Here is a 55,585-nt window from a genome sequence, read left to right on the forward strand (position 1 = left end):
CACGGGAAACCTTCCTGTTAGGACGCGGGAGATTGACGGCGCAGCGTCGCACCCGATCGGCGGARTTGCGCACCATGTGGGTGAGCGGGTCCTTGATCAGGTCGAGCACCTGGCGGTCGAGCTCGGTGTCGGCGCCGTGCATCTCCAGCTCGATCTGCTTGCCGAGTTCGCTCGAGAGRTCGCGGACGATGCGSGGCAGCTTCTGCCAGGCATTGCCGATCGGCTGCATGCGCGTCTTCATGACGCCTTCCTGCAGCTCGGCGGTGACGTTGGAGAGGCGCTGCAACGGCACCTTGAACTCGGTGTCCTCGTTGCGGCGGGAGATCTCCAGGAGCTGGTTGCGGGTCAGGACCAGCTCGGAGACCATGGTCATCAGATGCTCCAGCGTATCCACGTTGACGCGGATCGACTGGTTGGCGATGCGGTCGCCCTCGCTCGCCGTCTCGTCGGCGATCGACTTCTTCGGCGCGGCCCTCTCCTTGGCGGGCTTGGCGTCCGCGACAGGCGCTTCGGCGGCGGGCTCGGCCTTTGCCACGGGCGCGGGCGCCGGCGCTTCGATCGCGGTCTCGCGGAAGGCGCGCTCGAGCTCGTCGAGCGAGACCTCGCCCGGACGCAACGGGCGCTCCAGGGTCTGCTCGATCAGCGTGCCCGTGGTCAGCTCTTTTGCGGGTGCGGGCGCAGCGGCAGCCGGCGGTTCCGGCGCCAGCGGCGGGGCATCGGCRACCGGCGTAACGGCACCGGCCATTGAACCTGCAGCCGTTGAACCGGCAGCCATGGCCGCCATGCCCTGCTCGACCATCGCTTCCAGCTTGTCGATGAGGTCGCGGTCGTTACCCTCGGGCTCCGCTTCGGTCGCCTCCAGGCCTGCCAGGATCTCCTTGATGCGGTCGATCGAGGACAGGATCACCGTCACCGCCTGCCCGGTCACCGGCATGCCGTCRCGGAATTTGCCCATCAAGGTCTCRCCGGCATGCGCCAGCGCTTCCAGCCGCGGCAAACCCAGGAAGCCGCARGTGCCCTTGATGGTGTGGACCAGGCGGAAGATGTTATCCAGGATCTTGGCGTTGTTCGGCTCCTGCTCGAACTTCACCAGCTGATTGTCCACGGTGTCCAGGCTCTCGCTGGTCTCCGTCAAAAACTCCCGCAACAGATCATCCATGANGGTGTGGACCAGGCGGAAGATGTTATCCAGGATCTTGGCGTTGTTCGGCTCCTGCTCGAACTTCACCAGCTGATTGTCCACGGTGTCCAGGCTCTCGCTGGTCTCCGTCAAAAACTCCCGCAACAGATCATCCATGAAAACAGGCCTTCATACAGGAAGGGCGCGCACGAGGCGTGATGCGCCATTTCGGAATGAGGCCAGCTTCACCGCAAAGCGTTTAATATTGGTTGAGTATGTGCAAAAGAACGGAACCAACAAAGATATAAGGCGCCGCGGACAAGCCGAAGCGCCTCGTAAAGATTCAATTAACGTGCCGAGCGCAACGTTGCTTCACGAAGCGGTAACGGTGATGGCTTCGCCTTCAGGCGCGAGCTTCACGGTGAGTCCGCAAGCCTCTGCCAACAACCGCGTATAATAAGGCTGGATCGCATGCGCATCCGCGGCAGGCCCGCGCTCGCCGCTCAGGAGCTCGGAGATGTTCTGCGGCAGGCGCGCATTATGCCCGCTCGCAGTGATCCGGAAGCTCATCGTCTCACCCTCGCCGATCGGGTCGACCGTCAGCATGCCGCCGCGCGGGATCGTATGTTGAGCGACGACCAGCATGTTGAGCAGCAGCTTGACGCGATTCTTCGGCAGCAGGAGCCGCGGCAAATTCCAGGTGATCGAGCACTTGCCGTCCTCGATATGGCCGCGCGCCATGGTCTGGGCATCACCGAGATCGATCTGTGCGCCGGATGAGCCGGCCGCGCCGAATGCAAGGCGGCAGAACTGGAGCCGGGCCGAGGCGGTCTTGGCGCTCTTGCGGATCAGGTCGAGGGCAAACTCGCGGTCCTCGGGCTTGGGATCGTCGTCGAGCACTTCGAGCCCATTGACGATGGCCCCGACGGGGCTGATGAGATCGTGGCAGACCCGTGAGCACAAGAGCGCTGCGAGTTCGAGCATATCGGGAGCAGTAGCGGTCGCGGGCGACGAGGCGTCAGACATATAATGGGGTCCTGGAGGGTTCCTGGAATTGCACGGCGCCGGGCGCCGCGAATCACGCATGCTTGACGGATGCTGCGGGTTCTAACACTCGCAAGCCCGCGGCAGCTAGCTTGCGATCGGTTCGAGCGGGCCATAATGCCCCAGTCGAATCGATCGGGGCGAATCAGTGACGAGGGACGGATCGCCGATGAATGAGGCATGCAAGTGAATCGGATCGTTGACGAGTCAGCCGCCTTTGGCCTGATGGAGCCGCTGACGGCGCTGGTGGTGAAGGCGGGCGAGGCGATCCTTGCCGTCAACCGCGCCGCCATGCAGATCGAAGGCAAGCAGGATGGCTCGCCGGTAACGGAGGCCGACCTTGCCGCTGACCGCATCATCGCAGACGGCCTCGAGCAGCTCGCGGGCGACCTTCCGACGCTGTCGGAAGAGCGGACCCAGCTCGCCTCGCCGCCGTTTCAGGGCAGCTTCTTCCTGATCGATCCGCTCGACGGCACCAAGGAGTTCGTCGCCGGTCGCGACGAGTTCACCGTCAACCTTGCCCTGGTGACGGAAGGCGTGCCGCTGCTCGGCATCGTCAGTGCGCCTGCTCTCGGACTGCTCTGGCGCGGCATCGTCGGCCGCGGCGCGGAGCGGGTAGATTTCAACGGCGCGACCATCAGTACCGCCAAGCCCATCAACACCCGCAAGCTGCCGGCGCGCGGTGAGCCCTGGATCGCGGCGGTGAGCCGCTCGCATGGCGACCCCAAGAGCGAGGCGTTCATCGACAGCAGACCCAATGCGGTCAGACGGACCGTCGGCTCGGCCGTGAAATTCGGCCGAATCGCGGAAGGCAGCGCCGACGTCTATCCCCGCTTCGGACCGACCTCGGAATGGGACGTCGGAGCCGGCGCTGCTGTCGTGGCCGCGGCGGGCGGCAGGGTGACCGATGGCAAGGGCGGCGAGCTCCGCTTCGGTCAGCGCAGCGATACAGGCTTCATCATTCCGGACTTCATCGCCTGGGGCGATCCGCAGGCGGTAGGCTGCTACTGACCGAGCTGTTCCCGAAGCGCCGGCCAGCGCTTGCGTACCTCATAGAGGAAGCGCTCCGGATTGGCGACGAAGGCGTCGCGATTGGCTTCCCGGCTGAACAGATAGAGCCGCTGCGCCACGATCGCGAAGAAATAGGGATTGCCGGCAATGGTGACACCGCGGGCGATATCGGCCGGATCATAGCCGCCGAATTGCGGCCCGTAGATCTCGGGATGGGCCAGGAACGAGGCCCGGTTGCCCTCGTTGCGAAAGCGCCAGACCGCGCCCCAGAGGTTCGCCTCGAACTCCGCCGTCCCCTGCATGGCCACCCCATCGACGAAATAGGCCACGGGGTCGAACCCCTCGATGGCAGTGCCGGTGAAGCGATTGACGACGATCCGCTCGGTGGTGGCAGCCTTGGCCGGCACCACCGCGCCGGCGATCCAGAGGCCCGCCAGCAGACACACGAGGCGGCCGATCAAGGCAATTCCGGGGCGCAAAGGGCTATCTTCCTGCCGTTGTGCCGTCATAGTTGCTGCGGATAACATCCGAGTCGAGGGGACATCCGGCGCAACCTAGAGCCGTGCCTATTGGCGTCAGGTTAAGGAAGCGACCGGATTCGGTACCAGGGGTTCTTTATGACTTTCGCATCACGCCTTGCAGCGCTCGCGCTTGCCGCGATGGTAGGCTGGATCGTGCCGGCCTCGGCCCAGAATGCGCCGCCGCCTGACCTTCCGCCGCCGCAGCGAACCCCTACGCCCAATACCTACGGCCCGGACGAACTCGTCGGCGCCGGACACCGCTTCTTCGGCAACGTCTCGCGCGGGCTGGCCTCGATCATCGAGAAGGCAGTCAGCCAATGGGGCCTCCCCAACGGCTACATCCTGGGCGAGGAAGGCTCCGGCGCCTTCGTCGCCGGCCTTCGCTACGGCGAAGGCACGCTCTACACCAAGAACGCCGGCGACCTCAGAGTCTACTGGCAGGGGCCCTCGCTCGGCTTCGATTGGGGCGGCGATGGCGCGCGCACCATGACGCTCGTCTATAATCTGCCTGCGACCAATGCGATCTATCAGCGCTTTGCCGGCATCGACGGCTCGGCTTACATCATCGGCGGCTTCGGCATGACGGCCCTCACTGCCAACGACATCGTGCTGGTGCCGATCCGCTCCGGCCTCGGCCTGCGGCTGGGCGCCAACATCGGCTATCTCAAGTACACCCCGCGCGCGACCTGGAACCCATTCTAGGATCGTCGCCTCCCATTCGGTGACGGATCAAGGTTAACGACAGTCCAGGGCTGGCTTTTTGCCGGCCCCGCATGCATTGTCGTTGGTAAATTTTTCCTTAGCTCTGGGAGTTCTGGCCCATGGTCGAGCCGATCATGTACCTGGCGATCGGTTTCCTGCTCTCGATGCTGTGCGGGCTCGCGATCGTGCCGCTGGTGCATAACCGCGCGGTGCGCCTGACCACGCGCCGGCTCGAGGCCGCCACGCCGCTGTCGATGGCCGAGATCCAGGCCGACAAGGACCAGCTTCGCGCCGAATTCGCCATGTCGGCCCGGCGCCTCGAGATGAGCGTCGAGCAGCTCAAGAACAAGACAACGAGCCAGCTCGCCGAGCTCGGCAAGAAGAGCGACGCCATCAACCGCATGAAGATCGAGCTCGGCGAGAAGAATGCCACGATCTTCGCGCTGGAGGCGCGCGAGAAGGCGGTCAAGGAGCAGCTTCGCGCCACCGAAGAGGAGTTCAACGCCAAGACCGCAGCCTTGCGCGAGGCCGAGATCGCGCTGGCCGACAAGCAGGCCGAGCTTGCCAAGATCAACACCGAGCTGTCCGACCGCTCGATGATGGCGGAGAGCCGGCAGGTCGAGCTGATCGCCGTGCGCACGCAGATCGAGGAACTGAAGAGCCGCGTCGGGGATGCCGAGAAGGAATTTGCCGCCACGCAAGCACGCCTCGCGCAGGAGCGGATTGAATCCGAGACTGCCTCGCGCGAGCTCGGCGAGGCGCGCGGCCGCGTCGAGAATCTGAGCCAGCGCGTCACCGAGCTCGATCGCCAGCTCATCATACAGGTCAAGGAAGCCGAGATGCTGTCGGCGCGTGTCGCCGATCTCGAGGGGCGCCTTGCCACGCAAGGCAAGCTGCTCGCCGAGCGCGACTATGAGAACAACCAGCTGCGCCAGGCCAATGACAGCAACGAGCGCACCATAAAGGAGCTGCGCGTTGAGATCGCCGCGCTCAGCGGCGGCAGATCGTCCGCTGCGATGGAACAGCTACGCGCGGAAAAGTCCGCGCTGGAGGAGCAGCTACGCACCGCGCGCGACGAGCGCGCCAAGCTCCAGCGCGACATCAACGCAATTCAGCAGCAGGCGGAGAGCTCCTGGGCGACCGAGCGCATGGAGAACGCGCTTCTGCGCGAGCGCATCAACGACATCGCGGCGGAAGTCGCCAAGCTCGCGATGCAGCTCGAAGGCCCGAACTCGCCGATCGAGGCGCTGCTCGCGGCCGAGGCCGGCCAGCCGGCGAAACCGGCACCGCGCCCGGCCAATGATGCCGCGACCAACGGCGCCCCCGCGGCCCGCCTGCCCGAAGGCGGCGGAACGCTCGCCGAGCGCATCCGCGCGCTCCAGGCCCACGCCTCCCGCGCCCGCCAGCAGGGCGCGTAACCGGCCGAAACCCCGGCCTCGCTTGCCGAGGGCGTGTCCTGCCGCAGGTTTTCCGCCGCTGCACCGCCTGAAAACTTGACACCTCCGGCCCGCACTTCTAAATCGCGGGCTCCGATGTGCCGGCCGGCCGAAAGTCACGGCCAGCTGTACGATGGTCCCGGGCGCATAGCTCAGCGGGAGAGCGTTCCCTTCACACGGGAGAGGTCCAAGGTTCGATCCCTTGTGCGCCCACCATTCATCTTCGTGAACCAGACCGGCTGTTGATGACCGCCGACGGGCATGCGGGCTGCCGGGTGAACCGCCCCAAGCAAAAGCGCGAAAACAACCCCATGCACAGTAGCGGCATCAGCCGGATCAATGGGTGATATGCATTCTCTTTTCCCGAATATGCGTTTGACGCGTCGGGCAAAGCAGCGGCAGAATGACACGATGGTCGGAGTGCCAACGTGGATCGGCTGGAACGCGAGGCACTATCAGGATCGGCAGTAATGCGCGGGCGGCGTAGAGCGCGTCCAGGAACACTTGAAGGAGCAGCGCATGGCGATCGTATTCATCACCGGCAGCACGGACGGTCTCGGCCGCGCGGCGGCACAATCGCTCCTCGATCAAGGTCACCGCGTCGTATTGCACGCGCGTTCGGCTGATCGTGCCGCAGCACTCGGCGGGCTCGCCTCGCGTGCCGCGGGGCTGGTAGCCGGAGATCTCGGAAGCGCAGCAGAGACGAAGAGCATCGCGGATCAGGTCAACGCGATCGGACGGATGGACGCGGTCATCCACAATGCCGGCGTCTATACGCGGCCAAGTCGCGGCTCGACGCCGGAAGGTCATGCCGAAACCCTGGCCATCAACACGCTTGCGCCGTACATGCTGACGGCGCTGATCGAGCGGCCCGGCCGATTGGTGTATCTCAGCAGCGGATTGCACCGCGGTGGCGAAGGCTCGCTCGACGACCTCGATTGGACGAAGCGGGCCTGGGACCCGGCCAAAGCCTATGCCGAGAGCAAGCTGCACGTCGTCGCACTTGCCTTCGCGCTGGCGCGACGCTGGCCCGACGTCCTGAGCAACGCGGTCGATCCGGGTTGGGTGCGCACGAAGATGGGCGGTGCGGGCGCGCCGGTCGATATCGACACCGGACAGCGGACTCAGGCCTGGCTCGCAGTGAGTGAGGACTCCCGTGCCAAGGTGAGCGGCCGCTACTGGCATCATCTCGAGCAGCAGCAGCCGGCCGGCGAGGCAACCGATGAAGAATTTCAGGACCGGCTGATCGAGAAATTGAGCAAGCTGACGGGCGTTGAGCTGCCGGCGGTCTGAGCGGGCACCGAATACCGACGATCCGATTGTCGCCTCTCTCAGGCAACCCGCTGCGCTCGCAAGGCCGCATAGAGACCGACGAGCGTCCCGATCGCGACCAGCGCTGCTGCCAGCAGCAGCTGCAACTGCCCATCATCGGTGGGGCCCACCGCCGACACGAGTCGCGTCACGATGACGAACAGAACTCCCACGGCTGCCGTAGCACCTACGCAGAGATAGACGAGCTCTCGCATCAGGTTGCCGCCGAGAAGTCCGAGCGCGGTGAAATACATCGCGCAGGCGTTGGGGTGAACGAACAGGGCAATGCGCGCGTAAGGACCGTAGGCGTGGAGGAGTGACTCACATCGGCGCAGCGCCGCTTTCGAGGCAACCCGCTGCAAGAGCGGCCTGAAGAAACGCGCCTGTCCGTAGCTCAAGACGGCACCCAGGATGATGGCGAGCCACGCCACGGCAAAGACGGAGACATCCGCGGACTTCGGATTGAGCGCCACGGACATCAGGATGAGGGCCGTGCCGGGAAAATAGCCGAAATACGGGAAGACCGACTCCAGGAGCACGCAGACGAACATGAAGGCCGGAAACCACCACGAACCGTTCGCCCCCTGGACGATGGCGTTCAAGTCGAAGAGGTTCGTCTTGTACAGGACGAGGTACATGCATACGGCCAGCCCAGCCAGCGCGTAGAACGGCAACGCTCCCGACAGAAACCGTCTCATTCGACCGAGCTTTGTTTCGCGGACAAGGCGGAGACCATCGAGATCAGGACAAGAGAAGGAAACCCGTGGCGGATGCTTTAGGCGAATGAGATCGCTCCTGTCGATAGCAATCCTCGCGATCCGTCTGACCGCGCCTACGCGATCGACAGAATCTCGATCTCCTGCGCACCCGCGCCCACGACATCGCCAACCGCCCTTCCCATCAGCGACCTCGCGACCGGCGAGACGAACGAGATCGATCCCGCTTTCGGATCGGCCTCATCCTCGCCGACGATGCGATAGGTCTGCACGCGACCGTCAGCGCGGCTGAAGGTCACGGTGCTGCCGAACGCGACGACGTCGGTCGAGACTGAGGTGGGAACAACCTGCGCGGTGCGTAAGCGTTCGGCAAGATAGCGGGCGTCACGCAAGGGCACCGCCGACTGCCGGCGTTTTTCGTTGACGTCCTCGATGGCTTGCGCGGCTTCATAGGCCGCGCGCGCGTCGGCAAGCTGCGCCTGCAGCGCCTTGAAGCCTGCCTCCGTCACGAGGTTTGGATGCGGCGAGATCGGACGGTCCGGCAACAGCGTCTCGGACGCGGTTTCGGCGCTCTCTTCCTTGGTGAAGGCAACGCTCAATTGAAGATCCTGTCGAGCTGTCTGACGACGACCCAAACGCCGCCGATTGCCCGAGATTATATCTCAAGTTCGACGAAACGGCGGAGCTTGAAAACCACGTCCGGCAGGGCCTGGCGGAACCGGGTCGCGTTCTGGAAAGTGGTCGAGAACGGCGCGAAGGTGAGCATCGCGTTCCAATTCCGGTAGCCATAGACCGTGACCGACACGCCGGAGGCCGGAAAATCCTCCAGCTTGCGCAGTTCGCCAAGCACGAGATCGGCGATCGCTTCGGCCGGCAGCAATTGCTTGCCGTCACGCGTGGTCGCAATTTTCGATGGCGCTTCGACCGCATTCGTTGCAGCCGGCGCGGCATCGGGCGCAGGCTCGGAGCTGGCGGGCGCAGGATCGGCTGGGGATGGCTCGACCGCCTCGTCCGCCGGTGCTGTCGGTGGAACCTCGGTGAGCAGCGGCGGAGTGATATTGTCTGCGCGCTTGTTGCCTCCCAGGATGCTGCTGATCATGGCGACCAGGCCAGCATCCTTCCCGTCGTCGCTCGTCATTCCCCAAGCTTCCCCCAAGACATCGGCCTATTGTAGCACCGGACTTGCCGATCGCCACAATCGAGCCTCGGACACGCCTGGCCAAGGCCCCTATTCCATAGGCCCCCTCGACCACATCAGCGGCGCAAACGCTCATGGCGTCGCGCCGCCGCGCGATCCGCTACCGCTTATCGAACGGAATATACTGATGGTACTGCTTCGGGACCGAGCTGCGGTAGCGCGCAGGCACGGTGCCGGTCTCGACCGAATGATCGATCTCCTGCTGCCGCGTCATCTTCTTCTTCGCCGGCTTCTTCGACGCGCTCTTCTTGGTGTCGGTGGGCTGGCTGGCGCTGTCGGTGGTCGCGGTTGGCGCCGTCGTCGCCCTGGCCGGCGGAGCGGTTGTCGCCGCAGGCGTGGAGGTTCCACCGGCGGCCGGTGCGCCCTGCGCCAGGGCAAGCGGCGTTTGCATCACGAGCACCAGCGCTGCCGTCGCAGCCAGCAAGTATGACTTCTGCATCAGAACCTCCAAAATTGCCCTGTCCGAATGAGGCAAGCCTAGTCCCGCGGGATCGAGGCGTGCAAGTTGGCCGAGAATAGGTCGGAACATGGGGCCCAACTGTGGTGGAGATCACATTGTCTGTCGCGGGCTGCGTCACGATGTACCTCACCTCGAACGCATCCGGCGTCGCGGACACCAACACTGGCATGACCGTGCATCAGACAGTCCACTGGGAACGCCACGGCACGGCCGTTCCACCCCAATCGAAGGAGATTGAAATGCGTCGCACCATCCTCACGCTTGCATCGTTTGCAACCTTGATCGCCGCGTCATTGTCGGCGGCACCGGCCCAGGCCGCGAACGACAGATACTGCCTGCAAGGCCGCAGCTGGGGCTATCCCGGGAACTGCCAGTTCGCCACATACCAGCAATGTGCCGCCACGGCTTCCGGCACGTCGGCCTTTTGCGGCATCAACCCGCGCTACGCCTATTCGCAGCCTTACTACTACTGACGAAAGGGCGGCTGAAGCATAGCGGCGTGCGTGAAGGCGCACGCCGCGCGCCTTGGGCGGATCCGCTCACGCGGCGCTCTACACTTTCACTCAAACTCCATCGCGAGCAGCTACATCGCCAGCGCGCTGTTCGCGCGAGGTGCCAAGTTGCCACAACCGGCCGTCAATCTCCTGCGCAGGCGAGATTACGGATTGCCTCGCTTGCAGCAAGCCCCGACAATCCGCCTCGAGATTCTCATTCCGATTCGCAGACATCGGAACAGGCAGGCTGAGGGCGTCGTGCACAGGGCAGCATTCTTCGCATCCGGCCTGTTCATGCTCATCGCTCCGGCAATCGCCGCCGATCTGCCGGTCAAGGACGTCAGGACTCCCGAGCCGCCCAATCTCTGGCAGATCGAGGTCGGCGCACGGTACTGGTACAGCATCGGCCGCACCGCTTACGACCTGCACACCACCGGCTCGCGGTCTTCTCCGGTCATCTCGCGGCTCGACTATCACAACATGAGCACGCATTCGGGAGAGGTCTTCTTCCGGGTCGACAGCCCCATGAAGTTCTTCGTCAAGGGCTACGGCGGATATGGAGGTATCACGGGCGGCACCATGAACGACGAGGATTTCCCGCCGTTCTTCAACGGGCCGTACACGAAGACGCAGAGCCAGACACGCGGCTTTCTGAGCTACGCCAGCCTCGATATCGGCTATTCCTTCTACGAATCGCACCCCGTCAACGCGGAGCCGCGCCTGCGTCTGGGTGCCTTCGTCGGCTACCATTACCGCGGCGAACTGGCCGACGCATGGGGGTGTCGGCAGACTGTGTCCGGCGGTCAAATCTGCGAAGGAGCCGACGCCCTCGCCGGCAGCGTCAAGGTCATCACAGAGCGCGATATCCTGCACACCGTACGCGCCGGCGCCGTGGCCGATCTCTGGTTTACGCCGGCGCTCAAGCTGACCGTCGATGCCGCCTACACCTATTCCGACGTGAGAGCTTTCGACACGCACTACTTTACCTTCGGGACCGAGCCCTCTCGCGGCTACGGCCACGGCTTCCAGCTCGAGACGGTGATGTCCTATGCCGTTACGCCCAACGCGAATGTGGGAATCGGCGCCCGGTACTGGCACACGGGGATCAACGACTTCACCGAGCCCCCGGGCGGAGCGGGGCAGGCGCAGACCTATCAGGTCGACCGATACGGCACATTCATCCAGAGCAGCTTCAAGTTCTGAGCGAGGAGGCTCGGGGTCCTCGCCAACAGGACCGCGGGACGTGCTGTTCGCCAGCGCCCTCACGTGGCCCCGGCAAGGTCCGCCTCGCCCAGCTGCTTGGCGAACCACACCGCCAATGCCGGGTCGGGGGCCCCGCCGAAATAGACGTCCGACAGCGTGACGCCGGGTTTATCCAGCACCAGCAGCACGCCGATCGTGTAGGCGAACCAGACATGCGGGTCGGTGAGCGCCCTCAGCTTGTGCTCGTCGTGCTCCAGCGGCGTATGATTGCTTGCCTTGCGGATCTCGATCGCGAGCAGATTGTTCGGGATCTCGCGCTGATGCACGACGACGTCGGGGTAGATCGACTTGCCGAGATGGTCGTCGGTCGAGATGATGCTGCCGTGCGGCAGGTGCAGCGTGCGCTCGCCGAGACGGTCGTAATTGCAGTCGACCGACCAGCCTGAAAAATGCTTCTCCAGATGCACGGCAAAGCGGTGTGTGATCGCGCGCTCGCCGACGTCCTTCTCGAACAGAAAGCCCTCGTGGGCATAGAAGTCCCGGAGCGCTGCGATCACCTTGTTCAGCTCGGTCTGCATCGTGCCTCCGGGCCCATCACGCGCACGCAAGAGTCGGTAGCCCGGATGAAGCGTAGCGCAATCCGGGATTCTCGCAAAAACACACCAGCCCCGGGTTACGCGGAGCCTGTCATCGGGCGGCGCTTGCGCCGACCCGTTGGCTCCATCCGGACTACATGAGGCCGGAATTGGCGGCGCAACCGGCCAGGCCTATATCTGGACTTCGATCAGGCGCGGCCCGGGTTCGGCGACGGCTTCGGCCAGCGCCTTGTTGAACTCGTCGGCATTGGTGACGGCGCGGCCCGGCACGCCCATGCCCTTCGCCATTGCCACGAAATCCAGCGTCGGGCGGTCGAGCCTGAGCATGTCGTTGGCGCGCTGGCCGGGCTCGCCGGCGCCGACATTGTCGAACTCGCCACGCAGGATCTGATAGATGCGGTTGGCGAACACGATGGTGACGACGTCGAGGTTCTCGCGCGCCTGCGTCCACAGCGACTGGATGGTGTACATCGCGCTGCCGTCGCCGACCATGGTGATCACCTTGCGATCCGGACAGGCGATCGCGGCACCGATCGACAGCGGCGTCGAGAAGCCGATCGAACCGCCCATGTTCTGCAGCCAGTCGTGCGGCGCGGCGGCCGCCGTCGGCGGGAAGAAGGCGCGGCCGGTGGTGAGGGATTCGTCGACCAGGATCGCATTCTCCGGAATCGCGTAGGCAATCGACTGCGCAATCGAGGCGTGGGTCAGCGCGCCGGTCGGCTTGAGCAACTCCTGCAAAGCCTGCGGCTTGACATCCTTGGCGCTGGCCTTCACGGCGTCGGCGAGGGCCTCGAGCGCGGCGACCGAGTTCTCGCCCCACGAGGTCATGCGATGCACGTCGCAGCCTTCGGGCCGCAGCACGCTCGGCTTGTTCGGATACGCAAAGAACGCCACGGGATCGTCGGACTCGACCAGCACGATATGGCGGAACTTCGCCAGCATCGGCAGCGCCTGGTCGATGACATAGTGGATGCGGTCGATCGAGAAGCGCCCGCGGCCGCGCGCCATCTTCGGGCGGAAGGTCGGCCCCATCACGGTGCAGCCGGTCTTGCCGGCGATGCGCTCGGCGAGTGCCAGGCCTTGCTCGCTGAGCGCGCTGCCGGTCATCAGCAGGAGCGTGCCTTCGCCGTCGCCATGCAGGATCTTGGCGGCCTGCTCGACCGCCTGCGGCGAATAGCTGGCGCGCTGCTGCTCGGCCGGAACCTCGGCGATGCCGTCGGCCTCGTTCCAGGCGGTGTCGGCGGGCAGGATCAGGGTCGCAATCTGCGGCGGCGCGCTCTTGGCGGCGGCAATCGCGGCGGCGCCGTCAGCGGCGACCGATTTGGCATCCGGCGAGGTGCGGACCCAGGACGACATCGGCCGGGCCAGGCCCTCGATGTCGGAGGTCAGCGGCGCATTGTAGCCGATGTGATAGGTGGCGTGCTGGCCGACGATGTTGACGATGCCGGAATTGGCCTTCTTGGCGTTGTGCAGATTGGCGAGGCCGTTGGCGAGGCCCGGACCGAGATGCAGCAGCGTCGAGGCCGGCGTTCCCTTCATGCGGAAGTAGCCGTCGGCGGCCCCCGTCACCACGCCTTCGAACAGGCCGAGCACGCAGCGCATACCGGGCACGCGGTCGAGCGCTGCGACAAAATGCATCTCGGAGGTGCCTGGGTTGGTGAAGCAGACGTCCACCCCACCCTTGACCATCGTTCGCACCAGGCTTTCCGCACCGTTCATCCCAAGCTCCTGCAACCGGCCATAACCAGATATCCGTCGGGATCAATCATTGTTCGCGCGTTCCGTCAAAGCAATAGCCGCCATCGCGGCCCTGCCCCGCGCGACGGTGCGCCGGTTTGGCTAATGGTTTCCGGCAAATTGTGGTTGCCGATTCGGTAACGCCAAAGGTTAAGCATGGCTCACGGGCCCGTGGCTTGCGGAATGCCTGCAAATGTGGCCTGTGGCATTCATTGAATCGATTTCTTTCCGGGGGAGACAATGATCCGGTTTTTTGCCGCGCCGATTGCCGCCATCGCACTTCTGTCGGCCACGGCAGCCGGCGCGCTCGCCGAGGAGTTCGACACGCGCGACATCATGGGCGGCGGCCCGAACTTCTTCCGTTCCGGCGCCAATCCCGTTCCCCGCACGACCGTCATGTACAATGGCAACTACGCCCCCGGCACGATCGTGGTGAACACGAGCGAGCGCCGGCTCTACCTGGTGCTCCCCAACGGGCAGGCGCTGCGTTACGGCATCGGCGTCGGCCGCGACGGCTTCCGCTGGGGCGGGGTGCACAAGATCACCGCCAAGAGGGAATGGCCGGACTGGACCCCGCCGGCGCAGATGCTGGCGCGGCGCCCCGACCTGCCGCGCCACATGAAGGGTGGTGTCGACAATCCGCTCGGGGCGCGCGCCATGTATCTTGGCTCGACCCTCTACCGCATCCACGGCTCCAACGAGCCCGAGACGATCGGTCAGGCCGTGTCCTCGGGCTGCTTCCGCATGACCAATGACGATGTGACCGACCTCTATAGCCGCGTCGCCGTCGGCACCACCGTCGTGGTGCTGAACAACTAGGCGCGGCACGCGACTGGGGCGCAACCCGTACGGCGCGTGAATTTGCGGACTTGTGCGCGCGGGGGGAATGCGGCAGCGTCGCGATACGATGAGCGCAATGAATCCGCCCTCGCCTCGCCTTCGCATCGCCTTCCTCGCGCTCGCCGCGTTCACATTGGTGCCTGACACCGCACCCAGGGCCGCCGCGGGCGAATTGCCCGCGATCTCCTCGCGCCAGCGAACCGAGAAGAAGACTTTCACCGACCGCGAGATCGTCGAGGGCTTCCTGAAGACGGCGTTCGGCGCCGAATATCACCTCGCCGGCCGTGTCGACCGCATTCGCAAGTTCGACGGGCCGGTGCGCGTGTTCGCCGAGAGTGACCGCGCCGATCGCAAGACGCAGCTCGCCAAAGTCGTGTCTGACATCGGCACACGCGTGCAGCATCTCGACATCGCCATGACCGAGACCAGGGAGGCTGCGAATGTGCGGGTGAAGCTGGTGCGCGACCGCGACCTCTTCCGCACCCTCACCAGCTTCTACGGCGCCGAAAAGGCGCGTGAGATCCGCTCCTCGCTCGATCCGCAATGCCTGTCCGGCTTCCGCAAGAACGACAGCTTCGAGATCGAGCATTCCGATGTCATCCTCACCGTCGACAACGGCGACTTCGTCTTCCTCGACTGCGCTTATGAGGAGCTGCTGCAATCGCTCGGGCCCATCAACGACACCGCGAGCGTGCCCTGGACCATGTTCAACGACAACGTCTCGATGGGCTATTTCGACGTCTACGACCAGTACATCCTCAATCTGCTCTACGATCCCCGCGTCAAGGCGGGCATGACGGTCGCGGAGGTCAAGGCGGTGCTGCCCGCGGTGCTCAAGGACGTGCGCGCCTGGGTGAAGCGGGTAAATGATCTGAAGGAGTGAAGTCGGTCGTCATTGCAAACCGCACGGCCCTATTGCACGAGATCGGCGACGGTCGTTGCAGCCTTCAGCCCAGTGCCGGTGAGGACCGCCACCGTGGTCTCGGTCGGCTTGATCGCACCTGCGGCAGCGAGCTTGTCCAGCGCGGCCGCCGCGCTGGCGCTGGTCGGCTCGGCGAACAGGCCCTGGCGGGCGAGACGGCGCAAGGCGGCGACGATCTCGTCCTCGGTGAGCGCAATGGTGCCACCGCCGCTCTCGCGCAAGGCGCCGATGATCTCGCGCAGGCGCAGCGGATTCTTGATCGCCGTGCCCTCGGCGATGGTCTTGTGCACCTCGCGCGCGACGGGCGTATCGACACCGGCCTTGAAGCTCGCATCGATCGGCGAACAATTGAGCGGCTGCGCCGCGAACAGGCGCGGCAGCTTTGCGATCTGGCCAGCCTTCAGCAGCTCGCGGAAGCCGAAGGCGCACCCCAAGAGGCTGCTGCCGGCGCCTACCGGGACGATGACGTTGTCGGGCGAACGGAAGCCGAGATCTTCCCACATTTCATAGGCCAGCGACTTCGTGCCTTCGAGGAAGAAGGGCTGCCAATTGTGGCTGGCGTAAAATGTCTGGCTGGACTGGCGGATGGCCTCGGCTTCCGATTCCTCGCGCGGTCCTTCGACGAGTTGCACCTCCGCCCCGTAGGCACGCACCTGTGCGATCTTGGCGGGCGAGGTCGAGGCGGGCGCGAGGATCTTCACGCGCATGCCGCCGGCGGCGCCCAGCCCAGCCATCGACGAGCCGCCATTGCCGGAAGAATCCTCGAGAATGGCCGAGATGCCGATCTGGCGCAGGAAGGACAGCATCACCGCCGAGCCGCGATCCTTGAAGCTGCCGGTCGGGTTGAACCATTCGAGCTTGAACAACGGGCGCAGATCGCCCCAGGCCTGCTGCAGCAGCGGCGTGCAGCCTTCGCCGAGCGAGACCGGGCTCTTGATCTCGACCGGCAGCGCCGCCCGGTAGCGCCACAATGAGCGCGTGCGGCGCTCGATGTCCTCGCGCGAAATTCCGGCGCCCGGCGTCACCAGCAGCGGCGTGCGCTCGTCCGAGCACCAGCGCGGCTGGTCGAGGCGATAGAGCCGTCCGTTGCGGGGATCGACATAGCTGGCGGCGGGCATGGCAGTCTCCAACGCAGGCGGCCCGTACGGACCCGCCCGCACAGCCAAACCATTCAGTTCCTTGAAAACACGAAAACTGACAATATTTCAATCTCTTGAAGTGACTGCGCGTGCGCCGCCGCGAGATCGGCAGGCGTCAGGGAACCGGCCGCAGGCCGCCCTGTCCGCCCGGCACGATTAACTTGTCTGTCGTCGCAGCCCGCTACACTATGTTGGATTGAGCTTGCGTCGCCGGCGCTTCCAGTCCCGCAACGCAAGCGAGCCAGGCCCGTCCGAGCGGCGGGCCGTGGCTTTTTGGGAGCCTGGACATGAGCCGCGCGAACCGTACCGACCACATCCGCCTGACCTCACATCCGGAGCCGGGCCGGAAGGCCGCCTTTCCGATCCACTGGGGCGCCGCCGATGCCCGCGCCCGCGGGCCGATTGTCGGCACGGTGTCGCGCACCGGGGATCGCAACGTGATCGGCAGCCATGGCGGCTCCTATGCGATGTACCGCGCGCTCGCGGTCTCCGCCGGCGCTCTCGATCCGATTCGCAGGCCCGACCTCACCAACACCTTTCCGGCCGCGACCATCGGGCCTTTCGAGCAATGGCGCGATCCCGCAAAGATCGTCGCGCTCGATCCCTGGGGGCATCTGGTCGCGGAAAACTTTCGCCCGGAGATCACCGAGGGCGCCGACATCCGGCCAAGCATCGCGGTGACGCGGGCGCGGCTGGACCTGCCGGAGATCCGCGAGGCGCTCGCCGCAAAGCGGCTGCGTGCCGACGGCGACGTCGTGCACGCCAATGGCAGCGTCTCCGTTGTGAAGATCGCGATCGATCCGGTCTGGCATCTGCCGGGGCTTGCGGCGCGCTTCGGCACCGGCGAGACCGAGCTGCGTCGCACGCTGTTCGAACAAACCGCCGGCATGTTTCCCGAACTCGTGACACGGCCGGACATGAAGGTGTTCCTGCCGCCGATCGGCGGCACCACGGTCTATCTGTTCGGCGACGTGACGAAACTGCCCGATCATCGCACCAAGATCACCTGCCGCGTGCATGACGAGTGCAACGGCTCCGACGTGTTCGGCTCCGATATCTGCACCTGCCGTCCCTATCTCATCCACGGCATCGAAGAATCCGCGCGCGGCGCGCAGGAGGGCGGGCTCGGGCTCGTCGTCTACAACCGGAAAGAGGGCCGCGCGCTCGGCGAGGTCACCAAGTTCCTGGTCTACAATGCGCGCAAGCGCCAGGAGGATGGCGATGCGGCCGCGGCGTACTTCGAGCGCACCGAATGCGTCGCCGGCGTGCAGGATGCACGCTTCCAGCAACTGATGCCGGATACGATCCACTGGCTGGGGCTCAAGCGGATCGACCGCTTCCTGTCGATGAGCGACATGAAATACGACGCAATGACCTCGCAGGGCATCGACATCGTCGAGCGCGTGCCGATCCCGCTGGAGCTCATTCCCGCCGACGCCCATGTCGAGATCGCCGCGAAAAAGGCCGCCGGCTATTACTCGACCGACATCGCGCCGGAGAAGGACGTGAATGGCGTGGTCGGGCGTTCGCTGGAAAAGTACTGATCGCGCGATGGACGCTTTGGAAATGCAGGCACGCTCGCTGCTCACCGCACACGCGGTGCGCGCGCGGGCGGGCCAGATGCTCGAACTCGGCCTCGCCGGCAGGCTCACACATTTCGCGATCGATCTCGACCGTATGGACGGCGTCGCGGAGGCCGTGCTCACGGTCACCCGAAAAGCCTATCCGACGCTGGACGTTCCCTTTCATGCGCGCTGGCGGCACTTCGTGCTTGGCGGCGCCGATCGCTGGGCGCGGCTGGCCGACGCTGCGTCCTGGCCGGATCGCGCGGCGCGGGCGCGCTCAGAATTCGATCTTGCCATCGTCAGCGTCCTGCTCGATGCCGGCGCGGGCGCTGCGTGGCGCTACCGCGATGCGGTGACGGGACAAGCCATCGGCCGCTCCGAGGGGCTCGCGATCGCAAGTCTCGACATGTTCGCAGGCGGGCTCTTCTCGCATGATGCCGGCTCTCCGTTCAGGGCCGATGCGGATGTGCTCGCAATGCTGCAGGCCGCGGCACTCGCATCCGCCTTTCAGGCGAGCGATGCCAATCCGCTGCTCGGGCTCGAAGGACGTACCGATCTGTTGCGGCGCCTTGGAAAGCTGGCCGCGGATCGTCCAGAGGTCTTCGGTCTGCGCGATACGCCGCGGCCGGGCGGGCTGTTCGATTACATCGCCGCGCAGGCCTCAGGCGGGGTCATCACGGCGCCCGCCATCCTGTCGGCGGTGCTGAACCAGCTCGGTCCGATCTGGCCCTCGCGGCTCGAAATCGCAGGCATTCCGCTCGGCGATTGCTGGCGGCATCCAGCGATCACGGCGGATGACGCGACCGCAGGTCTCGTGCCGCTGCACAAGCTGTCGCAATGGCTGAGCTACTCGCTGATCGAGCCCCTCCAGCGCGCCGGCTTCGATGTGACCGACATCGACGGCTTGACCGGACTTGCCGAATACCGCAATGGCGGCCTGTTCGTCGATCATGAGGTGCTGCGCCTGCGCGATGCCGCCGACGCCCAGCGCGCGCATGCGGTGGATTCGCTGCTCGTCGTGGAGTGGCGCGCGCTGACGGTCGCGCTGCTGGATCGTCTTGCCGAACTCATTCGCGCCAAGCTCGGCCGCACGCCCGAGAGGTTGCCGCTCGCCAGCATCCTCGAAGGCGGCACCTGGGCCGCCGGCCGCACGATTGCCTTTTTGCGACGCCCCGATGGTTCGCCGCCGCTGAGGGTGATCAGCGACGGCACGGTGTTCTAGAATGGTCTGCGATTTGCGACCACGCGCGTCATTGCGAGCGCAGCGAAGCGATCCAGAATCTTTCCGCGGTGACAGCCTGGATTGCTTCGCTGGGCTCGCAATGACGACTCGGTGAATTTGAGGAGCATCCGACCATGGAAGGCGTCACGATCGTCGATCATCCCCTGGTGCAGCACAAGCTGACGCTGGTGCGGGACAAATCCATCTCGACCAAGTCGTTCCGCGAGCTCATCAAGGAGATCGGCATGCTCCTGTGCTACGAGGTGACGCGCGACCTGCCACTCACCGACACCGTGATCGAGACGCCGCTGGCGACGATGCACTCGGCCAAGATCGCCGGCAAGAAGCTGGTGTTCGTGCCCATGCTGCGGGCCGGCACCACCTTCGTCGACGGCATGATGGACCTGGTGCCGACCGCGCGGGTGGCGCATATCGGGCTCTACCGCGAGCCGCACAGCTTTGCCGCGGTGGAGTATTTCTTCAAATCGCCGTCCGATCTCGGCGAGCGGCTGGCGATCGTGGTGACGCCGGTCGTGGCCACCGCCAACACCGCCGTCGCCGCCATCGACCGCCTGAAGGAGCGCGGCGCCAGGGACATCCGTCTCGCCTGCCTGATCGCCGCGCCGGAAGGCCTTGAACGGCTGCGCGGTTTCCACCCGGACGTGCCGATCTGGACAGCTGCGGTGGACGAAGGCCTCGACGAGACCGGGTTCATCCTGCCGGGCCTGGGCGATGCGGGCGACCGCGCCTACGGAACACGGTAGCGCTTCCCGGCGCAGCCGCGGCTAATTCGTTCTGTCGCAGTGCGCTCGTGGAACAGCTTGCAGTGCGCGAGGTTCTCCCCCTGTGCAATGGAGAGCATGATGACTCATCAGAATGACGACCCCAGGACTGACCGTGCGCGCCGCAACAGCCCGGTGGGCTGGGCAGTCGGCGCCATCTTCGTGATGGCCGTGGTCGCCGTCGTCTTCTTCTACAATGGGCGCGAGATCGGTCCGCAGACCACGACCTCGAACCCGAATACGGCGCCGAACGTCACCACCGGATCGAATCCGCCCGCTGCGCCTGCGAAATGATGCAATCGCGGCGCGTCATGTCGGCGGCCTCGGAGGCAGGTCCTTTGCGTCGGCCGACGGCGGCTTCTCTTTGAGATCGGCGATCAGGCGTTTCATTTCGTCGATCTCCCGCACCTGCGCCTCGATGATATCGTCAGCCAGCTTGCGAACGCGGGGATCCCTGATGCGCGCACGCTCGCTCGTGAGCACCGCGATCGAGTGATGCGGGATCATTGCCTCCATATAGGCGACATCGGTCACCGTCTGTTGGCTGCGGACCAGCCAGAGCGACGTCAGGAACACCGCGGCGCTGCCCGCGAGAATGGCGATGTTCGCGGTCCGGTTCCTGTACATGCTCCACATGAAGCCCAGCATCAGTGCGGCCATGACGGCGCCCATCAGCAGCGCCATCCAGGTTCGGGTCTGGCTGTACCAGACGTGATCCAGGGCAAACGTGTTGAGGTACATCAGGCCGAACATGATGACCGTAGAAGTCGCGATCATCGCGGCGAAGCGACCATAGCTCATGTGGAACTTCCCAATCTCCGCGTCGAAAGGATAACTTTGCTCGGAGAGATCGTTCCTCGCCGCGGACAACCAGTCTGTGGACCGTCACACCTTGCCGCTGCCGCAGATCCCCTTCAGGGCCTGCCATTCCTTGTCGGTCAAGAGCGGCGCGCCGCTGGCGGGACGATCTTCCTTGGTCATCCGCGCGAGGCGATCCTCGGTGAGCGGGTGGCTGGCAAGGATATTTGTCAGACCAGAGCCGCCTTCCTTGCCCGTGATGCGGAACATCAATTCGGCTGCGGGCTTGGGCGAGCGGCCGAGCGCATGCATGATCTCGATCGCAAACGTGTCGGCACCGGTCTCGGCTTCGCGCGAATAGGAAGCCTCGACCAGGCTGCGCGAGGCGAAGATCACGGCGGAGGAGCCGGTGACGTCGCCGAACAAGAGCCCGATCAGGAACGAGGTGCCGCCGTTGTAGATCAGGCCGCGCATGTTGTCGTGATGCTTGAGATGGCCGAGCTCGTGGGCGAGGATGCCGGCGAGCTCGTCGGGAGTCTCGGCCTTGTCTAGCAGGCCCTTCAGCACGAACACCTTGCCGCCGGGCAGCGCAAACGCATTCGGCACCGAGGTTGGCAGCACGCCCGCCGTCATGCTGTCGTCGAGGCCGGCAGCATCGCGCAACCGGTTGACGAGCTTCGTGAACGCCGCCTTGCCCGCGGGATCCTCGCACACCTTGCGGCCGAAAAGCGCCTTCATCTGAACCTCGGCCGCATCGCCGATGCGCCGTTCGACCGGCTTGGGCACCAGCGGGGCGAGCCGGTCGGCGGCGAGCGGCACGCCGAACAGGACGACGCACACGATGGAGACGGCGGCGGCCACCGACCAGCCCACGATCTTGGCGACACCGCCGCGCGTCGTCCGGTGTTCGTCGAGCCGCAAGCATCGCGTGGTCAGATCCGCGGCCAGCGCGGCATCTCTAATCTCCAGCCGCGCCAAGGACGGCGCGGAGGTCGAAGCCAGGCGCAAGACCCCGGCCGGACTGTCGGCGCGGCGGATATCCGCATAGGCCCAACGGACGGGCGCTGCGCCATCCTCGAGGATTTCGAGCGCATCACCGAGCGTCAGCGTCACCTCGCGCCTGCGGCTCGAGGTGCCGTCGAAGAAGATGGTCGGCCTGACCGGCTGCGCCGGAGCCTCGGTCAACAAATCACTCACGGCTTAGAACCCTGCAACATCCAGTCCATCGGCAAAGCCCTCGCCGAGCGCGCCCGCGAGCTGGGCGCTGCCACGCACATCCGCGGCGGCCGCGATGTTGTGCACCTCGATCGTCTCCAGCACCTTGGCCCAGAGATCGCGCTGGAGATAGACGCGCATGACGATGTTGATGGCAAGGGCGAGCGCAAAATAGCCAAGCACCATTATCACCACCATCGGGATGCTCTTGGCAGCATTGTCGCCCCCAAAGACCTCCTCGGCCGGAACGCCGCTCAGCGCGACGAGCAGAAAGGCGCCACCCGCAATATAAGCGATGAAGGCGATCGTGAGCAGCGTCCACCACCCCACCACCTTCCAGTACAGGCCGTAGAACGCATCGTGCGGCAATCGCGAGGACAGGCTGACGTCGCCGATGCGAATGCCGTCGAGCCACCAGCGCCATTGCCGCGCCTTGAACTCGGCGAAGAAGAACGGCGCGAGCGGAAAGACGACGAGTGCAATCGGGCTCAGCAGCCACAGCCACCAGGCGCGCTTGAAGAACGTCCAGCCGTCGCCTTCGAAATCACCGGTGAGATTGCCGTAATGGGTATGCTGCATCTTGTAGCGCTCGAGCGCGGCATCCCGCCAAGGCAATGCCAGGCCGAGCGTCAGGAGCACCAGCAGGCCCCACAGCATGGCGCGGAGGGAGTAGGCCCAGCCCGAGCCGTCCATCCAGAAGCGGACACCGCGCCAGATCGTGCGCGTCAGGCGATAGCGTCGCGCGCGAAAGATCGCGAACTGGCCGAAAGCGTAAAAGGCTAGGAACAACGGCACCGAGGCGAAGGCCTGCCAGCGCTCGAACTCGATGCCAACAAGGAAATAGGCAAGATAGATCGGCACCAGGATCGCGAGCGCCACCAGGAAGCCGACCAGGAGCTCCCTGGCGCGACCGGTATATTCAGCGGAATCGCCGTCGAGCGCTGTGTGCGCCCACAGATGTCGGCGGATGTCGGTGACGAGCCAGAACCGGTAGAAGCCGAAGGTGACGAGCTCGAGCAGGGCACCCTTGGTGACCAGTTTGCGGAACTCGGAGCGGTTGCCGGTGAAATCGACCCGCGCCGGCGGCAGCGGCGGGGGCAGGGGTTCGGAACCGACGGGGGCCCATTGCATATCGTTCACGGCAGCAACCTCGGGATGCGGGTACCTTGCGGTCAAACTATAGGTTAGAGGTTAGTCGATCCCCAACAGGGGCGGGTTCGATTTCGCTCGATTCCAGGAGGTTTCTGGCACGATTCCAAGACAAACGGTGTGCGGGGGATCACGCTCGTCGTGTCCCGTAGCCCGGATCGAGCGGAGCGCAATCCGGGACAGTGTCGATTGCGGCCGCAATCCCGGACTACGCTCTCGCTTCATCCGGGCGACGCGCCCTGCCCACTCAGCTGGATGTGGCAAAACTCTCCCTTGCCCCGGCGCCGACAACCGGCTGTAATTGCAAATCAAATACCGTCGCGCAGAATTCAACGACGCGCGGTTCACGCAGGGAGAGAGTGGTCATGCATGGGACCATCGAGAGCGCGGCCAAGCTTGACGTGCTTCGCGCGCGCGCCACGTCACTGCCGCTGGAGCAGTTCGATCCGGGCGATCCTGAACTGTTCAGGACCGATACGTTCTGGCCCTATTTCGATCGCCTGCGCCGGGAAGACCCCGTGCACTATTGCAAGGACTCGATGTTCGGGCCGTATTGGTCGGTGACGCGCTACAACGACATCATGGAGATCGAGACCAACCATGCGGTCTTCTCCTCGGCCTCCGCGCTCGGCGGCATCACCATCCGCGACATCGATCCGGACCTGCGCCGCGAGAGCTTCATCTCGATGGATCCGCCGCGCCACGCGGCCCAGCGCAAGACCGTGGCCCCGATGTTCACCCCGACGCATCTGGACAATCTCGCGATCAACATCCGCAAGCGCTCGGCCGAGTGCCTGGACAACCTGCCCCGCGGCGAGGTGTTCGACTGGGTCGATCGCGTCTCGATCGAGCTGACCACGCAGATGCTGGCGGTACTGTTCGACTTCCCCTGGGAGGACCGCCGCAAGCTGACGCGCTGGTCGGACGTCGCCACCACCATACCCGGGCCCGGCGGCCTTGTGGCCACCGAGGACGAGCGGATGGCCGAGCTGACGGAATGCGCGGCTTATTTCTCGCGGCTCTGGAAGGAGCGCGCCGAGCAGCCGCCGAAGAGCGACCTGTTGTCGATGATGGCGCATGGCGCCGCGACGCGCGACATGGACGCGAAGAACTTCCTCGGCAATCTGATCCTCTTGATCGTCGGCGGCAACGACACCACCCGCAACACCATGTCGGGGTCGCTTCTCGCCCTGAGCCAGCATCCGGAGCAATATCGCAAGCTGCGCGACAACCCGGATCTGCTCGACAGCTTCGTGCCCGAGGTGATCCGCTGGCAGACGCCGCTGGCGCATATGCGGCGCACTGCGCTGTCCGATTTCGAGTTCCGCGGCAAGCAAATCAAGAAGGGTGACAAGGTCGTGATGTGGTACGTCTCGGGAAATCGCGACGAGGAGGTGATCGAAAGGCCCTACGATTTCATCATCGACCGCGCTCGCCCGCGCACGCACCTCTCCTTCGGCTTCGGCATCCACCGCTGCGTGGGCCTCAGGCTTGCCGAGCTCCAGCTCAAGATTATTTGGGAAGAGATTCTCAAGCGTTTCGACCATATTGATGTGGTCGGCGAACCCGCGCGGGTCTATTCGAGTTTCGTAAAAGGTATCGAGACGCTGCCGGTGAAGATCGCGGCATAGCAATCTCCCCTCCCGTTCTTGCAGGGAGAGGGTCGGGGTAAGGGCTCTCTCCGCGAAACCGCTGAGACACGGTCGCGGAGAGCCCCCTCGCCTGGCGAAGAAGAGAACCAACTGGAGCCATGAGCATGAACATCCAAGCGCCGATCAAAGTGCACAAGGCCGAACGCCTGCGCAGGGCGCGCGAGGAAGCCTATGCGACGCCGTTGTCGCAATTCCACCCCGGCGCGCCCCGGCTGTTCCAGGACGACACGCTGTGGCCGTGGTTCGAGCGGCTGCGCAAGGAAGAGCCGGTGCATTACTGCACGAACGCGCCCATCGAGCCCTACTGGTCCGTGGTGAAATACAACGACATCATGCATGTCGACACCAACCACGGCATCTTCTCCTCGGATTCGAAGCTCGGCGGCATCTCGATCCGCGACGTGCCGGAAGGCTACGACTATCCTAGCTTCATCGCGATGGACCAGCCCAAGCATTCGGCACAGCGCAAGACCGTCTCGCCGATGTTCACCCCGCAGCATCTCGACGAACTCGCCAAGCTGATCCGGCAGCGCTCGCAGACAGTGCTCGACAATCTGCCGCGCAACGAGACCTTCAATTTCGTCGAGCGCGTCTCGATCGAGCTGACGACGCAGATGCTGGCGACCCTGTTCGACTTCCCATGGGAAGAGCGGCGCAAGCTGACGCGCTGGTCGGATGTCTCGACCGCGCTGCCAAAAAGCGGCATCGTCGCCAGCGCCGAAGAGCGCCGCCGCGAGATGGACGAGTGCTACGCCTACATGTCCAAGCTCTGGAACGAGCGCGTCAATTCCGCGCCGCGCAACGATCTCTTGTCGCTGATGGCGCACAACGAGGCGACGCGCCACATGGATCCCGACAATCTCATGGGCAACATCATCCTGCTCATCGTCGGCGGCAACGACACCACGCGCAACACCATGACCGGTTCGGTGCTGGCGCTGAACGAGAACCCTGAGCAATACGACAAACTGCGCGCCAACCCGGCGCTGATCGATTCCATGGTGCCCGAGGTGATCCGATGGCAGACGCCGCTGGCACATATGCGGCGCACCGCGTTGCAGGACACGGAAATCGGGGGCAAGCACATCAGGAAGGGCGACCGGGTCGTGATGTGGTACGTCTCCGGCAACCGGGACGAGGAGATGTTCGAGAAGCCGAACGAATTCATCATCGACCGCCCGCGGCCGCGCACGCACCTCTCCTTCGGCTTCGGCATCCACCGCTGCGTGGGCATGCGCCTCGCCGAGCTGCAGCTCCGCATCGTCTGGGAGGAGATGCTGCAGCGGTTCGACCGCATCGAGGTGGTCGGCGAACCGAAGCGGATCTATTCCAGCTTCATCAAGGGATATGAATCGCTCCCGGTGCGGATTGCGGGGTAGGCTCTCTCCTCCGTCATTGCGAGGAGCTCTTGCGACGAAGCAATCCAGACTTCCTCCGCGGAGAGATTCCTGGATTGCTTCGCTGCGTTGGCAATGACGGGGCCCACCTGTACGTCACCTTGGCTGCCGCAGACGCCGCAGCCCCCAGCTATAAAATTCCGGCATGACAGGTCGCGCCAGATGCGAAGGCAATGCGGCGCCCGACTGTTCTACGACACGACATCTAACTCAGTTTGATGTCCCACACGCCTTCCTTGCGGCAGGCGGCGACCTCTTCGCGCAGGAGCGCGGTGATCGCGAGAGAGGCCGTCGAGACCGGCCGGTCGATCGGAGAAGCGAAAATGAGCTCGCGCGACATCGGCTTCGACACTGCCGTCGTCTCCAGCCGCCCGTCGGCGACCTCGCCATGAACCGACGACGGCGGCAGCAGCGCGAAGCCGAGGCCCTCCTCGACCAGGCTGGTCAGCACGCGGAACGAATCCGCCTCGAGCTGGACGTTGAGCTTGATCTTGCGCTGGGCGGCCGCGTGCTCGATCAGTGCGCGGAGGCCGTGGGAATGAGAGGGCAACACCAGGCGCTGGCGCAACAGCCAGCCGATGTCGACGCTGCTCTTGCGCGCCAGCCCACAGCCGCGCGGGCCAACCGCAACGATGTTGTCGCGCCCCAGGCTCTGCACATTGAGATGCAGATCGGCCGAGCGGCCGTAGAGGATGGCGAGATCCATCTCGCCGCGGTGCAGCCACTCGACGAGGTGGCCGCTGTAGCTCTCGACGATACGCAGCGAAATGCCTGGAAATTTCTCGACGCAGCGCCGCGCAAAGCGCGCCGAGAGCACGCAGCTCACCGTCGGAACAAGGCCCAGCACGACCTGGCCCGAGGGCGGGCCCTTGGCCGACTGGATGTCGTCGCGGATCTGATCGATCTGCCGCACGATGCCGGAGGTGCGCGCCAGCAGGAGCCGGCCGGCCTCGGTCAGCACCATGCCGCGGCCGTTGCGGGTGAACAGCTCGGTGCGCAGCTCATGCTCGAGAAGCTTGATCTGCCGGCTCAGCGCCGGCTGCGCCACGCGCAACGTGTCCGACGCCTTGGAGAGGCTGCCGAGCTCCGCCACGCAACTGAACGTCCTGAGCTGCCGGAAATCCATGCTTGCCAATCCTGGAAGGCTACTCCATACGCTATAGCAAATGAGCATAGGGGGCTGGCGTTGTTTTCACAACGGCGGGGGATTGGCCGGCGCTATCTTAACTGCCGCTATCGATTGGAAACGCCATGAGTCAAGAACACCACACCGAAGACTACGCCGACATCCGCGACGCCGTCGCAAAGCTGTGCGCGCAGTTCCCCGGCGAATATTGGCGCAAGCTCGATCGCGAGATGGCCTATCCGAAGGCGTTCGTGGATGCGTTGACTGAAGCCGGCTATCTCTCGGTGTTGATCCCCGAGGAATTTGGCGGCGCGGGCCTGAAGCTTTCCGCAGCTGCGGCGATCCTGGAAGAGATCCAGCGCGCGGGCTGCAACGGCGGCGGCTGCCACGCCCAGATGTACACGATGGGCACGGTGCTGCGGCACGGCAATGCCGAGCAGAAGGCAAAATACTTGCCGAAGATCGCGAGCGGCGAACTGCGGCTGCAGGCCTTCGGCGTGACCGAGCCGACCAGCGGCACCGACACGTCCTCGCTGAAGACATTCGCGCGCAAGGACGGCAACGACAGCTACATCGTCAACGGCCAAAAGATCTGGACCAGCCGCGCCGAGCATTCCGACCTCATGATCCTGCTCGCGCGGACCACGCCCAAGGAGCAGGTCAAGAAGCGCACGGACGGCCTGTCGGTGTTCATCGTCGACATGCGTGAGGCCAAGAACAATGGCCTCGAGATCCGCCCGATCCGCACCATGATGAACCACGCCACGACGGAAGTGTTCTTTACGGACATGAAGGTGCCGGCGGAGAATCTGATCGGCGAGGAAGGCAAGGGCTTTCGCTACATCCTCTCCGGCATGAATGCCGAACGCATCCTTATCGCCGCCGAATGCGTCGGCGACGCCAAATGGTTCATCGCCAAGGCGACGAACTATGCCAAGGAGCGCAGCGTTTTCGGCCGGCCGATTGGACAGAACCAGGGCATTCAGTTCCCGATTGCCAAGGCCTATGCTTCGATGCGGGCGGCCGAGCTGATGGTGAAGGAAGCCACGCGCAAATACGAGGCCGGGCTCGACTGCGGCGCCGAGGCCAACATGGCCAAGATGCTGGCTGCCGATGCCTCCTGGGAAGCGGCCAATGCCTGCATCCAGACCCATGGCGGCTTTGGATTCGCCGAGGAATACGACGTCGAGCGCAAATTCCGCGAGACGCGGCTCTACCAGGTAGCGCCGATCTCGACCAACCTCGTGCTCTCCTTCGTCGCCGAGCACGTGCTCGGCATGCCGCGCTCGTACTGAGGTCACGCCATGGGAGCACTTGACGGGATCAGGGTGATCGCGGTCGAGCAGGCGGTGGCGGCGCCGTTCTGCTCCTCACGCCTGGCCGATGCCGGCGCGGAGGTGATCAAGATCGAGCGGCCCGAGGGCGATTTCGCCCGCGGCTATGACGCGGCGGCCAAGGGCCAGAGCAGCTACTTCGTGTGGCTCAACCGCGGCAAACAATCCGCCGTGGTCGATCTCACCACGAAGGAAGGCCGTGCCGAGCTGGAGAAGCTGATCTCAAGCGCGGACGTGCTGATCCAGAACCTCAAGCCCGGCTCGATGGACAAGCTCGGCTTCTCCCGCGAACGGTTGCTGAAGGATTATCCAAAGCTGATCTCGTGCACCATCACCGGTTATGGCGATGAGGGCCCCTACGCGCACCGCAAGGCCTATGACCTGCTGATCCAGGCCGAGAGCGGCCTCGCCTCGATCACCGGCAACCCCGACGGCGCCTCGCGGGTCGGCATGTCGATCGTCGATGTGGCGACCGGCGCCACCGCGCACGCGGCGATCCTGGAGGCGCTGATCGCACGCGGGCGCACCGGCAAGGGCGCCGACATCCGCATCTCCATGTTCGACGTAATGGCGGACTGGTGCACCGTGCCGCTGCTCAACTCGGAAGCCGGCAATCCGCCCAAGCGCATGGGCCTGCGCCATCCCTCGATCGCGCCCTACGGCGTGTTCACCTCCAAGGACGGCAAGGACATCTTGATATCGATCCAGAGCGAGCGCGAGTGGAAGACGCTCTGCGCGAAGGTGCTGGACCAGCCGGATCTGCCTGCCGATCCGCGCGTCGCCAACATGGTCGAGCGCGTGCGCAACCGCGATTTCACCGACAAGACGGTTGCGGACGCTTTCGCCAGGATGACGCGCGACGAGCTGCTGAAGCGGCTGTCGGACGCCGACATCGCCTTTGCCGAGGTCAACACCATGGAAGACCTCACCAAGCATCCGCATCTGCGCCGCATCGAGGTCGATACGCCGAACGGGCGCGTCAGCTATCCCGCGCCCGCACCGATCATCGTCGGCGAGACGCGCAGCTATGGCCCGGTACCCGCCATCGGCGAAAATCCAAAGTCCAAGAAGTAACAAGAGCGAGGCATCATGACCGAGAAGCTCGACATCGATCATCTCAGGCAATGGATCGGCCGCAGCACGGAGGCGACCGATATCGTCACCGCGCAGCTCGTGAAGGGTCTCCGCGCGACGTTGTTCCAGGAGGTCGGCGAGCCCAAGGCGGGCGACGCCGCGCCGTTCACGGTGCATTGGTGCCTGGCGCAACCGGTGTTTCCGATGTCGATGCTCGGTCCTGACGGCCACCCGACCCGCGGCGGCTTCCTGCCGCCGGTGCCGCTGCCGCGCCGGATGTGGGCTGGCGGCGAGATCGAATTCCTGCAGCCGCTCTGCGTCGGCGATGAATCGACCCGGACCTCGCGAATCGCCGATGTGCAGGTCAAATCAGGCTCGACCGGCACGTTGTGCTTCGTCTCGGTCGAGCACAGCATCTCCTCGCCGCGTGGCACCGCGATCCGCGAACGGCAGGACATCGTTTACCGCGAAATGACGGGTACGCAGGCGGCTCCCGCAAAGGCCCCGCCTCCGGCGCCGAAGGCGCAGCACCGCGAGACCCATGTGTCGGACCCCGTGTTGCTGTTCCGCTACTCGGCGCTGACGTTCAACGGCCACCGCATCCATTACGACCGCGACTACGTCACCAAGGTCGAAGGCTATCCGGGACTGATCTTCCACGGGCCGCTGCAGGCGGCGCTGATCATCGAGATGGCGGCCAAACTTCACGGCGGCAAGGCGCCGAAGAAGTTCACCTACCGCGGACTCCAGCCGCTGTTCGAGGGCACGGAGTTCTCCGTCAACGCCAACGAGATCGAGGCGGGCATGGAGCTGTGGACGGCCAACGCGGAGGGGCAGCCGACGATGAAGGGCACGGCGGTGTGGTGATGTCTCTCCTCGTCATTGCGAGGAGCGAAGCGACGAAGCAATCAGACTGCCTCTGCGGAGAGATTCTGGATTGCTTCGCTTCGCTCGCAATGACGGGCGGGGCTGGTAGCGCGGCAATAAACGACAGGGACGGAAACCATGGCCAAGAACGGCAAGAGCGGCAGCAAGTCCGTCACCGTCAAGCAGGCGACGCTCGACCTGCTGCGCTCCTTCCGCATCGACAAGGTGTTCGGCAATCCCGGTTCGACCGAACTGCCGTTCCTGAGCGACTGGCCTGATGACATCGACTATGTGCTGGCGCTGCAGGAGGCCAGCGCGGTCGGCATGGCCGACGGATACGCGCAGGCGACGCGCAATGCCGGCTTCGTGAACCTGCATTCGGCGGCCGGCGTCGGCAATGCGCTCGGCAACATCTACACCGCGCACCGCAACCAGACGCCGCTCGTGATCACCGCGGGCCAGCAGGCGCGCTCGATCCTGCCTTTGCAGGCGTTCCTCTATGCCGAGCGCGCCTCGGAGTTTCCGCGGCCCTATGTCAAATACAGCGTCGAACCGGCGCGGCCCGAGGACGTGCCGGCCGCGATCGCGCGGGCCTATTACACCGCGATGCAGCCGCCGTGCGGGCCGACCTTCGTGTCGATCCCGGTCGACGACTGGGCGCATGCCTGCGCACCGGTCGAGGTGCGCAAGGTCAGCCGCGAGATCGGGCCCGAGCCGGAGGCGATGCAGGCGCTGGTGAAGGCACTGACGTCAAGCAAGCATCCTGCCCTCGTCGTCGGCCCCGGCGTCGACCGCGCGGGCGCGGTCGATCTGATGGTGCGCGTGGCTGAGAAGGCCAAGGCGAGCGTCTGGGTCAGCCCGTTCTCGGCGCGCTGCTCGTTCCCCGAGCGGCATCCGCAGTTTGCGGGCTTCCTGCACGCGTCCCCCGCGCAGCTGTCCGATGCGCTGCGCGAGCACGATCTCGTCGTCGTCATCGGCGCGCCGGTGTTCACCTTCCATGTCGAGGGCCATGCCGCGATCTTCGATGGCGGCGCAGCCATCTTCCAGATCACCGACGATTCCGACGCCGCGGCGGTGACGCCCGTCGGCACCAGCATCATCGCGACGATGAAGCCGGCGCTTTCGATGCTGCTCGACCTTTTGCCGGAGAGCAAGCGCGCCATGCCGAAGGGCCGCGCGCTGCCTGCGGCGCCACAGGCCGCCGATCCGCTGCCGGTGGAATTCCTGCTGCATTCGCTATCGCATGCGATGCCGGATGGCGCTTCACTCGTCGAGGAAGTGCCCTCGCACCGGCCGGCGATGCAAAAATTCATGCCGATGCCCGGCCAGGACAGTTTCTACACCATGGCAAGCGGCGGCCTCGGCTACTCCCTGCCCGCCGCGGTCGGCATGGCGCTCGGCAAGCCGAAGCAACGCACGGTGTGCCTGATCGGCGACGGCTCGGCGATGTATTCGATCCAGGCACTGTGGACCGCGGCGCAGCGCAAGCTGCCGCTGACCGTCGTCGTCATCAACAATTCCGGCTACGGCGCGATGCGCTCCTTCAGCCAGGTGATGCAGGTGCGCAACGTGCCCGGGCTGGAATTACCGGGAATCGACTTCGTGCGGCTCGCGGAGGGCGTGGGGTGCCACGCGGTGCGGGTGACCAAGGCGGCGGAACTGGGCGAAGCCCTGAAGCGCAGCTTGGCGCATGAGGGCACGAGCCTTGTCGAGGTCGTCGTGGATTCGGCGGTGCCTGTGCTGTACGGGCAGAAGCATTGAGGCGCGCGTAGTCCGGACGGCGCGAAAGCGCAATCCGGGAATCGCGCCACAAGCGGGTCGGCCCGGATTGCGCTCCGCTCCATCCGGGCTACGACGCCACGGCGAACTACGACGCCAAGAATCCCCCGTCCGCCGCCAGCACGTGCCCGACGACGTACGACGACGCATCCGACGACAGCCACACCACGGCCTCCGCAACTTCCTCCGGGCTCCCCATCCGCCGCAGCGGAAGGCCGGCGCTGACGGTCGCGATGTCGCCGACACCGGCGCGCAGCATCATGTCGGTGACGACGCGGCCCGGCGCGATGGCGTTGATGCGGATGCCGCGCGGGGCGTTCTCCAGCGCGGCCGAGCGCGTCAGCGAGATCGCGGCGGCCTTCGAGGCCGAGTAGAGCGAGAAGCCGGGATTGGGATTGCGCATGCCGCTGACGGAGGCGTTGACGACGATGCTGCCGCGGCCCTGCGCCAGCATCGCGGGCAGCTGGTGACGCAGGCACAGGAACAGCGCGCGGACATTGGTGTCGAACACGTTATCGTAAATCTCGGTGCCCTGCTCTTCCAGCGGCGCGCGGCGCTCCTGGAAGCCGGCATTGTTGAAGGCGACGTCGAGCCGACCGCAGCGCTCGATGGCTGTGCCGACGAGTCGCGCGACCTCGTCCTCGCGCGTGATGTCGGTCTGAAGCGCGATCGCGTCCGTGCCGAGCTCACGGCACGAAGTCGCGGTGGCCTCGATCTCGGCCGCGCGCCGGCCGGCGACCAGGATCGCCTCGGCGCCTTCGGATGCCATCCGCAGCGCGGTGGCACGGCCGATGCCGCTTCCGCCGCCAGTGATCAGGCAGACCTTGCCTCTCATCCGCATCCCGGTCGGCAAAGCTTCGCTCATGACTCACTCCAAGACGCTTGCGCGCGCCGTTGCACGCCTATAGTTGTATGATACAACTATATGCCGGGAGTCAAGATGGCCGAGCTTTCCTTGATCGACGACATCCGTGCCGCCTCGCGCCTGATGGTGCGCGAGCTCGGCTTCATGGATGCGACGGTCGCGGCGTCGGATTATCCGCCCTCGGCGGTCCACACGATCCTGGAGATCGGCATCCGCGGTCCGATGACATCGGGCGAGCTCGGCGATTTCCTGCGGCTGGAGAAATCCAGCGTCAGCCGTCTGGTACGCAAGCTGATCGACTGCGGCGAATTGCGGGAGACGCCGGATGAGACGGATGCCCGCAGCAAGAAGTTGTCGCTGACGGCAAAGGGCCGCCGCACGCTCGAGGCGCTGCATGCGTTCGGCCGCCAGCAGGTGCGCGGCGCGCTGGCGGCGCTGACGCCGGCCGAGCAGCGCACGGTGCGCGAGGGCATGATGCTCTATGCGCGGGCACTGCGGGCGAGTCGGGTGGAGAGCGAGTCGGCTGCTTGACCACCGCTGTCGTTCCGCCTTCGCGGGGACGACAGCGAGTGTTTGGCGCAAATGTGCTTCAATCGCCCCGGGATGACCTAACGGTCACTTCCCGAACTCCTCCCGCATCTTGGCCTGGATCTTGGCCATGCCGCCGATCCAGCGGTCATAATTCTCGGTCTTCTTGCGCATGTAGCCGAGCACCTGCGGGTGCGGCAGGATCAGGAAGGTTTCCTGCTCGAGGCCGGCGAGCACGTCTTTCGCCACCTGTTCCGGCGTCAGGTCGCCGTCGCCGGATTGCGGTCCCTTGGGGATCGAGCGCAGCATGTTGGTGTCGACGCCCTGCGGACACAGGATCGAGACCTTGATGTTGTGGGCCTTGTGCGAGATTGCGAGATTTTCGGCAAAGCCGACCGCGGCGTGCTTGGTGGTGGAATAAGCGGGGCTGCCAACCTGGGACAGCAGACCGGCGGCCGAGATGGTGTTGAGAAAATAGCCGCCGCCGCGCGCCCTCATGCGGGGGATGAGATGCCGCGCCGCGTAGACATGGGCCATGACGTGGATCGCCCAGCTGCGCTGCCAGGGCTCGTCCGAGGCGCCGCCGGCATTCTCCGACATCGGGTCGAAGCCGCCGCCGATGCCGGCATTGGAGCAGAACAGGTCGATGGGGCCGAACTGCCGTTCCGTCTCCTCGATGACGTGGACGATATCATTCTCCTGCGAGACGTCGCATTTGAAGGCAGCGCCATCGACCATGGCCGCGACGGCTCTCGCATTGGCGGCGTCCAAGTCCGCGACGACGACCTTGGCGGCGCCCGCATTGTGAAAGGCCTCGCACAGCGCCTTGCCGATCCCGTTTGCGCCACCCGTGACGACCACGACCTTGCCGGTCACCTGCATGCGACGTCTCCCCCTTTGCGGCTTCGGACCGCGTCTCTTATTCCGTCTCGCGGCTTGCTCAGCTCAACACGAGGTCGAGCACCGCGGTATAATGGCATGCCGCGCCGGCCAAGACAAAGCCGTGCCAGATTGCATTCTGGAAACGCAGCCGGCGCCAGGCGTGGAAGATCACGCCGAAACTGTAGAGCAGGCCGCCCGCCAGGATGAAGCCAAGCACCAGCGACGGCAGCGCCTTGACGACCGGGCCGTAGATCATGACACCGCTCCAGCCCATCGCGAGGTAGATGCCGACCGAGACGCGATCGAACCGGCCGGGATAGAACAGCTTCAGCACGATGCCGAGGATGGCGACACACCAGACACCCGCGAGCAGCACCAGCGCGAACCCGCTGTCCTTCACCTCCAGGATGAAGGGGGTATAGGTCGCAGCGATCAGCAGATAGATCGCGGAATGGTCGAAGCGCCGTAGCAGCCACTTGGCGGGCGAGACCGGCCAGAGATTATAGGTCGCCGAAAACACCAGCATCGAGAGCAGGCCGGCAACGTAGATCGATACGCCGACGACGTCGGCTGCATCGGCATAGACTGCCGCCAGCACGACCAGCACGGTCGCGGCGATGATGCCGGCGAGGACACCGATCGCATGGATGACTCCGTCGGCAATGAGTTCGGCGCGATCGTAGTTCCAGCCGATCACGTCCGCGGCGGCGTGGACGGAGCTGGATGCGAATTGTTTCAGCTGGAAGACGGTCATGGCAATCCGTTAACGTGAGGCAGCACTCTTCTATGGGTGTTTCGGGATCGGCGCGTCGTTCAAGCGGCTGACTTGCCGACAAAGGCGGTGGAAGTATGAAGCTTGATTTTCCTCATGCAATTGCCACTTTTGTGAACAGCCGCACGTTCCTCCCGCTTCAGATCCGTTAACGTTCATATGGCATTCAGTTTCCAGGATATCGTCGAAGAAGCGCGGCTGTCGGCGAGGGCCTTGATCGACTATGGCGAGCACTTCTTCAACCCGACGGTGCGGTTAGGCGTTACCGGCCTGTCGCGGGCCGGCAAGACCGTGTTCATCACCGCCCTGATCAACGGTCTCACGCGGGGCGGCCGGTTTCCGGTGTTCGAGGCCTATGCCTCGGGCCGGATCGCGCGGGTGCATCTGGCGCCGCAGCCTGATGATGCCGTGCCGCGCTTCGCCTATGAGAGCCATCTGCACGCGCTGATCGAGGAGCGGCGCTGGCCGAGCTCGACGGTGGATATCAGCGAGCTCAGGCTCGTCATCGACTACCAGCGTCCGAACGGCGCCGACCGCACGCTGACGCTGGACATCGTCGATTATCCCGGCGAATGGCTGCTCGACCTGCCGTTGCTGCAGAAGAGCTACGAACAATGGTCGGCGGAGAGTCTTGCGCTGTCGCGCGAGGCACCGCGCGCGCATCTCGCGACCGAGTGGCACGCCCATCTCGCGACGCTCAAGCCTGAAGCGCGCGAGGATGAACACGCGACGCTGACCGCCGCAAAGCTCTTCACCGATTATCTGCGCGCCTGCCGCGACGAGCGATTTGCGATGAGCCTGTTGCCGCCCGGCCGTTTCCTGATGCCCGGCAATCTCGCAGGCTCACCCGCGCTGACCTTTGCGCCGCTCGATTTGCCCGCTGGCGGACAGGCACTGGACGGATCGCTGTGGGCCATGATGGTGCGGCGCTTCGAGGCCTACAAGGACGTCGTGGTGCGGCCGTTCTTCCGCGACCATTTCGCGCGCCTCGATCGCCAGATCGTGCTGGCCGATGCCCTCGCCGCCTTCAATTCCGGGCCCGAGGCGCTGCACGATCTCGAAGCTGCACTCGCCGGCATTCTCGATTGCTTCAACATCGGCCGCAGCACCTTGCTCACCAGCCTGTTCCGACCGCGCATCGACCGCATCCTGTTCGCGGCAACCAAGGCGGACCACCTCCATCACTCAAGCCATGACCGGCTCGAGGCCGTGCTACGCCGCGCCGTCTCTCGCGCCGTTGCGCGCGCGGAAGATACCGGGGCGGAGATCGACGTCGTCGCGCTCGCTGCCGTCCGCGCCACCCGCGAGGCGCAGGTGGCGCATGGCCGCGACAGACTGCCGTCGATCCTGGGAACGCCGGCTGCGGGCGAGAGCGCGGGCGGCGAGTTCTTCGACGGCAACACCGAGGTTGCGACGTTTCCCGGCGATCTGCCCGTCGATCCCGAGCCGCTGTTCAACGGCACGGACGCGTTCCGCGGCCTCTCGACGCAGGCCGCCGGCAAGAGCGACTTCCGCTTCCTGCGCTTCCGCCCGCCCAAGCTCGCACGCGAAGGCACTAGCGAGCCGACGCTGCCACACATCCGCCTCGACCGTGCCTTGCAGTTCCTGATCGGAGACAAGCTCGCATGAATGATCGATCCCAGCAGCGGCGGCCGGCGACATTCCGGCTCGACGATCCCGCCGTCGTCGTCGCCGAAGCCGACGAGACGGGACGGCTCGGTCGCGGCACGATCCAGATCACGCCGGAGCATGATCCGGCGATGCTACCGGTGCCGATCGAGGCCGCGCTGACCGCGCGACGCCGTTTTCCCTGGGGAACCCTGTTCTGGTCCGGTCTCGCCGGGCTGACGCTGCTTGGCGTGGGGCTGGGCGTGGTCCATCTGATCGAGGATTTGTTTGCGCGCAGCGAAACGCTCGGCTTCGTCGGCCTCGCCTTCGCTTTCGTCACCGCGCTTGCACTTGCCGTCGTGATCGGACGCGAGGCATTTGGGCTGGCACGGCTTGCGACGATCGAGAAGTTGCATCAGCGCGCAGCGGCCGTGCTCGCCAGCGACGACCGCAAGGAGAGCCGAGTCATCGTGCAGGACCTGCTCCAGATCGCGCATCAGAATCCGCAACTCGCGCGCGCCCGCGCCACGCTGGAGAGCCACGCCGGCGAGATCATCGATGGCGCCGACATGATCCGCCTTGCCGAGCGCGAGTTGATGTCGCCGCTGGATGCCGAGGCACGGCGGCTGGTGTCGTCGGCCGCGCAGAAAGTGTCGATCGTCACTGCGGTAAGCCCGCGCGCCGCGATCGACGTGCTGTTCGTGTTCGTCGCCGCGCTGCGCCTGATCCGCCAGCTCGCCTACCTCTATGGCGGCCGCCCCGGCGCGCTCGGCATGATCCGCCTGCTCCGCCACGTCATCGCCCATCTCGCCATCACCGGCGGCATGGCCGCGAGCGACAGCCTGGTGCAGCAGATGCTCGGCCACGGCATCGCGGCAAAGCTGTCGCAACGGCTGGGAGAAGGCGTGCTCAACGGACTGCTGACGGCCCGGCTGGGCCTCGCCGCGATCGACGTCACGAGGCCGCTGCCGTTTGCGGCATTGCCGGCGCCGAAGCTGTCGGATCTGGCGACGGATCTGCTGCGCAAGAAGGACGGGGAGGAGTAGTGGCTCCTCCTTACGCTCCCCTGGAGGGGGACGAAGAGCCGCGCAGATCTCGCGCCGAATTGCCTGCCAATACCTTCCACCGGAACAACGGCGAGTCCTTCGGCGGGGACAGCTCCGGGGTCCAGCCGGTCAGCTTTTCGATCACATAGGTATCCATCACGAGGCCGCGCCAGCGGCGTTCGACCCTGCCGAGCAGCTGGCGCTTCGCCGGGATATGTTCCCACACCGACGATCGATCATCCGGCTCGCGCCCTACGTAAATTCCCGCCTCGCCTCTGATCTTGTCCATGCCGGGATCGCGGAAATCCTGGAAACGGCCGCGCTCGTTGAGCTCGATCACCGGCACGCGACCGCGGAACAGCCAGCGCATCATGGCGTAGGTGCGGTAGTCCGTGGTGGCGATCCAGCGGGCACCCATTTCGTCGAGTGCGGCCTGCGCGCGTGCAGCGACCTGCTCGTAGCCGGCCTCCGCTCCGATCGGATCGATCTTGCCGAGGAGATTCCAGGGCGCGGCGACATAATAGAGGAACACGATGACGACGAAGGCGATGCCCGAGACGATTGCGGTCTTGACCCAGAACAGCGACGAGTGGAGCATCCGGGCCGACCATCCCTCCTTCCTCATCAGCACAAGGTTCACGGCCGCCGCGGCAAAGCCGACCGGCCACATGAACATCGGCCAGGTGTCGCCAACACGAAGCGTCAGCGACTTGAAGAAGAAATAAAGAAACGGCACCAGCACCGCGGTCGAGAGCAGGATGGCGACAGGCTCGCGCTTGCGATAGCCGCGCCATGCCGTCATGACCAATCCCGTCAGCACCACCGGCAGCATGACGAAACCGACGAGGCCGAATTGCAGGCCGATGTAATCGCCGATGGTGCGCGGCGAGATGCCGTAATTGGCGGTGGCGCGCACGCCCTGGAACCGGAACGAGGCCCAGTCATGCTGCGCGTTCCAGATCAGCACCGGCGAGAACACCGCTATCGCGACCAGCACGGCAAGATAAGGGTAAGGGCTGCGCAGCCAACGCCAGCGCCACTCCGGCACCAGCAGAAAGGCGGCCACCGCTGGCGCAAACATGATCGCGGTGAATTTCGACAACATCGCCAGGCCCGCAAACAGCCCGGCGGCGAGCCACCAGCGGCCGTCGCCGCCTTGCGTCAGCCGCACCAGCGACCACATCATCGCGACCGCAAAAGGGATCATCGCGACATCGGGCGCGACCTTGGCCATCAGCAGGCCATAATAGAGCGCAGCTTCCGGCATCAGCACCGCGAACATGATCGCGCGCGCATCATGCGTGAGGCGGCGGACGATGTCGGCGAGCAGAAGCTGCGTCACCAGCATCGCGACGATGCCGCCGAAGCGGACGCCGAGCGTGGTGTCGCCGAAGATTGCTGTGCCGAAGCGAATGAGCCAGGCGATGCCGGGTGGATGATCGAGGAAGCTGAGCGCCGTCTCCTTGGACCAGGTCCAGTAATAAGCCTCGTCGGTGCGCAGCTCGATCGCGGAGGCGTAGACGATGCGCAGCACGGTCATCGCGGCGATGACGAACGTCGCAACAAGGATAAGCCGGCGTTCGGCGCCGTCGGGCTTCTCAGAGATGTCGGGCGCGATCGTCACGGCCGCGCTTTTCCCCGACTTGGGAAGGGGAGTCAATGTGAAGCAAGCTCTCTCCAGGACCCACACAGGGAGGGATCGGCGGTCAGTCCGAGTTACCGGCCCGCCACAAACATCTCAATGTGGCTCTGAGTCCCGGATCGGAGCGCCCGGGGGCGCGCTGGCCCGGGCCGGTGGATTGATGGCTCCTCCTTGTTGGCTCCTGGGGGGTATGACCTCACAGCCTGTCCACATCGGAAATTGAGCGCCAGGCTGGCCGTTCTCGTTCGTGAACTGATACAAACACGTCATGGCCACCGCTGCTGCACCCATGTCCGAACTCGTCCGCGCCACCGGCGCGCGGCAGGTGCGGCTCGTCTGCGGTGTCATCCTGTTCGCATACGTGGTCAGCCACTTCCTCAACCATGCGCTCGGCAACATCTCCGTCGAAGCCATGGAGGCCGGGGTCTACTATCATACGCTCTTTTGGCAGTTCCTCCCCGTCTCGATCATCTTTTACACGGCCGCACTCAGCCATATGGGGCTCGGCATCTATGCGCTGTACCAGCGTCGACAGTTTCGCTGGCGAACGATCGAGCCGCTCCAGCTGGTCCTGGGGTTGAGCATCCCCGCTTTGGTCATGGGGCATGTGATCGGGGTGCGGCTCGGCTACACGCTGTACGATCATCAGAAGCTCTATCCGCAGGAGCTTTATCTGTTCTTCGTTGCCGCGCCCGGCCGGCTCTGGCAGATGACCATCCTGCTTCTCATCGCTTGGGTGCACGGCTGCATCGGAATCTATTTCTGGCTCCGCCTCAAGCCGTTCTTCCCACGCGCAGCGCCCTATCTTCTTGCGACTGCCGTGCTGATCCCGACGCTGTCGCTGCTCGGCATCTATCAGGGTGGCCGCAGCATCGAGATCGAGAGCGACGATCGAGACTGGCGCGCGCAAAATCTCGGCCGCCGTCAGGTCGGCACCGTCGCGGAAAACAACGCGCTCGACCGTATCGCCGGTGGTCTCAACGCAGGCTATTTCGGACTGCTGGGACTCGTGCTGGTGGCGCGCGGCGTGCGCGCCTGGCGCGAACGGCGTGGCGGCATGATCGCGTTGTCCTACGGCAACGGCAAGACAGTGCGCGTTCCCAAGGGTCTCTCCGTGCTGGAAGCAAGCCTGCGCCACAACGTGCCGCATGCCAGCGTCTGCGGCGGACGCGCCCGCTGCTCGACCTGCCGCATCCGCGTCATCGGCGATCACGACGCCCTGCCTACACCGTCACAGCGCGAAGCCTTCGTGCTCACCCGCGTCGGCACGGCAGATCCCTCGATCAGGCTGGCCTGCCAGTTGCGGCCGACGTCCGACCTCTCCTTCTTCCAGCTCTTCGCACCTCACACTCATTCGACCGACGAGGCCTCGACATCAGCCAGTATCGGCCAGGAGCGCTATCTCGTCAGCCTGTTCGTGGACATGCGCGGCTCGACCCAGCTTGCGGAAAAGCGACTGCCGTTCGACACCGTCTTCATCGTCAACCGCTTCCTCGGCGCGGTGTCGCAGGCCGTGATCGAAAACGGCGGCCAGCCGAACCAGTTCGTCGGCGACGGCATGCTGGCGCTGTTCGGGCTCTCGGCCGATCCGCAAACGGCCTGCCGACAGGCGCTGAAGGCGGCGTCCGGCATTGGAGTGCATATCGACGAGCTCAACGACCTCCTGAGCCACGATCTGCGAGAGCCGATCCGCTTCGGCATCGGCATTCACGGCGGCGAGGTCATCATCGGAGACATCGGGTATCGCGATCACGTCGTCTTCACGGCGCTCGGCGATGCCGTCAACGTCGCCGCCCGCCTGCAGGAGATGACCAAGGGGCTGGCTTGTGAGGCCGTTGTCTCGGAAGAAGTGCGCGACAACGCCGGCCTTGCCGAAGACGCCCTGCCACAGCAGGAGGTCGCGATCCGCGGCCGCGACGAGCCGCTTGCCGTGCGCGTGGTGGCGAATGCGAGACAGTTGGCCGCGCTGGTCGATCGAAGCGAGCGCGTTGCTGCTTAAGGCAACCGGGCGACGCGCTCCTCTCCCGCTCGCGGGAGAGGTGAAACGCACGCCCGCTGACGCAGCTCGGCTCAATCTGCTACAGGCGTAACACCGGCCTGCTGTAACGCAGCGGCATGGGCTCGCTGCGAAAGCGCGAATTGACTTCACGCAAATGGTTGCGACAGATGCGCGCAGGGATCGTGGTGACGACCATGGGCCCAACGAAAAGCTCCGGGAGGAGAAAAGCATGTTCGATCGACGCGACCTGCTCAAGGGAGCAGGTCTTGCCGCGATGGCGGCCGCACTGAATTCCACCAAAGCGTTGGCGCTCGACACCGTCACGCTGCCCTTCGCCAATGGCGAGCGGCCGCTGGTGAAGTATCCGCAGAAGCGGCCGATGATCGGCCTCACCAGCCGTCCGCCGCAGCTCGAGACGCCGTTTGCGGTGTTTAACGAGGGTCCGATCACGCCCAACAATGCGTTCTTCGTGCGCTATCACCTCTCCGACCTGCCCTACAATCTCGATCCCGACAAGTTCACGCTCGAGGTCAAGGGCAAGGTCAACAAGCCGCTGAAATTGTCGCTGAAAGACATCAGGAAGATGAAGGCGACCGAGATCGTCGCCGTCAATCAGTGCTCCGGCAACAGCCGCGGCTTCGTCGAGCCGAGGGTCGCTGGTGGGCAACTCGCCAACGGCGCCATGGGCTGTGCGCGCTGGCGCGGCGTACCGTTGAAGGCGGTGCTGGAAATGGCGGGCGTGCAGGCCGGTGCCAGGCAGGTCACCTTCAACGGCATGGACGGCCCGGTCAGCGACAAGACGCCCGACTTCGTCAAGGCGCTCGATCTCGATCATGCCACCGACGGCGAGGTGATGCTGGCCTATGGCATGAACGGCGAGGATCTGCCGTTCCTCAACGGCTTCCCGCTGCGCCTGATCGTGCCCGGCTATTACGGCACCTACTGGGTCAAGCACCTCAACGAGATCACGGTCATCGACAACATCTATGACGGCTTCTGGATGAAGTCGGCCTATCGCATTCCCGATACGCCCAACAACGCGATCGAGCCCGGCACCGCGCCGAAGGCGACGATTCCGATCAACCGTTTCACCATCCGCTCCTTCATCACCAGCGTCCCCGACGGTGCCAAGCTGAAGGCCGGCCGCACGACCCTGCGCGGCATCGCCTTCGACGGCGGCAAGGGCATCAAGGAGGTCCAGGTCTCCACCGACGGCGGCAAGACCTGGGCCGGCGCCAAGCTCGGCAAGGATCTCGGCAAATACGCGTTCCGCGAATGGAAGCTGCCGGTGAAGCTCACGGCCGGCAGCCACGAGTTCAAGGTCCGCGCCACCGGCACTGGCGGCGAGACCCAGCCGGATATGCCCCGATGGAACCCGGCGGGTTATCTGCGCAACGTCGTCGAAACCGTCCGCGTCACCGTAGCCTGAAGAGAATGATCATGCAGCCCGCCGTTCTCCTGACCATTCCCCTCGCGCTTGCCCTCGCGGTGGGGGCGGCACTTGCAGCGCCGATCAATTACAAGACCCCGGACGAGGTCGCGGCCTTCAAGCCCGGCCCCAGTCTCGAAGTCGTGCAGGGCAATTGCAGCGCCTGCCATTCGTCCGACTACATCGCCACGCAACCGCCGATGAAGGACAAGAAGGCCTTCTGGCAGGCCGAGGTGACCAAGATGATCAAGATCTACGGCGCGCCGATCGACGATGCCGACGTCGGCAAGATCGTCGACTACCTGGCCACGACCTATTGACGGAGCCCAAGACACGCGCAGTCAATCGACCGCGAAACGGGCAAAACCGGCAAAAACGCTGCGAAGTTGAGCGGAATTCGGCGAAATGCGGATGTGGTTTGAGCTACCAAGCCCGCCACATTCCGCGTATCCTGTTAGGACCGAACCGGCCGGTTGGCGGGGATTGGCGGTTCGAGATCTCGGAGGAAGACCCGCGGAGAAGTCGTGATGGCTAAAGGTACGGTCAAGTGGTTCAACCCGACGAAGGGTTATGGATTTATCCAGCCTGCGTCGGGTGGCAAGGATGTGTTCGTGCATATCTCGGCAGTGCAGAAGGCCGGTTTGTCCACGCTTAACGAAGGGCAGACGGTGGAATACGAAGAAATCGCAAACCGGGGCAAGACCTCCGCAGAGAACCTCAAAGTATAAGCCCGCGCCAGCCTTTGCTGCCTCCCGGATTTGTCCGGGAGCGGGGCCAAGAAGATTTCAGAAGACGGCCAGTGCATTCGACGACAGGCGTTGCGATTGCACGAGGATAGTTATTTTTTCCTGCGAAGACCGCTTGTTCAACGCCCAGCAATGACAATCGCGACGGCATTTCGTCAGCCCACCGGCAACGGTGCGTCGCGCTTGATCTCCTCCATCACCGCATAAGTCCGCGTCTCGCGCACGCCCGGCATCGACAGCAGGGTCTCGCCAAGAAAGCGTCGATAGGCGGCCATGTCCGCCAGCCGCGCCTTCACAAGATAGTCGAAGCCGCCGGCAACCATGTGACACTCCAGAACTTCAGGTGCGAGCTTCACGGCGCGGGCAAACCGCTCGAAATTGTCGGGCGTGGTCTTGTCCAGCAGCACCTCGACGAACACCAGAAGACCGAGGCCAAGCCGGTGCGGGTTCAGCCGGGCGCCATAGCCTTCGACAAAGCCCTCGCGCTGCAAACGCTTCAGCCGCTCGCCGATCGACGTCGGCGACAGCCCGATGCGCTCGGCCAGCTCGACATTGGCAATGCGTCCATCCTCCTGCAAAATCGAGAGGATTCTCCGGTCAATTCGGTCTAGACCCATATTTTATAAGGCCATTTCGCGTTTCAAATCAATTTTCTAAGGCAATACCTCAAAATTGTCTATCGAACTACGGGAGCGGGCGTCTTATCCTGGATTGCAGCCACGGGACACGTCATGCCGAATACCCCCCCGCCCTTCTCCGCTCCCTACGCCCCCGATGACGCCGAGATCGCAGCAAAGCTCCTGCCGGCCTCGCAGCCAGCCCCCGCGCTGGAGGCGCGGATCGACCGCACCGCGACGCGGCTGATCGAGGCGATCCGCAAGCGCGACGATCGGCTCGGCGGGGTGGAGGACATGCTGCGGGAGTTCGCGCTCTCGACCAAGGAGGGGCTTGCGCTGATGGTGCTGGCGGAAGCGCTGCTGCGCGTGCCGGATGCGCAGACCGCGGACCAGTTCATCGAGGACAAGCTCGGCGAGGGCGATTTCATCCATCACGAAACCAAGTCCACGGCGTTCCTGGTCAACGCCTCGGCCTGGGCGCTCGGACTGTCGGCGCGGGTGATCCAGCCGGGCGAGACGCCCGACGGCACCATCGGCCGCCTCGTCAAGCGGCTCGGTGCGCCCGCGGTGCGCACCGCCACGCGGCAGGCGATGCGGCTGATGGGGAATCATTTCGTGCTCGGCGAGACCATCGAGCAGGCGCTGGAGCGGGGCCGTCCGCGCTCCGGGCAGAAGCCGCGCTATTCCTTCGACATGCTCGGCGAAGGCGCGCGCACGGCTGCCGACGCAACGCGCTATTTCGATGCCTACGCCAGCGCGATCGACACGATCGGCAAGGCCGCCGGCAACCATCCCCTGCCCGACCGGCCCGGCATCTCGGTCAAGCTCTCGGCGTTGCATCCGCGCTTCGAGGCGATCAGCCGGAACCGCGTGATGATCGAGCTGGTGCCCCTGCTGCTGGACCTCGCCCGGCGGGCCAAGGCGCACGACCTCAACTTCACCGTCGATGCCGAGGAGGCCGACCGGCTGGAGCTGTCGCTCGACGTGATCGCGGTGACGCTCGCCGATCCGTCGCTCGCCGGCTGGGACGGATTTGGCCTCGCCATCCAAGCCTATCAGAAACGCGCCGGTGCGGTGATCGACTATGTCGACGAACTCGCGCGCGCGCATGACCGCAAGCTGATGGTGCGGCTCGTCAAGGGCGCCTATTGGGACACCGAGATCAAGCGCGCGCAGGAGCGCGGGCTCGACGGCTATCCCGTGTTCACGCGCAAGGCGATGACCGATCTCAACTACGTCGCCTGCGCGACGAAGCTGCTGGCCCTGCGGCCGCGCATCTTCCCGCAATTCGCCACCCACAACGCGCTGACGGTTGCGACCGTGCTCGAGCTCGCCGCGGGCAGCGGCGGCTTCGAGTTCCAACGCCTGCACGGCATGGGCGAAGCCCTCTACGAGCAACTGGCAACAGATTATCCTGACATCGCCTACCGCACCTATGCGCCTGTCGGTAGCCATCGCGATCTGCTCGCTTATCTCGTGCGGCGTCTCCTGGAAAATGGCGCGAACTCGTCCTTTGTGGCCCAGGCCGCCGATTATCGCGTCCCGGTCTCGGTGCTGCTGCAGCGCCCGGCGGACGCGATCGGCCGGCCGCAGGCGGCGGCCCATCCCAAGATTCCGCTGCCCGGCGATCTCTTCGCGCCGGAGCGGCGCAATTCGCGCGGTGTCGAATTTGGTGAGCGCGCCGCCCTCGATCGGCTGCTGGCCGATGTGAAGGCCGAGGTCGCCGACCTCGAGCCCGTCGTGGACGCAACGCCGGACCAGGCCAATGCGGCGGTGGCCGCAGCGCGCGCCGGCTTTGCCGCCTGGAGCCGAACCCCGGCAGCCGCGCGTGCGGCGGCGCTGCAGCGGGCCGCGCATCTGCTGGAAAGCCGTGGCGGTCATTTCATCGCGTTGCTCCAATGCGAGGGCGGCAAGACGCTCGACGATGCGCTCTCGGAACTGCGCGAAACCGTGGACTTCTGCCGCTATTATGCTGCGCAGGGCCGCAAGCTGTTCGGCGGCGAAATCGCCATGCCGGGTCCGACCGGCGAGAGCAACACGCTCGCAATGCGTGGGCGCGGCGTGTTCGTTGCAATCTCGCCGTGGAATTTTCCGCTGGCGATTTTCCTGGGGCAGGTCAGCGCGGCGCTGATGGCCGGCAACAGCGTCGTGGCAAAACCGGCCGAGCAGACGCCGCGCATCGCGCGCGAGGCGGTGGCGCTGCTGCACGAGGCCGGCATTCCCGAGAGCGCACTGCATCTCGTCCCCGGTGACGGCCGCATCGGAGGCCTGCTCACCGCACACCCCGAGGTCGCCGGTGTCGTCTTCACCGGCTCGACCGAGGTGGCCCGCAGCATCAACCGGACGCTCGCCGCGAAGAACGGGCCGATCGTTCCGCTAATCGCCGAGACCGGCGGCATCAACGCCATGATCGCGGATGCGACCGCACTGCCGGAGCAGGTCGCCGACGACGTCGTGACGTCCGCCTTCCGCTCCGCCGGCCAGCGCTGCTCGGCGCTGCGGCTCCTGTTCGTGCAGGAGGATGTCGCCGATCGCATGATCGAGATGATCGCGGGCGCCGCGCGCGAGTTGAAGATCGGCGATCCCTCCGACGTCGCAACCCATGTCGGCCCGGTGATCGACGAGGACGCCAAGCAGCGCCTCGATGCGCACATCGCGCGGATGAAGCGCGAGGCGCGGCTGCACTTCGCAGGCGAGGCACCGGACGGCTGCTTCGTCGCGCCGCACATTTTCGAGCTGGAGGACGCCGGCCAACTCACCGAGGAGGTCTTCGGCCCGATCCTGCATGTCGTCCGCTATCGCGCCGAGAACCTCGACCGTGCCTTGCAGGCGGTCGAGCGCACCGGCTACGGGCTCACGCTCGGCATCCATTCGCGCATCGACGACACGATCGAGGGCATCATCGACCGCGTCCAGGTCGGCAACGTCTACGTCAACCGCAACATGATCGGCGCGGTGGTCGGCGTGCAGCCGTTCGGGGGCCACGGCCTGTCCGGAACCGGCCCGAAGGCGGGAGGCCCGCATTACCTCGCACGCTTTGCCACCGAGCAGACCGTAACCATCAATACCGCGGCGGCCGGCGGCAATGCCGCGTTGCTTGCGGGAGAGGAGTGAGGCCCTGCGCCGGGCGCCGTTGCATCCCGCGGAAACATCGGTCTAATGCTTCCATCACTCACCCGCGCCTATTCCAGCGCGCGGGAAACGACAAGAGCGAGGGAGCAACGCCGCGATGGACAAGGGCATTTTTGCGGGGCTGAAGGTTCTGGACTGCGCGAGCTTCATAGCAGCGCCGGCGGCCGCGACCGTGCTGTCGGATTTCGGTGCCGACGTCATCAAGATCGAGCCGCCCGGCGCCGGCGACCCCTACCGCAACCTGCCGAACCTGCCCGGCTATCCCACCGGCGAGCATAATTTCGCCTGGCTGCTGGAGGCCCGCAACAAGAAGAGCATCGCGCTCGATCTATCCAAGCCTGAAGCGCAGGCCGTGCTGTACAAGCTGGTGGAAGAGGCCGACGTCTTCATCACCAACATGCCGCCGCCCGTGCGCGCCAAGCTCGGCATCACCTATGACCACCTCGCCCATCTCAACGACCGGCTGATCTACGCCTCCTTCACCGGCTATGGCGAAAAGGGCGAGGAAGCCAACAAGCCCGGCTTCGACAGCAACGCCTATTGGGCGCGCTCCGGCCTGATGGACCTCGTCCGTGCCGACACCGACACGACGCCGGCGCGCTCGGTCGCCGGCATGGGCGACCACCCCTGCGCCATGGCGTTCTACGGCGCCATCGTCACCGCGCTCTATCAGCGCGAGAAGACCGGCAAGGGCTCGCATGTCGCCTCCAATCTGATGGCGAACGGGGTGTGGGCGGCGAGCGTGCTGGCGCAGGCAAAGCTGTGCGGCGCCAAGTTCGGCGAGCGGCGCCCGCGCGAACGCGCGCTGAACGCGGTCGCCAATCACTACCAGTGCAAGGACGGCCGCTGGCTGATCCTGTCGCTGCTGAACGAGGAGAAGCAGTTTCCGACGCTGGCCAAATGCCTGGGGCGCGAGGATCTGATCAATGATCCCCGTTTCGTCACCAAGGCCGACCGTCACGCCCGCTCGGTCGAGCTGATCAAGATCCTGGACGAAACCTTCGCTACGAAAGATCTCGCCGAATGGCGAAAAATCCTCGATGGTAGTGGCCTGGTGTTCGGGGTCGTCGCCATTCTGGACGACATCCCCAACGACAAGCAGATGCTCGACAACGAGGTGCTGGTGCCGTTCGAGAATGACACCATGCTCACCATCAACAGCCCGATCTGGATCGATGGCGCGAAGAAGGTGCAGCCGCGCAAGCCGCCCGCTGTCGGCGAGCACAGTGACGAGATCTTGCGCGCTGCGGGATACGACGAGGCGGCGATCAGGCAGCTTCGGTCGAACGGAGCGGTGGGATAGGCCGGCGCGCGGGCGTTACTTCCGCGCGATCAAGCCGCCCACCAGCTCCAACAGCTCCGCCTTCGCCTCACGGCGGAAGCCGGCCCTGGGCGTGGCGAGTTGACGAAACAGCAAGCCGATCAACGCCGAGACGAACAACTCGGCGTGAGGGCGTGGGTTTGGCGACTTCGCGGCCTTCAGCGCAAGCTCCGCACTCTGCCGCCACGTGTCAAACCACTCGGCGACCACGGGCCGATAGCAGGGTTGCCTCGCGGCAGCCAGGAAAGCCTCATAGCAGGCGATATGCGTCTCGGCTTCTGTGCCGAGTTCCCGGACATAGAAGTCGACCAGCGCATCGATCCAGGCCTCGACCTCGAATGCCTTATCCTGAAGGCCGAGGGCCAACGCACGCAGCCGGCCGACCTCGCGCGCCAGAGCGAACTGCAGCGCCGCCTCTACCAGCGCATCACGGGGTCCGAAATGATGCGTGACCGCACCGAGTGAAACCCCGGCTTCGGCCGCGACCGCCCGGTGGGTCACGCCGTCCAGCCCATGTCGCCCGATGATGCGCAGCGTCGCCTGCATCAGGGACCGCTCGCGCTCGCCCGACTCCGTCTTTGAATCCCTGCTCATCCGGTCCAGCATCCAGCTCTTGACCAACGACAGAACAAATGTTCTGTTATGCGGATCATATGTAATATCGTCGTCCAGGCCGCCGAAGGCAAGGAGCGTTCAATGCCCAGCTACCGCCTCCACTATTTCCCCGAGTCAGGCAACAGCTACAAGCTGGCGCTGATGCTGACGATGTGCGGCGAGACATTCGAGCCGCTGTGGACTGATTTTGCCGGCGGCGTCACGCGTAGTGCGGAATGGCGCAAAGCCGTGAACGAGATGGGCGAGATCCCGGTGCTCGAGGTCGACGGGGTGAAGATGACCCAGACCGCGCCTCTTCTGCTCAAGCTCGCCGAACAGTACGGGCGTTTCGGCGCCGAGACGGAGAACGAGAAGTTCGAGCTGCTGCGGTGGCTGTTCTGGGACAACCACAAGCTCACCGGCTACATGGCGACCTACCGCTTCATGCGCGCGTTCACCGAGAAGAACGACCCGCAGGTGCTGAAACATTTCCGCCGGCGGCTGGAGGATTTCCTCGGCATTCTCGACGGCCATCTCCAGCACAATGCTTTCGCGATCGGACCACGGCCGACAATCGCCGACATCTCGATGATGGCCTATCTGCACTATCCGAGCGACGAGCACGGCTTCGATTTCGCGGTGAGCCATCCGGCCATCCATGCCTGGCTCGGCCGCATGGCGGCGCTGTCCGGCTGGAAGCCGGCCTATGAGCTGCTGCCGGGAAAGCGGATGACGAATTACGCGAGGTGAAGTGCACCGCTAGCGCAATGCGAGCCAGCCCAGCGCAAACAAGATCCCGCATACGATGGCGGCCATCGCGATCGCCCAGATGCTGACGCGCGCGCTGCCGATGACCTGCTTGGCTTCCTCATTGCGCGCGATCTTGCGATTACGCTCCTTATTGGCCTCGCTGGTATTCATGGATCATCCAAATCGCTTGAGGTTTAGCGCGTCTTGATGAAGCACATGCCGATACGGCCGGAGGCCGAGGCAGCCTGACAGGTGAGACCTTTAGCACAGCTCCACGACGTAAAACTCTTGTCCGGCGCTCCCGGTCCCTGATTTTGGAGGGAACAATGCGCGCCCCAGCCGTCCTGATATTGGGTGCCGGCAAGCTCGCGGCTGCCGCGGGTCTGTGGCCTACTGGCGAATCCGCGTGAAAAATCAGGGCGTTTCCCTGCGGCAAAGGCGGCCAGGATGTCGCGCCGGCGGAGCTGGTCGCCGAAGAAATGCGGCGAGGCCGGGACGATCGTGGAATGCGACGGCTTGTCGGCGAGCCAGTCGACGCCCGGGAAATGGAAGCCGCCGATGCCGCGGGTCTGGTGGCAGCCGGCGCAGGTGACGTCATTGAGGCGGCGCTGGAAGCCTGCGACCGAGCGGACGTTCTGCATGTCGACGCCGCGTGCCGCCACCTGCTTCAGTGCGCTGACCACGTCATTGTCGGTAAAGACGGGATCGCCTTTAGCTTCCCGGTTTCCTTCCCCCTGCATCATTCCGAACTCCGGCTGCAACGCTGAGGCATCGAGGCCGGCGGGGGTCGGCACCACCGCGCCCTTGGCCAGGAACTTCTCCGGGATCATCACCGTGCCGCGATCGAATTCGCGCAGATGATCGGGCGCGAGCAGCCAATCCTTGAACTCACGCCGGAGCGCATCGTCGGCAAGAATGCGGTCGCGGTCGATCTGGTTCTCCAGCGTCGATTCCCAGAACGTCTTCGTGGCGCCGTCGTACTTGAACACCTTGAGCAGATAGTCGGAGCGGAAATCGTGCAGGGCCGATTTCGGCGCGACCGAGATCTGGATGTTGGTCTCGATGCGGTCGAGCATGGCGTCGTAAGGCGGGGCGCGACTGCCGATCAAGCCTTGCCAGTCGCCATTGTCGAGCCAGCGCCGCGCGAGCTCGGCGCAGGTGATTGGTTTGCCGCTCGCATCGGTCTGGCGCGGATCGCGTGCCTTCATCGCGAGGTTCAACGTCATCGGCAGGCGCGTTGTGGTCTTGCCGCCTTCCGGGCTGCTGTCGAAACGCGCCAGACGATAGATCAGCCGGATCTCGCCGCAGGACTCCTCCGAGACAAAAGCGCGGTCCATGCGATTGACGATGCCGGCCAGCACAAACCGCGTGTCGCGGGATTTCAGGCTGGCCCGATCGAACAGCTGGACGTCAAAGCCTTCGCCGGCACCGATGGTCTCGCCCGGATAAGTCGCCTTGTACCAGGCGATGTAGCGGTCAAATTCCGCATCGATCGCGGGCGGAATGTCTCTCAGCTGCGGCAGCGACGCGAACATCAGCTCGGTCGAGAGCGGGACGTCCGAATTCCGTTCCGGCGACAAGAGGCGCGAGATCGTCAACGTGTCGCCCTGATCCAGCTGACGCAGCAGAGCGGGGTCGGTGATCGCGGTGCCGCGCGTCAATTGCGGGGTCTCGGCCGCTGGAAGCGAAACGCCACCGCCCAGCAATGCGGCAGCAGCAACGAGAATTCGCAATATCCGGCTCATGCCTGAGCTAACACCGCCCGGAAACGCCTGATCAAGCAAAAAGGCGCTTCACACCCTGGTGAAGCGCCTTTCGAAAAGTCGTGTCTGGGCCGCTCAGCGACCGACGATCAGGCCCCTGCTGGTAACGACCACCCAGCGGCCGTCCTGACGGCGGATCGCATCGACGCGGCCGACGCCGGGGATGGGGTCGCCGGGATAGACCTCGTAGAGGCCGTCGCGACCTTCGATCAGCGCACCGCCATTGCCGGCGTTGCGCAGCCTCCAGCCTTCGATCGTCGGCAACCGGCCGACCTCGGTCTTGGGCGCGGCAGCTACCGGAGCCGGAGCAGCTGCGGCGGTCGCAACCTGGGTCGGCGCGATCGAGCCGGTGGTCTCCCTGGCGGGCGCGGCGGCCGCGGCCTGGGCAGGCGCGGCGCGGAGCTTGTCCAGGGTCTCCGACAATTTTGCGATCTTGGCCAGCGGCTCGGCCTGCGCCTTCTCGAGCTTGTCGAGGCGATCGTTGGTCCGGTTGAACTGGCTGAGGCCGGTCTTCGAGCCGTGCTCGACATTGGCCTTCAGTGCGGCGAGGTCGGCATCGATCCGCGCCACGGACGCATCCAACGCGCTTGTGTCGGCGACCTGCACCGGAGCCTGGGCCGGCGCGGCGAAACGCATCATGCCCGCGGTCGCGAGCGCACCGCTGATCGCGCCGACGCCGGCGGCAATAGCCACCACCGCGGCCATCGCCGACAGGCGGCGTTTGCTGCCGGTTTCGCGCGGCTCGTCCGCCTTCACATGCGGGGCGAACTCCTCGCGCTCCCAGCCGCGGTCGGAAGGCGACATGACGATGAGCTTGCCTAGCTTCGGCTCGGGCTTGGCTTCAGCCTTGGACTCGGTTCGGGCCTCCGCCTTTGCGTCGAACTTCGACACCTCGAGCCGAGGCGGCTCCACCTTCGGGGCTTCCGCCTTGACCGGATCCGGCTTCGGCGGCGCCTCGTGATCAGGGGCGATCGAGGGGGCGTCAATGCCGGGGGCAGCCGCGACGGCCTGCGGTGCTGCGGCGTCGACAACACCGGTTTCCCGGGCATCCTGCTCGGACAGTGGTTCGCTCACGGCTCAAATACTCCAGTCTCGGTTGACTTTTTGGTAACTTTCATTGCTTGCGAAATCCTTACCTCGGGACCCGCTAACCGAAATTTTAGGAAGTTATCCGGGGCCGAATTGAGCCGGGAAAATGGAACCGGTGTGGCGGGCGTGAAACAATTCGTAACCGGACGAAGATGAATGGCGACGAAATGGGCCGTCGCCCTTTCCATTCGCTACGCGCGCGCGTGACGGCGAGAGGACGCGTCAATCGCCCGCAGCTCCTGCATCGTCATTGCCGATGCGGCTTCATCCACATCACTGTCCGTCACATCACCACCGGCGCATCCGGCAGTTCGTTCGCATGCGGACCGTGCGGAGGGAAATGCCGCGCCAGCTCGCGCGACACCGCCTCGATGCCGGCGATCACGCCGCGCTCGAAACGGCCCGATCTGAACTCGGCCTCCATCGCGCGGCAGATGGTCTCCCAGCCTGCGGCGCCGACCTTCGAGTCGATGCCGCGATCGGCGACGATCTCGACGTCTCGATCGGCGAGCAGGAGATAGATCAGCACGCCGTTGTTGTGCGCGGTATCCCAGATGCGCAAGTGCGCGAACACGTCGAGCGCGCGCTCGCGCGCCGGCTGGTTGCGGAACAGTGGCGCGCCGTCGAGCGCGCCTTCGACCACGAAGCGGACCTGGCCGGAATGGGTGGCTTCGCCGCGCTTGATCGCCTGCTCGATGCGATCGAGCACGGCTGGCGGAAAGATCTGCTTGGCTCGCCAATGATGCTGCACGAGATGCCGGGCGATACGCTTGATGCTCATGACCGCTACCAGTTCCCCGAGGCGCCGCCGCCGCCGAAGCTGCCTCCGCCGCCGCTGAAGCCGCCGCTGCCCGACGATCCGCTGCTCCAGCCGCCCGAGGAGCCGCTCGACCACCCACCGCCGCGCGAGCGGCCGGTGCCCGGCGGTATCGCCGAAAACAGATCCGCGACAAATCCGATGATGAAGCCGAGGACGCCCACGGCCATGGCGAGCGCGGCGGAGCCGAGAATCAGCCAGGTCACCGCCGCGATGATGCCCCCGGTCACCAACGATCCGAGCAGCCGTCCCAAGACCGCACGAAAGAATCCGCCGACGCCGATGGAGGCAAACAGCGCCGCGGCAAATACCGGCGCGAGGTCCTCCAGATTGTGGGCGAAGTTCGCGCTGCGCGAAGGAGACGGCAGCGGCTCGCCATCTATCACCCGCATCATGCGGTCGACGCCTGCGCCGATGCCCGCGGCGAAGTCGCCGCTCCTGAACTTGGGCGTGATATCTTCGTCGATGATGCGCCGTGAGGTCACGTCGGTCAGCGCGCCTTCGAGGCCATAGCCGACCTCGATGCGCAAGCGCCGGTCGTTCTTGGCGACCACAAGGATCGCGCCGTCGTCGACCTTCTTGCGCCCGATCTTCCAGGCCTCGGCCACGCGGATCGAGAACTGCTCGATCGTCTCCGGCTGGGTGGTCGGCACGATCAGCACGGCGATCTGGGTGCCCTTGCGATTCTCGAAATCTTGCAGCTTTTGCGACAGCGCGGCGATGTCGGCGCTGGAAAGCGTGCCGGTCTGATCGACGACGCGGCCGGTGAGTTGGGGGACGGCAACGTCGGCGGAGGCCGAGAAAGCGAGGCCGAGCGTGAGGAGCAGCACAAGGGCGAGCACGCACGAGGCGGCCACCGAATATGCCCGCCACACACCCGCTGTCATCGCCCGCGAAGGCAGCCGATGCAGTATTCCAGAGGCAGCAGTGCTTGAACGGAGAGGCTGCGGCGTACTGGCTTCCCTACTTTCGCGGGGAATGACGGCGAAGTGTGGGGCGCGCATGGGAGCCGAACGCGCTTACTTCGACGGCGCTGGTGCAGGGTTGAAGTCCACCTTCGGCGCGGTCGAGATTGCCTTCTCGTTCTCGACCGAAAAGTTCGGCTTCTCCTTGTAGCCGAACATCATTGCGGTGAGGTTGCTCGGGAACGAGCGGATGGTGACATTATAGTCCTGCACCGACTTGATGTAGCGGTTACGCGCCACAGTGATCCGGTTCTCGGTCCCCTCGAGCTGCGACATCAGGTCCTTGAACAAGGCATCCGACTTCAGCTGCGGATAGTTCTCGGTGACGACCAGCAGCCGCGACAGGGCGCTGGAGAGTTCGCCCTGGGCGGCCTGGAATTTCTGGAACGCGGCGGGATCGTTCAACACCTCGGGCGTCGCCTGGATGCTGCCGACCTTGGCCCGGGCATTGGTGACGCCGAGCAGCACGTCCTTCTCCTGCTGGGCAAAACCCTTCACCGAATTGACGAGGTTGGGCACGAGATCGGCGCGGCGCTGATATTGGTTCACGACCTCGGACCAGGCGGCCTTGATCTGCTCGTCCTCGCTCTGGATCGCATTGTAGCCGCAA

The 55,585-nt window shown here is 65.1% G+C and carries 54 protein-coding genes and 1 tRNA gene (1 of these 55 cut by a window edge); 29 read left to right on the plus strand and 26 right to left on the minus strand.

Going from position 1 to position 55,585, the window contains the following annotated elements; genetic code table 11:
• Both ASG57_RS16735 and chpT read right to left on the minus strand, forming a co-directional pair.
• On the minus strand, positions 1 to 1,159 hold a 1,159-nt coding region (locus ASG57_RS16735; protein ID WP_200948564.1), incomplete at its 3' end, for a chemotaxis protein CheA.
• Positions 1,160 to 1,492: 333 nt separating this feature from the next.
• The gene (gene chpT, locus ASG57_RS16740) at positions 1,493 to 2,146 is read right to left on the minus strand and encodes a histidine phosphotransferase ChpT (protein WP_024342270.1); all 654 of its coding nucleotides are present in this window, start codon (positions 2,144 to 2,146) and stop codon (positions 1,493 to 1,495) included.
• Between the two features lie 198 nt (positions 2,147 to 2,344).
• On the opposite strand from chpT, the gene ASG57_RS16745 reads away from it, so the two are divergent.
• Positions 2,345 to 3,175, plus strand: a complete 831-nt coding sequence (locus ASG57_RS16745) for a 3'(2'),5'-bisphosphate nucleotidase CysQ family protein (protein WP_028146079.1) — start codon at positions 2,345 to 2,347, stop codon at positions 3,173 to 3,175.
• On the opposite strand, the gene ASG57_RS16750 is transcribed toward ASG57_RS16745, so the two are convergent.
• Positions 3,169 to 3,654, minus strand: a complete 486-nt coding sequence (locus tag ASG57_RS16750; RefSeq protein WP_024342268.1) for a YHS domain-containing (seleno)protein — start codon at positions 3,652 to 3,654, stop codon at positions 3,169 to 3,171. The genes ASG57_RS16745 and ASG57_RS16750 overlap by 7 nt on opposite strands.
• 138 nt (positions 3,655 to 3,792) lie before the next feature.
• On the opposite strand from ASG57_RS16750, the gene ASG57_RS16755 reads away from it, so the two are divergent.
• From ASG57_RS16755 to ASG57_RS16770, 4 genes are all read left to right on the plus strand, one after another.
• The gene (locus ASG57_RS16755) at positions 3,793 to 4,398 is read left to right on the plus strand and encodes a DUF1134 domain-containing protein (RefSeq protein WP_024342267.1); all 606 of its coding nucleotides are present in this window, start codon (positions 3,793 to 3,795) and stop codon (positions 4,396 to 4,398) included.
• A gap of 119 nt (positions 4,399 to 4,517) precedes the next feature.
• Entirely contained in the window at positions 4,518 to 5,816 is a 1,299-nt protein-coding gene (locus ASG57_RS16760) for a coiled-coil domain-containing protein (RefSeq protein ID WP_024342266.1), read from the plus strand.
• A gap of 159 nt (positions 5,817 to 5,975) precedes the next feature.
• A tRNA-Val gene (locus ASG57_RS16765) sits at positions 5,976 to 6,050 on the plus strand.
• Positions 6,051 to 6,353: 303 nt separating this feature from the next.
• Positions 6,354 to 7,127, plus strand: coding sequence for an SDR family NAD(P)-dependent oxidoreductase (locus ASG57_RS16770; protein ID WP_024342265.1), 774 nt, complete (start codon positions 6,354 to 6,356; stop codon positions 7,125 to 7,127).
• Between the two features lie 38 nt (positions 7,128 to 7,165).
• Here ASG57_RS16770 and ASG57_RS16775 read toward each other — a convergent pair whose 3' ends face one another.
• The 4 genes from ASG57_RS16775 to ASG57_RS16790 all read right to left on the minus strand — a co-directional run bounded on the left by ASG57_RS16775 (position 7,166) and on the right by ASG57_RS16790 (position 9,498).
• Positions 7,166 to 7,843: a membrane protein gene (locus ASG57_RS16775; protein ID WP_024342264.1), complete on the minus strand. Its 678-nt coding sequence runs from the start codon at positions 7,841 to 7,843 to the stop codon at positions 7,166 to 7,168.
• A 134-nt stretch (positions 7,844 to 7,977) separates the two neighbouring features.
• Positions 7,978 to 8,460, minus strand: coding sequence for a transcription elongation factor GreA (gene greA, locus ASG57_RS16780; protein WP_024342263.1), 483 nt, complete (start codon positions 8,458 to 8,460; stop codon positions 7,978 to 7,980).
• A gap of 56 nt (positions 8,461 to 8,516) precedes the next feature.
• Positions 8,517 to 8,999: a hypothetical protein gene (locus ASG57_RS16785; protein WP_024342262.1), complete on the minus strand. Its 483-nt coding sequence runs from the start codon at positions 8,997 to 8,999 to the stop codon at positions 8,517 to 8,519.
• A gap of 160 nt (positions 9,000 to 9,159) precedes the next feature.
• Complete coding sequence (locus ASG57_RS16790) at positions 9,160 to 9,498, minus strand: hypothetical protein (protein ID WP_057196862.1); 339 nt, start codon at positions 9,496 to 9,498, stop codon at positions 9,160 to 9,162.
• 260 nt (positions 9,499 to 9,758) lie between these two features.
• Here ASG57_RS16790 and ASG57_RS16795 point away from each other — a divergent pair, with 260 nt between their 5' ends.
• Positions 9,759 to 9,992, plus strand: coding sequence for a DUF3551 domain-containing protein (locus tag ASG57_RS16795; RefSeq protein ID WP_024342260.1), 234 nt, complete (start codon positions 9,759 to 9,761; stop codon positions 9,990 to 9,992).
• A 279-nt stretch (positions 9,993 to 10,271) separates the two neighbouring features.
• Positions 10,272 to 11,216, plus strand: a complete 945-nt coding sequence (locus tag ASG57_RS16800) for a hypothetical protein (protein WP_155248711.1) — start codon at positions 10,272 to 10,274, stop codon at positions 11,214 to 11,216.
• Between the two features lie 59 nt (positions 11,217 to 11,275).
• Here the strand turns inward: ASG57_RS16800 and ASG57_RS16805 are convergent, their stop codons facing one another.
• Both ASG57_RS16805 and ASG57_RS16810 read right to left on the minus strand, forming a co-directional pair.
• On the minus strand, positions 11,276 to 11,794 hold the full coding sequence (locus tag ASG57_RS16805) for a hypothetical protein (RefSeq protein ID WP_024342258.1): 519 nt from the start codon (positions 11,792 to 11,794) through the stop codon (positions 11,276 to 11,278).
• 189 nt (positions 11,795 to 11,983) lie between these two features.
• Positions 11,984 to 13,531, minus strand: coding sequence for an acetolactate synthase large subunit (locus ASG57_RS16810; protein WP_024342257.1), 1,548 nt, complete (start codon positions 13,529 to 13,531; stop codon positions 11,984 to 11,986).
• A gap of 258 nt (positions 13,532 to 13,789) precedes the next feature.
• Between ASG57_RS16810 and ASG57_RS16815 the strand changes: the two genes are divergently transcribed.
• Together ASG57_RS16815 and ASG57_RS16820 are read left to right on the plus strand one after the other, a co-directional pair.
• The gene (locus ASG57_RS16815) at positions 13,790 to 14,368 is read left to right on the plus strand and encodes a L,D-transpeptidase (protein ID WP_024342256.1); all 579 of its coding nucleotides are present in this window, start codon (positions 13,790 to 13,792) and stop codon (positions 14,366 to 14,368) included.
• A gap of 97 nt (positions 14,369 to 14,465) precedes the next feature.
• Positions 14,466 to 15,272 carry a DUF2927 domain-containing protein gene (locus tag ASG57_RS16820; protein WP_433994156.1) on the plus strand — a complete coding sequence of 269 codons (807 nt, stop codon included), beginning with the start codon at positions 14,466 to 14,468 and terminating at the stop codon, positions 15,270 to 15,272.
• A 29-nt stretch (positions 15,273 to 15,301) separates the two neighbouring features.
• On the opposite strand, the gene ASG57_RS16825 is transcribed toward ASG57_RS16820, so the two are convergent.
• Positions 15,302 to 16,429, minus strand: coding sequence for a threonine synthase (locus ASG57_RS16825; protein ID WP_024342254.1), 1,128 nt, complete (start codon positions 16,427 to 16,429; stop codon positions 15,302 to 15,304).
• Positions 16,430 to 16,737: 308 nt separating this feature from the next.
• On the opposite strand from ASG57_RS16825, the gene ASG57_RS16830 reads away from it, so the two are divergent.
• The 4 genes from ASG57_RS16830 to ASG57_RS16845 all read left to right on the plus strand — a co-directional run bounded on the left by ASG57_RS16830 (position 16,738) and on the right by ASG57_RS16845 (position 20,313).
• Complete coding sequence (locus ASG57_RS16830) at positions 16,738 to 17,994, plus strand: GTP cyclohydrolase II (RefSeq protein ID WP_024342253.1); 1,257 nt, start codon at positions 16,738 to 16,740, stop codon at positions 17,992 to 17,994.
• A 7-nt stretch (positions 17,995 to 18,001) separates the two neighbouring features.
• Positions 18,002 to 19,237: a URC4/urg3 family protein gene (locus tag ASG57_RS16835; protein WP_024342252.1), complete on the plus strand. Its 1,236-nt coding sequence runs from the start codon at positions 18,002 to 18,004 to the stop codon at positions 19,235 to 19,237.
• Positions 19,238 to 19,371: 134 nt separating this feature from the next.
• Positions 19,372 to 20,001, plus strand: a complete 630-nt coding sequence (gene upp / locus ASG57_RS16840; RefSeq protein ID WP_024342251.1) for a uracil phosphoribosyltransferase — start codon at positions 19,372 to 19,374, stop codon at positions 19,999 to 20,001.
• A 99-nt stretch (positions 20,002 to 20,100) separates the two neighbouring features.
• A complete protein-coding gene (locus ASG57_RS16845; RefSeq protein WP_024342250.1) occupies positions 20,101 to 20,313 on the plus strand; it encodes a hypothetical protein in 213 nt (70 codons plus the stop codon).
• Positions 20,314 to 20,328: 15 nt separating this feature from the next.
• Here the strand turns inward: ASG57_RS16845 and ASG57_RS16850 are convergent, their stop codons facing one another.
• From ASG57_RS16850 to ASG57_RS16860, 3 genes are all read right to left on the minus strand, one after another.
• Positions 20,329 to 20,820 (minus strand): DUF305 domain-containing protein, encoded by a 492-nt coding sequence (locus tag ASG57_RS16850; RefSeq protein ID WP_024342249.1) that lies wholly within the window; start codon positions 20,818 to 20,820, stop codon positions 20,329 to 20,331.
• 84 nt (positions 20,821 to 20,904) lie between these two features.
• Positions 20,905 to 22,014, minus strand: coding sequence for a M48 family metallopeptidase (locus tag ASG57_RS16855; RefSeq protein WP_024342248.1), 1,110 nt, complete (start codon positions 22,012 to 22,014; stop codon positions 20,905 to 20,907).
• 3 nt (positions 22,015 to 22,017) lie between these two features.
• Positions 22,018 to 23,163: a DUF898 family protein gene (locus tag ASG57_RS16860; protein ID WP_024342247.1), complete on the minus strand. Its 1,146-nt coding sequence runs from the start codon at positions 23,161 to 23,163 to the stop codon at positions 22,018 to 22,020.
• Positions 23,164 to 23,546: 383 nt separating this feature from the next.
• Here ASG57_RS16860 and ASG57_RS16865 point away from each other — a divergent pair, with 383 nt between their 5' ends.
• Together ASG57_RS16865 and ASG57_RS16870 are read left to right on the plus strand one after the other, a co-directional pair.
• Positions 23,547 to 24,812 (plus strand): cytochrome P450, encoded by a 1,266-nt coding sequence (locus tag ASG57_RS16865; protein ID WP_024342246.1) that lies wholly within the window; start codon positions 23,547 to 23,549, stop codon positions 24,810 to 24,812.
• A 125-nt stretch (positions 24,813 to 24,937) separates the two neighbouring features.
• Positions 24,938 to 26,212, plus strand: coding sequence for a cytochrome P450 (locus ASG57_RS16870; RefSeq protein WP_024342245.1), 1,275 nt, complete (start codon positions 24,938 to 24,940; stop codon positions 26,210 to 26,212).
• Between the two features lie 223 nt (positions 26,213 to 26,435).
• On the opposite strand, the gene ASG57_RS16875 is transcribed toward ASG57_RS16870, so the two are convergent.
• Positions 26,436 to 27,356, minus strand: coding sequence for a LysR substrate-binding domain-containing protein (locus tag ASG57_RS16875; RefSeq protein WP_024342244.1), 921 nt, complete (start codon positions 27,354 to 27,356; stop codon positions 26,436 to 26,438).
• A 125-nt stretch (positions 27,357 to 27,481) separates the two neighbouring features.
• Here ASG57_RS16875 and ASG57_RS16880 point away from each other — a divergent pair, with 125 nt between their 5' ends.
• From ASG57_RS16880 to mdlC, 4 genes are all read left to right on the plus strand, one after another.
• On the plus strand, positions 27,482 to 28,651 hold the full coding sequence (locus ASG57_RS16880; protein ID WP_024342243.1) for an acyl-CoA dehydrogenase family protein: 1,170 nt from the start codon (positions 27,482 to 27,484) through the stop codon (positions 28,649 to 28,651).
• A 9-nt stretch (positions 28,652 to 28,660) separates the two neighbouring features.
• Positions 28,661 to 29,764, plus strand: coding sequence for a CaiB/BaiF CoA transferase family protein (locus ASG57_RS16885; protein WP_024342242.1), 1,104 nt, complete (start codon positions 28,661 to 28,663; stop codon positions 29,762 to 29,764).
• 15 nt (positions 29,765 to 29,779) lie between these two features.
• A complete protein-coding gene (locus tag ASG57_RS16890) occupies positions 29,780 to 30,631 on the plus strand; it encodes an HTD2 family dehydratase (RefSeq protein ID WP_024342241.1) in 852 nt (283 codons plus the stop codon).
• 138 nt (positions 30,632 to 30,769) lie between these two features.
• Positions 30,770 to 32,392, plus strand: coding sequence for a benzoylformate decarboxylase (mdlC, locus tag ASG57_RS16895; RefSeq protein ID WP_024342240.1), 1,623 nt, complete (start codon positions 30,770 to 30,772; stop codon positions 32,390 to 32,392).
• A gap of 106 nt (positions 32,393 to 32,498) precedes the next feature.
• Here the strand turns inward: mdlC and ASG57_RS16900 are convergent, their stop codons facing one another.
• Positions 32,499 to 33,275 (minus strand): SDR family NAD(P)-dependent oxidoreductase, encoded by a 777-nt coding sequence (locus ASG57_RS16900; RefSeq protein WP_024342239.1) that lies wholly within the window; start codon positions 33,273 to 33,275, stop codon positions 32,499 to 32,501.
• 75 nt (positions 33,276 to 33,350) lie between these two features.
• On the opposite strand from ASG57_RS16900, the gene ASG57_RS16905 reads away from it, so the two are divergent.
• Complete coding sequence (locus ASG57_RS16905; RefSeq protein WP_029674498.1) at positions 33,351 to 33,806, plus strand: MarR family winged helix-turn-helix transcriptional regulator; 456 nt, start codon at positions 33,351 to 33,353, stop codon at positions 33,804 to 33,806.
• Between the two features lie 84 nt (positions 33,807 to 33,890).
• On the opposite strand, the gene ASG57_RS16910 is transcribed toward ASG57_RS16905, so the two are convergent.
• Together ASG57_RS16910 and trhA are read right to left on the minus strand one after the other, a co-directional pair.
• A complete protein-coding gene (locus ASG57_RS16910; RefSeq protein ID WP_024342238.1) occupies positions 33,891 to 34,685 on the minus strand; it encodes an SDR family oxidoreductase in 795 nt (264 codons plus the stop codon).
• A gap of 58 nt (positions 34,686 to 34,743) precedes the next feature.
• Positions 34,744 to 35,439, minus strand: coding sequence for a PAQR family membrane homeostasis protein TrhA (gene trhA, locus ASG57_RS16915; RefSeq protein WP_024342237.1), 696 nt, complete (start codon positions 35,437 to 35,439; stop codon positions 34,744 to 34,746).
• Between the two features lie 177 nt (positions 35,440 to 35,616).
• On the opposite strand from trhA, the gene ASG57_RS16920 reads away from it, so the two are divergent.
• Both ASG57_RS16920 and ASG57_RS16925 read left to right on the plus strand, forming a co-directional pair.
• Positions 35,617 to 37,086 (plus strand): YcjX family GTP-binding protein, encoded by a 1,470-nt coding sequence (locus tag ASG57_RS16920; protein WP_024342236.1) that lies wholly within the window; start codon positions 35,617 to 35,619, stop codon positions 37,084 to 37,086.
• Positions 37,083 to 38,111, plus strand: a complete 1,029-nt coding sequence (locus ASG57_RS16925; protein WP_024342235.1) for a YcjF family protein — start codon at positions 37,083 to 37,085, stop codon at positions 38,109 to 38,111. The genes ASG57_RS16920 and ASG57_RS16925 overlap by 4 nt, the downstream gene beginning before the upstream one ends.
• A 10-nt stretch (positions 38,112 to 38,121) precedes the next feature.
• Here ASG57_RS16925 and ASG57_RS16930 read toward each other — a convergent pair whose 3' ends face one another.
• Positions 38,122 to 39,735 (minus strand): glycosyltransferase family 39 protein, encoded by a 1,614-nt coding sequence (locus tag ASG57_RS16930; RefSeq protein ID WP_156402719.1) that lies wholly within the window; start codon positions 39,733 to 39,735, stop codon positions 38,122 to 38,124.
• A gap of 286 nt (positions 39,736 to 40,021) precedes the next feature.
• Here ASG57_RS16930 and ASG57_RS16935 point away from each other — a divergent pair, with 286 nt between their 5' ends.
• From ASG57_RS16935 to ASG57_RS16950, 4 genes are all read left to right on the plus strand, one after another.
• Positions 40,022 to 41,752, plus strand: coding sequence for an adenylate/guanylate cyclase domain-containing protein (locus ASG57_RS16935; protein ID WP_024342233.1), 1,731 nt, complete (start codon positions 40,022 to 40,024; stop codon positions 41,750 to 41,752).
• A gap of 229 nt (positions 41,753 to 41,981) precedes the next feature.
• On the plus strand, positions 41,982 to 43,181 hold the full coding sequence (gene sorA / locus ASG57_RS16940) for a SorA family sulfite dehydrogenase catalytic subunit (RefSeq protein ID WP_024342232.1): 1,200 nt from the start codon (positions 41,982 to 41,984) through the stop codon (positions 43,179 to 43,181).
• A gap of 11 nt (positions 43,182 to 43,192) precedes the next feature.
• Positions 43,193 to 43,501, plus strand: a complete 309-nt coding sequence (gene sorB / locus ASG57_RS16945; RefSeq protein ID WP_024342231.1) for a SorB family sulfite dehydrogenase c-type cytochrome subunit — start codon at positions 43,193 to 43,195, stop codon at positions 43,499 to 43,501.
• 207 nt (positions 43,502 to 43,708) lie between these two features.
• On the plus strand, positions 43,709 to 43,909 hold the full coding sequence (locus ASG57_RS16950) for a cold-shock protein (protein WP_008563500.1): 201 nt from the start codon (positions 43,709 to 43,711) through the stop codon (positions 43,907 to 43,909).
• A 173-nt stretch (positions 43,910 to 44,082) separates the two neighbouring features.
• Here ASG57_RS16950 and ASG57_RS16955 read toward each other — a convergent pair whose 3' ends face one another.
• A complete protein-coding gene (locus ASG57_RS16955) occupies positions 44,083 to 44,544 on the minus strand; it encodes an Lrp/AsnC ligand binding domain-containing protein (RefSeq protein WP_024342230.1) in 462 nt (153 codons plus the stop codon).
• Positions 44,545 to 44,658: 114 nt separating this feature from the next.
• Here ASG57_RS16955 and putA point away from each other — a divergent pair, with 114 nt between their 5' ends.
• Positions 44,659 to 47,658 carry a bifunctional proline dehydrogenase/L-glutamate gamma-semialdehyde dehydrogenase PutA gene (gene putA / locus ASG57_RS16960; RefSeq protein ID WP_024342229.1) on the plus strand — a complete coding sequence of 1,000 codons (3,000 nt, stop codon included), beginning with the start codon at positions 44,659 to 44,661 and terminating at the stop codon, positions 47,656 to 47,658.
• A gap of 115 nt (positions 47,659 to 47,773) precedes the next feature.
• A complete protein-coding gene (locus ASG57_RS16965; protein ID WP_024342228.1) occupies positions 47,774 to 48,979 on the plus strand; it encodes a CaiB/BaiF CoA transferase family protein in 1,206 nt (401 codons plus the stop codon).
• 15 nt (positions 48,980 to 48,994) lie between these two features.
• On the opposite strand, the gene ASG57_RS16970 is transcribed toward ASG57_RS16965, so the two are convergent.
• Positions 48,995 to 49,543, minus strand: a complete 549-nt coding sequence (locus ASG57_RS16970) for a TetR/AcrR family transcriptional regulator (RefSeq protein ID WP_035698704.1) — start codon at positions 49,541 to 49,543, stop codon at positions 48,995 to 48,997.
• A gap of 150 nt (positions 49,544 to 49,693) precedes the next feature.
• On the opposite strand from ASG57_RS16970, the gene ASG57_RS16975 reads away from it, so the two are divergent.
• Positions 49,694 to 50,341, plus strand: coding sequence for a glutathione S-transferase family protein (locus tag ASG57_RS16975; RefSeq protein ID WP_024342226.1), 648 nt, complete (start codon positions 49,694 to 49,696; stop codon positions 50,339 to 50,341).
• A gap of 9 nt (positions 50,342 to 50,350) precedes the next feature.
• Here the strand turns inward: ASG57_RS16975 and ASG57_RS38730 are convergent, their stop codons facing one another.
• From ASG57_RS38730 to ASG57_RS17000, 6 genes are all read right to left on the minus strand, one after another.
• Entirely contained in the window at positions 50,351 to 50,512 is a 162-nt protein-coding gene (locus tag ASG57_RS38730) for a hypothetical protein (RefSeq protein WP_196232428.1), read from the minus strand.
• Between the two features lie 23 nt (positions 50,513 to 50,535).
• Positions 50,536 to 52,086, minus strand: coding sequence for a hypothetical protein (locus tag ASG57_RS16980; RefSeq protein WP_024342225.1), 1,551 nt, complete (start codon positions 52,084 to 52,086; stop codon positions 50,536 to 50,538).
• 93 nt (positions 52,087 to 52,179) lie between these two features.
• Positions 52,180 to 53,166 (minus strand): hypothetical protein, encoded by a 987-nt coding sequence (locus ASG57_RS16985; protein WP_024342224.1) that lies wholly within the window; start codon positions 53,164 to 53,166, stop codon positions 52,180 to 52,182.
• A gap of 310 nt (positions 53,167 to 53,476) precedes the next feature.
• Positions 53,477 to 53,974, minus strand: a complete 498-nt coding sequence (locus tag ASG57_RS16990; RefSeq protein ID WP_057196857.1) for a TPM domain-containing protein — start codon at positions 53,972 to 53,974, stop codon at positions 53,477 to 53,479.
• Between the two features lie 5 nt (positions 53,975 to 53,979).
• Entirely contained in the window at positions 53,980 to 54,897 is a 918-nt protein-coding gene (locus ASG57_RS16995) for a TPM domain-containing protein (RefSeq protein ID WP_024342222.1), read from the minus strand.
• Positions 54,898 to 55,029: 132 nt separating this feature from the next.
• Positions 55,030 to 55,585 carry the 3' portion of a LemA family protein gene (locus ASG57_RS17000; protein ID WP_024342221.1) on the minus strand. 53 nt of this gene lie beyond the right edge of the window, so 556 of the gene's 609 nt are visible here — the last part of the coding sequence; the start codon falls outside the window, past its right edge; its stop codon occupies positions 55,030 to 55,032.

Origin of the sequence: Bradyrhizobium sp. Leaf396 (assembly GCF_001424605.1) — a bacterium.
GTDB lineage: Bacteria > Pseudomonadota > Alphaproteobacteria > Rhizobiales > Xanthobacteraceae > Bradyrhizobium > Bradyrhizobium japonicum_C.

Excerpts from the sequence above, each read along its gene's own strand:
- chpT (WP_024342270.1), bottom strand. The coding sequence starts at position 2,146 with ATGTCTGACGCCTCGTCGCCCGCGACCGCTACTGCTCCCGATATGCTC.
- ASG57_RS16745 (WP_028146079.1), top strand. The coding sequence starts at position 2,345 with ATGCAAGTGAATCGGATCGTTGACGAGTCAGCCGCCTTTGGCCTGATG.
- ASG57_RS16755 (WP_024342267.1), top strand. The coding sequence starts at position 3,793 with ATGACTTTCGCATCACGCCTTGCAGCGCTCGCGCTTGCCGCGATGGTA.
- ASG57_RS16760 (WP_024342266.1), top strand. The coding sequence starts at position 4,518 with ATGGTCGAGCCGATCATGTACCTGGCGATCGGTTTCCTGCTCTCGATG.
- ASG57_RS16770 (WP_024342265.1), top strand. The coding sequence starts at position 6,354 with ATGGCGATCGTATTCATCACCGGCAGCACGGACGGTCTCGGCCGCGCG.
- ASG57_RS16775 (WP_024342264.1), bottom strand. The coding sequence starts at position 7,843 with ATGAGACGGTTTCTGTCGGGAGCGTTGCCGTTCTACGCGCTGGCTGGG.
- ASG57_RS16785 (WP_024342262.1), bottom strand. The coding sequence starts at position 8,999 with ATGACGAGCGACGACGGGAAGGATGCTGGCCTGGTCGCCATGATCAGC.
- ASG57_RS16790 (WP_057196862.1), bottom strand. The coding sequence starts at position 9,498 with ATGCAGAAGTCATACTTGCTGGCTGCGACGGCAGCGCTGGTGCTCGTG.
- ASG57_RS16795 (WP_024342260.1), top strand. The coding sequence starts at position 9,759 with ATGCGTCGCACCATCCTCACGCTTGCATCGTTTGCAACCTTGATCGCC.
- ASG57_RS16805 (WP_024342258.1), bottom strand. The coding sequence starts at position 11,794 with ATGCAGACCGAGCTGAACAAGGTGATCGCAGCGCTCCGGGACTTCTAT.
- ASG57_RS16810 (WP_024342257.1), bottom strand. The coding sequence starts at position 13,531 with ATGAACGGTGCGGAAAGCCTGGTGCGAACGATGGTCAAGGGTGGGGTG.
- ASG57_RS16815 (WP_024342256.1), top strand. The coding sequence starts at position 13,790 with ATGATCCGGTTTTTTGCCGCGCCGATTGCCGCCATCGCACTTCTGTCG.
- ASG57_RS16820 (WP_433994156.1), top strand. The coding sequence starts at position 14,466 with ATGAATCCGCCCTCGCCTCGCCTTCGCATCGCCTTCCTCGCGCTCGCC.
- ASG57_RS16825 (WP_024342254.1), bottom strand. The coding sequence starts at position 16,429 with ATGCCCGCCGCCAGCTATGTCGATCCCCGCAACGGACGGCTCTATCGC.
- ASG57_RS16830 (WP_024342253.1), top strand. The coding sequence starts at position 16,738 with ATGAGCCGCGCGAACCGTACCGACCACATCCGCCTGACCTCACATCCG.
- ASG57_RS16835 (WP_024342252.1), top strand. The coding sequence starts at position 18,002 with ATGGACGCTTTGGAAATGCAGGCACGCTCGCTGCTCACCGCACACGCG.
- upp (WP_024342251.1), top strand. The coding sequence starts at position 19,372 with ATGGAAGGCGTCACGATCGTCGATCATCCCCTGGTGCAGCACAAGCTG.
- ASG57_RS16845 (WP_024342250.1), top strand. The coding sequence starts at position 20,101 with ATGACTCATCAGAATGACGACCCCAGGACTGACCGTGCGCGCCGCAAC.
- ASG57_RS16850 (WP_024342249.1), bottom strand. The coding sequence starts at position 20,820 with ATGAGCTATGGTCGCTTCGCCGCGATGATCGCGACTTCTACGGTCATC.
- ASG57_RS16860 (WP_024342247.1), bottom strand. The coding sequence starts at position 23,163 with ATGCAATGGGCCCCCGTCGGTTCCGAACCCCTGCCCCCGCCGCTGCCG.
- ASG57_RS16865 (WP_024342246.1), top strand. The coding sequence starts at position 23,547 with ATGCATGGGACCATCGAGAGCGCGGCCAAGCTTGACGTGCTTCGCGCG.
- ASG57_RS16870 (WP_024342245.1), top strand. The coding sequence starts at position 24,938 with ATGAACATCCAAGCGCCGATCAAAGTGCACAAGGCCGAACGCCTGCGC.
- ASG57_RS16875 (WP_024342244.1), bottom strand. The coding sequence starts at position 27,356 with ATGGATTTCCGGCAGCTCAGGACGTTCAGTTGCGTGGCGGAGCTCGGC.
- ASG57_RS16880 (WP_024342243.1), top strand. The coding sequence starts at position 27,482 with ATGAGTCAAGAACACCACACCGAAGACTACGCCGACATCCGCGACGCC.
- ASG57_RS16885 (WP_024342242.1), top strand. The coding sequence starts at position 28,661 with ATGGGAGCACTTGACGGGATCAGGGTGATCGCGGTCGAGCAGGCGGTG.
- ASG57_RS16890 (WP_024342241.1), top strand. The coding sequence starts at position 29,780 with ATGACCGAGAAGCTCGACATCGATCATCTCAGGCAATGGATCGGCCGC.
- mdlC (WP_024342240.1), top strand. The coding sequence starts at position 30,770 with ATGGCCAAGAACGGCAAGAGCGGCAGCAAGTCCGTCACCGTCAAGCAG.
- ASG57_RS16900 (WP_024342239.1), bottom strand. The coding sequence starts at position 33,275 with ATGAGCGAAGCTTTGCCGACCGGGATGCGGATGAGAGGCAAGGTCTGC.
- ASG57_RS16905 (WP_029674498.1), top strand. The coding sequence starts at position 33,351 with ATGGCCGAGCTTTCCTTGATCGACGACATCCGTGCCGCCTCGCGCCTG.
- ASG57_RS16910 (WP_024342238.1), bottom strand. The coding sequence starts at position 34,685 with ATGCAGGTGACCGGCAAGGTCGTGGTCGTCACGGGTGGCGCAAACGGG.
- trhA (WP_024342237.1), bottom strand. The coding sequence starts at position 35,439 with ATGACCGTCTTCCAGCTGAAACAATTCGCATCCAGCTCCGTCCACGCC.
- ASG57_RS16920 (WP_024342236.1), top strand. The coding sequence starts at position 35,617 with ATGGCATTCAGTTTCCAGGATATCGTCGAAGAAGCGCGGCTGTCGGCG.
- ASG57_RS16925 (WP_024342235.1), top strand. The coding sequence starts at position 37,083 with ATGAATGATCGATCCCAGCAGCGGCGGCCGGCGACATTCCGGCTCGAC.
- ASG57_RS16935 (WP_024342233.1), top strand. The coding sequence starts at position 40,022 with ATGGCCACCGCTGCTGCACCCATGTCCGAACTCGTCCGCGCCACCGGC.
- sorA (WP_024342232.1), top strand. The coding sequence starts at position 41,982 with ATGTTCGATCGACGCGACCTGCTCAAGGGAGCAGGTCTTGCCGCGATG.
- sorB (WP_024342231.1), top strand. The coding sequence starts at position 43,193 with ATGCAGCCCGCCGTTCTCCTGACCATTCCCCTCGCGCTTGCCCTCGCG.
- ASG57_RS16950 (WP_008563500.1), top strand. The coding sequence starts at position 43,709 with ATGGCTAAAGGTACGGTCAAGTGGTTCAACCCGACGAAGGGTTATGGA.
- ASG57_RS16955 (WP_024342230.1), bottom strand. The coding sequence starts at position 44,544 with ATGGGTCTAGACCGAATTGACCGGAGAATCCTCTCGATTTTGCAGGAG.
- putA (WP_024342229.1), top strand. The coding sequence starts at position 44,659 with ATGCCGAATACCCCCCCGCCCTTCTCCGCTCCCTACGCCCCCGATGAC.
- ASG57_RS16965 (WP_024342228.1), top strand. The coding sequence starts at position 47,774 with ATGGACAAGGGCATTTTTGCGGGGCTGAAGGTTCTGGACTGCGCGAGC.
- ASG57_RS16970 (WP_035698704.1), bottom strand. The coding sequence starts at position 49,543 with ATGCAGGCGACGCTGCGCATCATCGGGCGACATGGGCTGGACGGCGTG.
- ASG57_RS16975 (WP_024342226.1), top strand. The coding sequence starts at position 49,694 with ATGCCCAGCTACCGCCTCCACTATTTCCCCGAGTCAGGCAACAGCTAC.
- ASG57_RS38730 (WP_196232428.1), bottom strand. The coding sequence starts at position 50,512 with ATGAATACCAGCGAGGCCAATAAGGAGCGTAATCGCAAGATCGCGCGC.
- ASG57_RS16980 (WP_024342225.1), bottom strand. The coding sequence starts at position 52,086 with ATGAGCCGGATATTGCGAATTCTCGTTGCTGCTGCCGCATTGCTGGGC.
- ASG57_RS16990 (WP_057196857.1), bottom strand. The coding sequence starts at position 53,974 with ATGAGCATCAAGCGTATCGCCCGGCATCTCGTGCAGCATCATTGGCGA.
- ASG57_RS16995 (WP_024342222.1), bottom strand. The coding sequence starts at position 54,897 with ATGACAGCGGGTGTGTGGCGGGCATATTCGGTGGCCGCCTCGTGCGTG.